The organism is Streptomyces sp. NRRL WC-3618 (assembly GCF_001280005.1).
Taxonomy (GTDB): domain Bacteria; phylum Actinomycetota; class Actinomycetes; order Streptomycetales; family Streptomycetaceae; genus Streptomyces.
The window spans coordinates 1-57,671 of sequence record NZ_LGDW01000336.1 but is presented as its reverse complement, the minus strand read 5'-3'; the positions used below and the strand labels follow the sequence as shown (position 1 = coordinate 57,671).

At 70.4% G+C, this 57,671-nt stretch carries 47 protein-coding genes, 1 other RNA gene and 3 pseudogenes (1 of these 51 running past the window's edge); 29 read left to right on the top strand and 22 right to left on the bottom strand.

Annotated elements, in window-relative coordinates; translation table 11 throughout:
- From ADL01_RS24890 to ADL01_RS24855, 9 genes and pseudogenes are all read left to right on the top strand, one after another.
- Nucleotides 1–10, top strand: the 3' end of a protein-coding gene (locus ADL01_RS24890; RefSeq protein ID WP_053744242.1) for a steroid 3-ketoacyl-CoA thiolase. It extends 1,160 nt beyond the left edge of the window; only the last 10 of its 1,170 coding nucleotides appear in the window; its start codon lies off the left edge, out of view; the stop codon is at nucleotides 8–10.
- A gap of 27 nt (nucleotides 11–37) precedes the next feature.
- Nucleotides 38–179, top strand: a pseudogene (locus tag ADL01_RS46545) (chorismate synthase); the annotation flags it as partial.
- 315 nt (nucleotides 180–494) lie between these two features.
- Nucleotides 495–2,261 (top strand): serine/threonine-protein kinase, encoded by a 1,767-nt coding sequence (locus ADL01_RS24885; protein WP_078960739.1) that lies wholly within the window; start codon nucleotides 495–497, stop codon nucleotides 2,259–2,261.
- A 255-nt stretch (nucleotides 2,262–2,516) separates the two neighbouring features.
- Nucleotides 2,517–3,863, top strand: coding sequence for a glycoside hydrolase family 125 protein (locus tag ADL01_RS24880; RefSeq protein ID WP_234354779.1), 1,347 nt, complete (start codon nucleotides 2,517–2,519; stop codon nucleotides 3,861–3,863).
- Nucleotides 3,864–3,910: 47 nt separating this feature from the next.
- The gene (locus tag ADL01_RS24875; RefSeq protein ID WP_078960738.1) at nucleotides 3,911–4,693 is read left to right on the top strand and encodes a response regulator transcription factor; all 783 of its coding nucleotides are present in this window, start codon (nucleotides 3,911–3,913) and stop codon (nucleotides 4,691–4,693) included.
- The gene (locus ADL01_RS24870; protein WP_053744240.1) at nucleotides 4,680–6,806 is read left to right on the top strand and encodes a sensor histidine kinase; all 2,127 of its coding nucleotides are present in this window, start codon (nucleotides 4,680–4,682) and stop codon (nucleotides 6,804–6,806) included. The genes ADL01_RS24875 and ADL01_RS24870 overlap by 14 nt, the downstream gene beginning before the upstream one ends.
- A 101-nt stretch (nucleotides 6,807–6,907) precedes the next feature.
- Nucleotides 6,908–7,327: a hypothetical protein gene (locus tag ADL01_RS24865; protein WP_053744239.1), complete on the top strand. Its 420-nt coding sequence runs from the start codon at nucleotides 6,908–6,910 to the stop codon at nucleotides 7,325–7,327.
- 105 nt (nucleotides 7,328–7,432) lie between these two features.
- Nucleotides 7,433–8,086: a class F sortase gene (locus ADL01_RS24860; protein ID WP_107090983.1), complete on the top strand. Its 654-nt coding sequence runs from the start codon at nucleotides 7,433–7,435 to the stop codon at nucleotides 8,084–8,086.
- A 217-nt stretch (nucleotides 8,087–8,303) separates the two neighbouring features.
- The gene (locus ADL01_RS24855) at nucleotides 8,304–10,694 is read left to right on the top strand and encodes a protein kinase domain-containing protein (RefSeq protein WP_107090982.1); all 2,391 of its coding nucleotides are present in this window, start codon (nucleotides 8,304–8,306) and stop codon (nucleotides 10,692–10,694) included.
- A 279-nt stretch (nucleotides 10,695–10,973) separates the two neighbouring features.
- On the opposite strand, the gene ADL01_RS24850 is transcribed toward ADL01_RS24855, so the two are convergent.
- The 4 genes from ADL01_RS24850 to ADL01_RS24835 all read right to left on the bottom strand — a co-directional run bounded on the left by ADL01_RS24850 (nucleotide 10,974) and on the right by ADL01_RS24835 (nucleotide 14,204).
- Nucleotides 10,974–11,195: a hypothetical protein gene (locus ADL01_RS24850; RefSeq protein ID WP_053744237.1), complete on the bottom strand. Its 222-nt coding sequence runs from the start codon at nucleotides 11,193–11,195 to the stop codon at nucleotides 10,974–10,976.
- Between the two features lie 270 nt (nucleotides 11,196–11,465).
- Nucleotides 11,466–12,221: a YoaK family protein gene (locus ADL01_RS24845; protein WP_234354778.1), complete on the bottom strand. Its 756-nt coding sequence runs from the start codon at nucleotides 12,219–12,221 to the stop codon at nucleotides 11,466–11,468.
- A gap of 121 nt (nucleotides 12,222–12,342) precedes the next feature.
- Nucleotides 12,343–12,762 carry a transglycosylase SLT domain-containing protein gene (locus ADL01_RS24840; protein WP_053744250.1) on the bottom strand — a complete coding sequence of 140 codons (420 nt, stop codon included), beginning with the start codon at nucleotides 12,760–12,762 and terminating at the stop codon, nucleotides 12,343–12,345.
- 404 nt (nucleotides 12,763–13,166) lie between these two features.
- Nucleotides 13,167–14,204 (bottom strand): MBL fold metallo-hydrolase, encoded by a 1,038-nt coding sequence (locus ADL01_RS24835; protein ID WP_053744236.1) that lies wholly within the window; start codon nucleotides 14,202–14,204, stop codon nucleotides 13,167–13,169.
- Nucleotides 14,205–14,393: 189 nt separating this feature from the next.
- On the opposite strand from ADL01_RS24835, the gene ADL01_RS24830 reads away from it, so the two are divergent.
- Together ADL01_RS24830 and ADL01_RS24825 are read left to right on the top strand one after the other, a co-directional pair.
- Complete coding sequence (locus ADL01_RS24830; protein ID WP_053744235.1) at nucleotides 14,394–15,851, top strand: aldehyde dehydrogenase; 1,458 nt, start codon at nucleotides 14,394–14,396, stop codon at nucleotides 15,849–15,851.
- Nucleotides 15,852–15,856: 5 nt separating this feature from the next.
- A complete protein-coding gene (locus tag ADL01_RS24825; protein WP_053744234.1) occupies nucleotides 15,857–16,090 on the top strand; it encodes a ferredoxin in 234 nt (77 codons plus the stop codon).
- 294 nt (nucleotides 16,091–16,384) lie between these two features.
- Here the strand turns inward: ADL01_RS24825 and ADL01_RS24820 are convergent, their stop codons facing one another.
- Complete coding sequence (locus ADL01_RS24820; protein ID WP_053744233.1) at nucleotides 16,385–17,074, bottom strand: TetR family transcriptional regulator; 690 nt, start codon at nucleotides 17,072–17,074, stop codon at nucleotides 16,385–16,387.
- Between the two features lie 264 nt (nucleotides 17,075–17,338).
- Between ADL01_RS24820 and ADL01_RS24815 the strand changes: the two genes are divergently transcribed.
- The 3 genes from ADL01_RS24815 to ADL01_RS24805 are packed head-to-tail and all read left to right on the top strand — an operon-like array spanning nucleotide 17,339 to nucleotide 20,579.
- A complete protein-coding gene (locus ADL01_RS24815; protein WP_053744232.1) occupies nucleotides 17,339–18,763 on the top strand; it encodes a glycosyltransferase family 4 protein in 1,425 nt (474 codons plus the stop codon).
- Nucleotides 18,757–19,512, top strand: a complete 756-nt coding sequence (locus ADL01_RS24810; RefSeq protein WP_053744231.1) for a class I SAM-dependent methyltransferase — start codon at nucleotides 18,757–18,759, stop codon at nucleotides 19,510–19,512. Before ADL01_RS24815 ends, ADL01_RS24810 begins: the two co-directional genes overlap by 7 nt.
- The gene (locus ADL01_RS24805; RefSeq protein WP_053744230.1) at nucleotides 19,509–20,579 is read left to right on the top strand and encodes a prenyltransferase; all 1,071 of its coding nucleotides are present in this window, start codon (nucleotides 19,509–19,511) and stop codon (nucleotides 20,577–20,579) included. Before ADL01_RS24810 ends, ADL01_RS24805 begins: the two co-directional genes overlap by 4 nt.
- Before the next feature lie 40 nt (nucleotides 20,580–20,619).
- Here ADL01_RS24805 and ADL01_RS24800 read toward each other — a convergent pair whose 3' ends face one another.
- From ADL01_RS24800 to ADL01_RS24775, 6 genes are all read right to left on the bottom strand, one after another.
- Nucleotides 20,620–20,913 (bottom strand): hypothetical protein, encoded by a 294-nt coding sequence (locus tag ADL01_RS24800; RefSeq protein WP_053744229.1) that lies wholly within the window; start codon nucleotides 20,911–20,913, stop codon nucleotides 20,620–20,622.
- A gap of 73 nt (nucleotides 20,914–20,986) precedes the next feature.
- On the bottom strand, nucleotides 20,987–21,997 hold the full coding sequence (locus ADL01_RS24795) for an LLM class F420-dependent oxidoreductase (protein ID WP_053744228.1): 1,011 nt from the start codon (nucleotides 21,995–21,997) through the stop codon (nucleotides 20,987–20,989).
- 121 nt (nucleotides 21,998–22,118) lie between these two features.
- Nucleotides 22,119–22,964, bottom strand: coding sequence for a DUF5336 domain-containing protein (locus tag ADL01_RS24790; protein ID WP_053744227.1), 846 nt, complete (start codon nucleotides 22,962–22,964; stop codon nucleotides 22,119–22,121).
- 104 nt (nucleotides 22,965–23,068) lie between these two features.
- On the bottom strand, nucleotides 23,069–23,992 hold the full coding sequence (locus tag ADL01_RS24785) for an N-acetylmuramoyl-L-alanine amidase (protein ID WP_053744226.1): 924 nt from the start codon (nucleotides 23,990–23,992) through the stop codon (nucleotides 23,069–23,071).
- A gap of 22 nt (nucleotides 23,993–24,014) precedes the next feature.
- Nucleotides 24,015–24,668 carry a class I SAM-dependent methyltransferase gene (locus ADL01_RS24780; protein ID WP_053744225.1) on the bottom strand — a complete coding sequence of 218 codons (654 nt, stop codon included), beginning with the start codon at nucleotides 24,666–24,668 and terminating at the stop codon, nucleotides 24,015–24,017.
- 537 nt (nucleotides 24,669–25,205) lie between these two features.
- Nucleotides 25,206–26,948 carry an MFS transporter gene (locus tag ADL01_RS24775; protein ID WP_053744224.1) on the bottom strand — a complete coding sequence of 581 codons (1,743 nt, stop codon included), beginning with the start codon at nucleotides 26,946–26,948 and terminating at the stop codon, nucleotides 25,206–25,208.
- 208 nt (nucleotides 26,949–27,156) lie between these two features.
- Between ADL01_RS24775 and ADL01_RS24770 the strand changes: the two genes are divergently transcribed.
- Complete coding sequence (locus ADL01_RS24770) at nucleotides 27,157–27,756, top strand: SigE family RNA polymerase sigma factor (protein WP_078960737.1); 600 nt, start codon at nucleotides 27,157–27,159, stop codon at nucleotides 27,754–27,756.
- Nucleotides 27,756–28,592: a hypothetical protein gene (locus ADL01_RS24765; RefSeq protein ID WP_053744223.1), complete on the top strand. Its 837-nt coding sequence runs from the start codon at nucleotides 27,756–27,758 to the stop codon at nucleotides 28,590–28,592. The genes ADL01_RS24770 and ADL01_RS24765 overlap by 1 nt, the downstream gene beginning before the upstream one ends.
- A gap of 122 nt (nucleotides 28,593–28,714) precedes the next feature.
- On the opposite strand, the gene ADL01_RS24760 is transcribed toward ADL01_RS24765, so the two are convergent.
- Both ADL01_RS24760 and ADL01_RS24755 read right to left on the bottom strand, forming a co-directional pair.
- Nucleotides 28,715–29,347, bottom strand: a complete 633-nt coding sequence (locus ADL01_RS24760; protein ID WP_053744222.1) for a response regulator transcription factor — start codon at nucleotides 29,345–29,347, stop codon at nucleotides 28,715–28,717.
- Between the two features lie 5 nt (nucleotides 29,348–29,352).
- Nucleotides 29,353–30,639: a sensor histidine kinase gene (locus tag ADL01_RS24755; protein ID WP_053744248.1), complete on the bottom strand. Its 1,287-nt coding sequence runs from the start codon at nucleotides 30,637–30,639 to the stop codon at nucleotides 29,353–29,355.
- Between the two features lie 373 nt (nucleotides 30,640–31,012).
- Between ADL01_RS24755 and ADL01_RS24750 the strand changes: the two genes are divergently transcribed.
- From ADL01_RS24750 to ADL01_RS24740, 3 genes are read left to right on the top strand one after another with little or no spacing between them, the layout of a single operon-like run.
- On the top strand, nucleotides 31,013–31,873 hold the full coding sequence (locus ADL01_RS24750) for a MaoC/PaaZ C-terminal domain-containing protein (protein ID WP_053744221.1): 861 nt from the start codon (nucleotides 31,013–31,015) through the stop codon (nucleotides 31,871–31,873).
- A 50-nt stretch (nucleotides 31,874–31,923) separates the two neighbouring features.
- Nucleotides 31,924–33,000 (top strand): Zn-dependent alcohol dehydrogenase, encoded by a 1,077-nt coding sequence (locus tag ADL01_RS24745; RefSeq protein WP_053744220.1) that lies wholly within the window; start codon nucleotides 31,924–31,926, stop codon nucleotides 32,998–33,000.
- A 9-nt stretch (nucleotides 33,001–33,009) separates the two neighbouring features.
- On the top strand, nucleotides 33,010–33,972 hold the full coding sequence (locus ADL01_RS24740; protein WP_053744219.1) for a 3-oxoacyl-ACP reductase: 963 nt from the start codon (nucleotides 33,010–33,012) through the stop codon (nucleotides 33,970–33,972).
- 77 nt (nucleotides 33,973–34,049) lie between these two features.
- On the opposite strand, the gene ADL01_RS24735 is transcribed toward ADL01_RS24740, so the two are convergent.
- Together ADL01_RS24735 and ADL01_RS24730 are read right to left on the bottom strand one after the other, a co-directional pair.
- Nucleotides 34,050–34,235, bottom strand: a complete 186-nt coding sequence (locus ADL01_RS24735; protein ID WP_053744218.1) for a hypothetical protein — start codon at nucleotides 34,233–34,235, stop codon at nucleotides 34,050–34,052.
- A gap of 97 nt (nucleotides 34,236–34,332) precedes the next feature.
- Nucleotides 34,333–35,571 (bottom strand): hypothetical protein, encoded by a 1,239-nt coding sequence (locus tag ADL01_RS24730; RefSeq protein WP_053744217.1) that lies wholly within the window; start codon nucleotides 35,569–35,571, stop codon nucleotides 34,333–34,335.
- 196 nt (nucleotides 35,572–35,767) lie between these two features.
- Here ADL01_RS24730 and ADL01_RS24725 point away from each other — a divergent pair, with 196 nt between their 5' ends.
- From ADL01_RS24725 to ADL01_RS24715, 3 genes are read left to right on the top strand one after another with little or no spacing between them, the layout of a single operon-like run.
- Complete coding sequence (locus ADL01_RS24725; RefSeq protein WP_053744216.1) at nucleotides 35,768–36,625, top strand: Nif3-like dinuclear metal center hexameric protein; 858 nt, start codon at nucleotides 35,768–35,770, stop codon at nucleotides 36,623–36,625.
- Entirely contained in the window at nucleotides 36,622–37,365 is a 744-nt protein-coding gene (locus ADL01_RS24720) for a zinc ribbon domain-containing protein (RefSeq protein ID WP_078960736.1), read from the top strand. Before ADL01_RS24725 ends, ADL01_RS24720 begins: the two co-directional genes overlap by 4 nt.
- Nucleotides 37,366–37,420: 55 nt before the next feature.
- Nucleotides 37,421–38,581 (top strand): bifunctional RNase H/acid phosphatase, encoded by a 1,161-nt coding sequence (locus tag ADL01_RS24715; protein ID WP_053744215.1) that lies wholly within the window; start codon nucleotides 37,421–37,423, stop codon nucleotides 38,579–38,581.
- 10 nt (nucleotides 38,582–38,591) lie between these two features.
- Here the strand turns inward: ADL01_RS24715 and eda are convergent, their stop codons facing one another.
- The gene (gene eda / locus ADL01_RS24710) at nucleotides 38,592–39,242 is read right to left on the bottom strand and encodes a bifunctional 4-hydroxy-2-oxoglutarate aldolase/2-dehydro-3-deoxy-phosphogluconate aldolase (RefSeq protein WP_053744214.1); all 651 of its coding nucleotides are present in this window, start codon (nucleotides 39,240–39,242) and stop codon (nucleotides 38,592–38,594) included.
- Nucleotides 39,243–39,402: 160 nt separating this feature from the next.
- Nucleotides 39,403–40,185, bottom strand: a complete 783-nt coding sequence (gene yaaA, locus ADL01_RS24705; protein ID WP_053744213.1) for a peroxide stress protein YaaA — start codon at nucleotides 40,183–40,185, stop codon at nucleotides 39,403–39,405.
- Between the two features lie 97 nt (nucleotides 40,186–40,282).
- On the opposite strand from yaaA, the gene ADL01_RS24700 reads away from it, so the two are divergent.
- From ADL01_RS24700 to rnpB, 5 genes and pseudogenes are all read left to right on the top strand, one after another.
- Entirely contained in the window at nucleotides 40,283–41,725 is a 1,443-nt protein-coding gene (locus tag ADL01_RS24700; protein WP_053744212.1) for an RNB domain-containing ribonuclease, read from the top strand.
- Between the two features lie 97 nt (nucleotides 41,726–41,822).
- Complete coding sequence (locus ADL01_RS24695) at nucleotides 41,823–42,407, top strand: Uma2 family endonuclease (protein ID WP_053744211.1); 585 nt, start codon at nucleotides 41,823–41,825, stop codon at nucleotides 42,405–42,407.
- Nucleotides 42,408–42,430: 23 nt separating this feature from the next.
- A complete protein-coding gene (locus ADL01_RS24690) occupies nucleotides 42,431–43,270 on the top strand; it encodes an AraC family transcriptional regulator (RefSeq protein WP_053744210.1) in 840 nt (279 codons plus the stop codon).
- A gap of 19 nt (nucleotides 43,271–43,289) precedes the next feature.
- Nucleotides 43,290–44,072, top strand: a pseudogene (locus ADL01_RS47880) (DMT family transporter); the annotation flags it as partial.
- Nucleotides 44,073–44,187: 115 nt separating this feature from the next.
- An RNA gene (gene rnpB / locus ADL01_RS24905) (RNase P RNA component class A) lies at nucleotides 44,188–44,605 on the top strand.
- Nucleotides 44,606–45,215: 610 nt separating this feature from the next.
- On the opposite strand, the pseudogene ADL01_RS43960 reads toward rnpB, so the two are convergent.
- The 3 genes and pseudogenes from ADL01_RS43960 to ADL01_RS24665 form a co-directional block, all read right to left on the bottom strand.
- Nucleotides 45,216–45,963 (bottom strand): annotated as a pseudogene (locus tag ADL01_RS43960) (IS5 family transposase).
- 116 nt (nucleotides 45,964–46,079) lie between these two features.
- Nucleotides 46,080–47,984 (bottom strand): DUF2075 domain-containing protein, encoded by a 1,905-nt coding sequence (locus ADL01_RS24670; RefSeq protein ID WP_053744207.1) that lies wholly within the window; start codon nucleotides 47,982–47,984, stop codon nucleotides 46,080–46,082.
- Between the two features lie 134 nt (nucleotides 47,985–48,118).
- Entirely contained in the window at nucleotides 48,119–50,083 is a 1,965-nt protein-coding gene (locus ADL01_RS24665; protein WP_159049620.1) for a DUF2075 domain-containing protein, read from the bottom strand.
- 234 nt (nucleotides 50,084–50,317) lie between these two features.
- Between ADL01_RS24665 and pglW the strand changes: the two genes are divergently transcribed.
- Nucleotides 50,318–54,805, top strand: a complete 4,488-nt coding sequence (gene pglW / locus ADL01_RS24660; RefSeq protein ID WP_053744205.1) for a BREX system serine/threonine kinase PglW — start codon at nucleotides 50,318–50,320, stop codon at nucleotides 54,803–54,805.
- Nucleotides 54,806–54,812: 7 nt separating this feature from the next.
- Here the strand turns inward: pglW and ADL01_RS24655 are convergent, their stop codons facing one another.
- Nucleotides 54,813–55,382, bottom strand: coding sequence for a hypothetical protein (locus ADL01_RS24655; RefSeq protein ID WP_053744204.1), 570 nt, complete (start codon nucleotides 55,380–55,382; stop codon nucleotides 54,813–54,815).
- Nucleotides 55,379–56,482, bottom strand: a complete 1,104-nt coding sequence (locus ADL01_RS24650) for a helix-turn-helix domain-containing protein (RefSeq protein ID WP_078960733.1) — start codon at nucleotides 56,480–56,482, stop codon at nucleotides 55,379–55,381. The genes ADL01_RS24655 and ADL01_RS24650 overlap by 4 nt, the downstream gene beginning before the upstream one ends.
- Nucleotides 56,483–56,640: 158 nt before the next feature.
- On the opposite strand from ADL01_RS24650, the gene pglX reads away from it, so the two are divergent.
- Nucleotides 56,641–57,671: BREX-2 system adenine-specific DNA-methyltransferase PglX (pglX, locus tag ADL01_RS24645; RefSeq protein ID WP_107090984.1), on the top strand; the 1,031-nt coding region annotated here is incomplete at its 3' end.

The following is a 57,671-nucleotide window of genomic DNA, read 5'->3' as shown; positions in this document are numbered from 1 at the left end:
GCGGTTGTGAGGATGTTCGCCCGATCGCCGGACGCGCCTGAGTGCGGGGGTGTCGGTGGGCCTGGGGTCGCATGTGCACGGTGACTGCGGGCCGGGACACCCTGCCGGCCGCCGCGCTGATGGGCATCCAGGCGATCGAGGGCGTCGAGGTCGGTGACGGCTTAGACCTCGTGGTGGTTCGGCGGCGACACTGTGCCCGAAACGCGCCGCAATCTGGAGGCGTATCCCGACAACCCGACCACCCAGTGAGCGGACGCGCCCAGTTGTGGGCCGGTGTCTGTCGGATCCCGACCGAGTGCGCAGCGTGACGGAACTGATCGAAAGCATGAACGTACCCGCCCCGACTGAGTTAGCCTCGTCCTCGCAGCCGATGAGGCGAACTGGTGTACGTAGACGATCATTTCGGGGGATCCGTGACGGACGAAGCAGCCGCGCTGCGGCAGACGGCTGCCGCGCCGCTGCGCCCCGCCGACCCCGAGGTCGTCGGCCCCTACATGCCGTTGGCGCTGCTCGGCAGCGGTGGCATGGGGCGGGTCTATCTCGCGCGCCCCTCGGACGACAGCCCCGGCCTGTTCGCCGTCAAGGTGATCCGGCCGGAGTACGCCGAGGACCCGACGTTCCGGCGCCGGTTCGAACAGGAGGCGTTGGTGCACAGCCGGGTCCGTACCCCGCGCGCACCGAGGCTGTGCGGTACGGGGTTCCAGGACGAGCTGCTGTGGATGGCCACGGAGTATCTCGCCGCGCTCGATCTCGCCGACGCCGTCCGGGAGGGCGGCGCCCTGGAGCCGGGCGCCGTCTGGCGGTTGGTGGCGGAGTTGGGGCAGGCGCTCGCCGACCTCGCCGCCACGGGGATCGTGCACCGGGACCTGAAGCCGTCCAACGTGCTGCTGTCGGTCCAGGGCGCCCACGTCATCGACTTCGGCATCTCCAAGGCCGCCGACGCGAGTGCGATCACCGGCACCGGCAACCGGGTCGGCACGCCCGCCTACATGTCCCCGGAGTACCTGAGGACCGGCCAGTGCGACGCGTCCTCCGACGTGTTCTCCCTCGCCGGAACGCTGATCTACGCGGCGGCCGGCCGGGCCCCCTTCGGCGACGGCACCGGCGTCGACGTGATGCACCGGGTCGCCTTCGAGGAACCCGACGCCGAGGTGATCGGCGAGATCACGGCGACCGACCCGGCGCTGGGCGCGCTGCTCGCCGCCTGCCTCGCCAAGGAACCCGAGCGACGGCCGACGCCGAGCGCGCTGATCGAAGCGGCGCGGGAGCGTGCCGGTGCGTTCACGCAGGCGCCCGACTGGCCGGAACCGCTGCTCGGCAGCGTGCTGGAGCGGCAGCGGGCGTACGACACGCTGTACCGCTTCCCCGTCGAACGGACGGCCGAGCTGCGCAACCCGGGCCACCGCCCGAACCCGGCGCCCCCGCTGCCGGTCGTACCGAAGGACGCGGCCCCCGTCCCGCCGCCGGCCCCGGACGCGGCGTCCGCCGAGACGTCCCCGGGGAAGCGGCGCCCGGCGGGAGCTCTCGCCTGGGTCCGCAGGCCGGCACCGGCCACGGCGGCGGCCGTCGCCCTCTGTTCCCTGACCGCGCTGGTCTTCGTACTCGCCCGTCCGACGGACCCCGCGACCGCCTCGCCCTCGGGGGGGCCCGCGACGGCGTCCGCCGGCACCACGGCGAAGACGGGCGACTCCCTGCCGACGCCGAGGACCTCGGACGGAAAGTCGGCCCCGTCCACGTCCGGCAGCGGCGCCGAGACCGTCGACGGCCCCGCGGTAGCGTCTCTGGTCCCCGGCTCCACCGACGGCGACGGTGACGGCAAGCCGGACCCCACGGCCCCGGGCGCCCCTACGGACGGGGCCACGGGTGCGGGCGGGGACGCGGGCACGGTCGCCGGACCGGGCGCGGGGCCAGGAACGGGCGCGGTCGCCGGAACGGACGGCGGCCCCGAGGCCACTCCCACGCCCTCCGCCACCACGCCCTCTCCGGACCCTTCCCCGACCGAGCCCGACCTGGCCCCCTGGGTCACCGACTGCACGTACTACGCGGGCAGGGCCCGCACGGCCCCCGGAGACACGGGCAAGCGCGTCAAGCAGGTCCAGTGCATCCTGCTGAAGCGCGGGTACGAGATCGGCGGGGCCGTGGACGGGGTGTTCGGCGATGGGCTGGAGGCCGCGATGAGGAGCTTCCAGACGGACAAGGGGCTCGTCGTCAACGGCATCGTGAAGCGGGCGACCTGGGACGACCTGCGGGCGGAGCAGTGACTCCGCTCCGGTAACAGGGCTGAGTCACCCGGCAGTTGAGGCCGTCGGCGGACGTGGACGTGGTCACTCCTCTGCACGACGTGCCCTTCGTCAGCTGCTCGCCCTGCGCGGGGCCGCGTCGAAGGGCCGGAACAGGGGATTTCCATGCCTTGCGCGGTACGGGGCTCGGTGCGTAGGGTCTGACAACGCCGTGTCTGACAACGTTGTCCCGGCAATGCTGTCACAGGCTGCGGGGAAGTGCGCGAGAGGATGATCATGCCGTCGATCGACGAACCGGAACGCGAGCTGCCGGAAGGGCTCCGCGCTCTGAGTGCCGACGTGCACCGCGAGCTGCGCGCCCTCGACCCGAGCGCCGCCGACCGCTTCACCGGGCTGCTGGCCGGCACCTGGGGCAGGGCCATGCGCCCGCTCCCCGACGGCGAGGTCTTCGTCCTCACCGGCGACATCCCCGCGATGTGGCTGCGCGACAGCACCGCCCAGGTCCGCCCGTACCTCCTCGCCGCCGAGGACCCCGTCGTAGCCGCCGCGCTCACGGGCGTCCTGCGCCGCCAGCTGCGTTACGTCCTCGCCGACCCGTACGCCAACTCCTTCAACGCCGAACCCGACGGCTCCGGCGCCGGTTACATCGACGAGCCGACCCCCGACCCGCTGGTCTGGGAGCAGAAGTACGAGGTCGACTCGCTCTGCGCCCCGCTCCAACTCGCCTACGGCATCTGGCGGGCCACCGGCAGCCTCGGCCACCTCACCGGCGACGACCGCTTCACGCGCGCCGCCCGCCGGATCATCGACCTGTGGCGGGTCGAGCAGGACCACGAGAACCGTTCACCGTACGAGTTCCGGCGCCTCGGCGACGACGCGTTCGACTCGCTGCCGCGCGGCGGCCGGGGCGCGCCGGTCGCGCCCACCGGTATGACCTGGTCCGGCTTCCGCCCCAGCGACGACCGCTGCCACCACGGCTACCTCGTCCCGTCCAACGCCATGGCGGCCGTCGCCCTCGCCGGCCTCGCCGAACTGGCGACGGCGCTCGACGACCCCGGCCTCGCCGCCGACGCCGCCGCCCTCTCGGGCGAGATCGCCACGGGCGTGCGTACGCACGGGGTGACCACGGGGGCAGACCCGAGGGTGTACGCGTACGAAGTCGATGGTCTCGGCGGGCAGTTGCTGATGGACGACGCCAACATCCCGAGCCTGCTCTCGCTGCCCTACCTCGGCTGGTGCGACCCGGGCGACCAGCTCTACCTGCGCACCCGCGAGTTCGTCCTCAGCGACGCCAACCCCTACTTCTACGCTGGCGGTTCGGCCGCCGGTATCGGCAGTCCGCACACCCCGCCCGGCCACGTCTGGCCGCTCTCCCTCACCATGCAGGCGCTGACCAGCGACGACGCGGCCGAGCGGACCCGCCTCGCTGAGCTGGTGCTGCGCACCGACGGAGGTACCGGCTCCGTGCACGAGAGCTTCCACGTCGACGACCCGGCGACCTTCACCCGCGCCTGGTTCGGCTGGGGCGACGCCCTCTTCGCCGAACTGCTCCTCGACCTCACGGGCCGCTCGACGGCACGTCTGCATCCCCGGCTGTCCACCACCGAACTGCCCTCGCGGTAAAGCCTCTTACGGTCCTGCCGACGCCGGCGGTCGCTACGATCTCCGGCGTGTGCGCAAACATTGTGGTCGCCGAAGACGACGCGAAGCAGGCCGAACTGGTGCGCCGCTATCTGGAGCACGAGGGTCACACCGTCACGGTCGTCGAGGACGGCCGGACCGCTCTCGAGACGGTCCGGCACCAGGAACCCGACCTGGTCGTCCTCGACGTGATGATGCCCAGAGCCGACGGCCTCGACGTCGTACGGATCCTGCGCGCCGAAGGCCGCGAGGTGCCGGTACTGATGCTGACGGCCCGCAGCACCGAGGACGATCTGCTCCTCGGCCTCGACCTCGGCGCCGACGACTACATGACCAAGCCGTTCAGCCCGCGCGAACTGACGGCGCGGGTACGGACGTTGCTGCGCCGCAACCGGCGCGGCACCGACCCGGCCCCCGTTCCCGTACCGGTCTCCGCGCCCGCCCCTTCCCCCGCCCCCGGGCCCGAAGAGGCCCCGGACGAGGGGGTGTTGGTGGTCGGCGCGCTCAGGATCGACCCGGCGCGGCACGAGGTGTCGGTCGCCGGGACGCCCGTCGAGTGCACGCCCGGTGAGTTCCGTATCCTCGCGGCGATGGCGTCCGAGCCCGGCAGGGTGTTCACCCGGGCGCGGCTCCTGGACGAACTGCACGGCTTCGACAAGTACATCAGCGGCCGGACCGTCGACGTGCACATCATGAACCTGCGCAAGAAGATCGAGCGCGCCCCCCGCCGCCCGTCCCGCATCGTCACCGTCTTCGGCGTCGGCTACAAACTGACGGACCCCGCGAGGAACGTGCGCCATGCGTCGTCCTGAGAAGGGGGCCGCGAAGAGTGCGAAGGGTGCGAAGGGCGGTCGGCTGCCGCTGCGCAAGAGCCTGGCCGGGCGGCTGCTGACCGTGACGGCGCTCGTGGCCTCCTGCTCGGTCGCCGCGACCGCCTGGCTGGCCGTGCAGACGACCTCCGTCGCGATCCGCCAGGAACAGGGGCAGAACCTCAAGTCCGGCGCGCAGATCTACAACATCCTCCTCGGCTACGCGGCCACCCACCCCGACTGGGACGGCGTCGACGCCACCGTGCGCGACCTGGCCCAGCGGTCGGGGCGTCGGATCGTGCTGACCACCCAGGGCCGGCGCCCGTTCGCCGACTCGGCGAACTCGCGCTCCCCGGGCGGCAGTTCACCTGCGGCCTCGCTGGCGCCGCAGCCCTCGGCGGTCGTCGACCCGCTGTCCGTCGACACCGTGCTGGTGCCCGACGCGGCCAAGGCGGGCGCGGACCCCGTCGACCCACGAGCCGTGGGCCCTTTCCGGCTGCCCGCGAAGGAACGCGCCGCGCTGTGGAAGGTCTCCGCCGGGAAGGTGGAGTGCCTCAGCCGGATGGGTGTCGCCGCCGACATCGTCGAGACCCCGGGCGGGCGGTCCCGCGTCCAGTTCGTGAGCGAAGAGACCGGCAACGGGACGAACAGCGAGATCGACCGCTCTTTGGAAGCCAAGTGCCTGGCGGCCTTTCCGGCCAGTCCCACCCCGACCGAGCAAAAAGCCCTCGGCGCCCTGAACCGACTGGCCGACGCCTGCCTGAAACGACAGGGCCGTACGGCCGTGAAACTGAACCTGGACCTGTCCTGGGACCGGGGCTACAGGGACCCGTACGGGCAGGACTACGGCACGGCTCCCGACCTCGTGGACAGTCGAGCCAAGCGGGAGGCCGAAGAGAAGGTTCTGGCTGCCAAGAAGGCGGAGGACGCCGCGGCGGCCGAGCGGAAGGCGGCTGCCGGCGGCGCGTTCGACTACGTCCCCTCCAAGATCCGCGACAGCGGGTACGACCGGGCTGTCGCCGCCTGTGTCGTCAGCGCCCGCCGCGAGCAGCTCACCGCCTATGTCGCCGAGCCCGCCCTCCTGTTCATCGACGGCCCCGGCGCCGCCGGCGTACCCGGCCTCGACCTCTCCCCGGCCAACACCGCGCGCATCGCCGGGGTCACCGCCCTCGTCCTCGCCCTCACTGTCGGCGCCTCCGTCCTCGCGGGAGCCAGGCTCGTACGCCCGCTGCACGCGCTCACCGGGGCCGCCCAGCGCATGCGGGACGGTCTGGACTCGGCGCCGGTGCCGGTGCCCGTCGTCTCCGACAACGAGATCGGACGGCTGACGGCGGCCTTCAACGACATGGCCGCGCACCGCGCCCGGCTGGAGGAGCAGCGCAAGGTGATGGTCAGCGACGTCGCCCACGAGCTGCGTACGCCGCTGAGCAACATCCGGGGCTGGCTGGAGGCGGCCCACGACGGACTGGCCGAACCGGACCCGGCGTTCGTCTCCTCGCTCCTGGAGGAGGCGGTGCAGCTCCAGCACCTCATCAACGACCTCCAGGACCTGGGCGCGGCCGACGCGGGCGCCCTGCGACTGCACCGCAAGCCGGTACGGATCGACGAGCTGCTCGGCCAAGTGGCCGCCGCACACCAGGGGTTGGCCGAGAAGGCGGGCGTCGCCCTCACGGCCGTACCCGCGCCGACAGACACCCCACGCTCGCCACTCCTCGACGCCGACCCCGTGCGGCTGCGCCAGGCCGTCAGCAACCTGCTCTCCAACGCGGTACGCCACACACCGGCGGGCGGCACGGTGACCCTGCGCTCGTACGTCACGGGCGCCGGCACCGGGCAGCAGCTCGCCGTCGAGGTGTCCGACACCGGCAGCGGCATCCCGGCGGGCGATCTCCCGTATGTGTTCGACCGTTTCTGGCGGGCGGAGAAGTCCCGCAGCCGCAGCACCGGCGGCAGTGGTCTGGGCCTCGCGATCGTCCTCAAGCTCGCCGAGGCCCACGGCGGCACGGTGGACGTGGTGAGCACGGAGAGCGAGGGGGCGACCTTCACGCTGCGGCTGCCGACTGCGGCGGCGCGGGGGAGCGCGGCCGACCCTGATGGGATGACCACGGCGCTCTGACAGCTTCCTGACAACTGGCGGCCAGAGTGGGGTCATGCCCGGAACCTGGTGCGGATCGGCAACCAGGTACGACCAAGCCGGGCTGGAACTGGAGCCCTTACATGTCCCGCCGTCTCACTCTGCGCCCGCTGCGTATCGCCGTCCTGACCGGCGTCGCGGCCGGCGCGCTGCTCGTCCCGGCCACCGCGGCCTTCGCCACCGACCCGACTCCGACGCCGGGCGCCACCGACCTGACCCCGGAGGGCAAGGAGGCCCTGGCGAAGAAGAAGGCCGAGGACGCCCGGCAGTCCAAGGACGCCGAGGCCAGGAAGGCCAAGGAGCTCGAGGACAAGAAGGCCGAAGCCGTGAAGGCCACGTCCGGCAAGGACTACCCGCGGGGCGGTGTCGCCGCGGGCGAGGCCCCCGCCCAGGATGACAACAACACCGGCGCCCTCATCGGTTCGGCCACGGGCGCCCTGCTGCTGGCGGGCGCCGGCACCTACGTACTGCGCCGCCGCACCGCCGGCCGCCGCGACGGCTGACCCGGCAGCACGACCTCAGTGACGACACGGTGGCGCCGTCCTTCACCGGGCGGCGCCCTGTGCGTTCCCCGAACCCTCGCACCGCACCCTGTTCTGGAGCTCGCGTTGCCCCCTGCACTCCGTCCGGCCCTGTCCCGGGGCCGTCTCGCCGTGGCCCTGATCGCGACCATCACCCTGATCCTCCTCGTCGTCGTGCTCACCGGCTGCTCGTCCACCCCGGACCCGACGGTCCGCGCGGTCCCCGGCGCCGTCGGCACCGCCTCGCCCGACGCCCCGGAGTCCGGGCGGCCCGCGGCCCCGAACACTCCGGCGGCCGGGCCCGCCCCCGCCCGGGTCGCCGTCCCTTCCGTGGGGATCGCCAGTTCGCTGATGAGGCTGGGCCTCAACACGGACGGGACGGTCGAGGTCCCGCCCGCCGAGAAGGGGATGACAGCGGGCTGGTACACCGGCGGCGTGGTGCCCGGTGAGGTCGGCGCGGCCGTCATCATCGGCCACAACGACACCCACCTCGGCAGAGCCGTCTTCCACGACCTCAGGAAGATCACCAAGGGCGCGGACATCACCGTCACCGACGTGCGGGGAGGAGCCGTCCACTTCACCGTCACGGCCACGGAGAGTGTCGGCAAGACCGTCTTCCCCACGAAGAAGGTCTACGGCCCGACCCAGGACCGTGCCCTGCGGCTCATCACCTGCGACGGCGACTTCGACGCCCAGGGGCATCCGGTGAACAACCTCATCGTGTACGCGACCCGGAGCTGACGGCCGACGGCCACAGGGGCGGGGAGAAAGCGCAGGTCGTGCCTGATTCGTCCGGACGTCACGTGTAACGTCCGAACCCTCCCTGCGTGAAGTCTCAAGTATTGGCCATGAGTTGCCCGATTGCGTGCGCCATGTGTCCCTGAGCCCCTACTCTCCCTGCAGCCCCATCCAACGGGGAGCAGACGCGGAACGACGGGGAACAGGCGAGCTGAGGACCATGGAGCCACTTCGTCCCACGGATCCGGTCCGGTTGGGGCCGTACCGTCCGGTCGCGAGACTCGGTGCCGGAGGGATGGGCGAGGTCTTCCTCGCCAAGGACGACCGGCAACAGTCCGTGGCCGTCAAGGTCATCCGGCCGGAACTGGCCTCGGGCAGGGCCTTCCGCGACAGGTTCCGCCGCGAGGTGGAGGCCGCCCAGGCGGTCAGCGGCACCTACACGGCGTCCGTCCTGGACGCCGACCCGGACGGCCCCGTCCCCTGGCTCGCCACCACCCACATCCTCGGCCCCACGCTGGCCGAGGCCGTCGAGGCGTACGGGCCACTGCCACCGAGATCGGTACTGGCCCTCGGCGCCGGACTCGCCGAGGCGCTGATCGCCGTACACGCCGCGGGGCTGGTCCACCGCGACCTCAAGCCGTCCAACGTGCTGCTCTCCGCCGAGGGCCCGCGCGTCATCGACTTCGGCATCGTCCGGGCCACCGACGGCTACGAACTCACCCTGTCCGGCGTGCTGTTGGGCTCCCCGAGGTACATGTGCCCCGAGCACGCCACAGGGAACCCGATGGGCCCGGCGGGCGACGTGTTCTGTCTCGGCTCGGTGCTGGCCTACGCGGCCACCGGTCAGGCGCCCTTCGAAGGCGCGTCGGCGGCCGGCTTGCTGTACCAGGTGGTCCACGGCACGCCCGACCTGACGGGCGTCAACGCCCCGCTGGACACGATCATCGGTCGCTGCCTCGAGAAGTCCCCGGACGACCGGCCCAGCCCGGACCGGGTCTCGGCGGCCTGCGCGCCCGGCGGCGCCGACGCGGTGGACTGGACCGGCTGGCTGCCGGAACCGGTGCTCGCCTCGATCGGAGCGCAGGCAGCCGCCCTCATGGACCTGGAGCTGGATCTGGATCTGGACCGGGAACTGGACCTCGGTCTCGACGCGAAGACGAACGCGAGCGCGAACGCGGTCGGCCGGGAGCCCGCCCATGCCGCCATGGCGGCCGCCCCGGGCGCCGGCAACCTCCGCGTCGACCCGCGCCTGGCGGCCGTCCAGCGACTGGTCGCGGAGCGCCAGAGCAGCCCCCAGCGCGCTGTCCTCCCCGAGCCCGAAGAACCGAGACCCGCCCCGGCACACGGGCAGCCGCCCGCACAGCCGCCCGCGCAGTCGCCCGAGCGGGGCACCCACCGGGCCCGGCGCCCGTCCGCGCCGGGCGTATCCCGCCGAGGGGTCCTCACGGGGGTCGCGGCGCTCGCTCTGGGCGCCGGCGCCACCGCGCTGCTCCACGGATCGAAGGACGCCCCGGCCGGCGCGGCGACCCCCGCCGGTCCGGCGCCGAGACCGCTGTGGACGTACCGCAGCGAACCGCTCCTCCAGGCACCGGCGGTCTTCTACAACGAAACCGCCCTGATGAAGACGCAGTCCGGTGTCCTCTTCTGCCTCGGTCTGACCGACGGCGCCCGCCCCCGGTGGACCTACCAGGGCATCAGCCAGTCGCCCACCCCGCCCCTGGTCGTCTCGGACGTCGTCGTCGCCCTCGGCACCGGCGCGACCGTGCTGGGCGTCGACGCGGTCACGGGCGCCGAGCGGTACTCGCTGGACTTCGGGCCGGACTTCCGCTTCGACACGCTGCTCGGCGGGGCCGTGGGCACCGTCACCATCGTCGGACTGCGGTTCGACCGCCAGAACCGGCCGGACGGGTCACGGGGTCCCGCCACCTCGACGAACGTCGTCCTCGGGACGAATCTGAAGGCGCGCCTGGCCCAGGTCATCCCCATCAGCAGGGAGGACATCGGCCTCGACCTGAAGCCGTTCATCGACGCCGACCGCTTCGTCTACCTGGACGGGCTGCACCGTCTGACGGCCCGGGGCGGCGACGCCCGGGGAAGCATCCTGTGGACTCGGCCCATGGCGTCCACTTCGGAGACCCGATCGGCGCCGGTGGTGCTCGACAACACGGTCTTCGCCGCCGACAGCGAGCTCGTCGCGGTGGATCTGGTGTCGGGTGCGCCGCGCTGGCGGGTGCCGCAGGAGAAGGGCGGATTCGCCTCTGTGGCCGCGGCGGACGGCACGGTTTACTGCACGACGAGCAACCCGCACGGCGTCGAGGCGTTCGACGCCGCCGACGGCTCGCGGCGCTGGTTCTGCGAAACGCCCCGGCTGGACCTGGACAACGCCCTCGTCGCGGGCGCCGACGCGGTGTTCGTCACGGCCGAGGCCAACAAGGACGGCTTCTACGCGATCGATGCCCGGCGGGGCGAACTGCTCTGGAACTTCACCGACGGTCGGGACACGGGCATCAACGACTGGCAGTTGTCCTGTGACACCGCCGCGGGGACCGACCATCCGCTGATCGCCCAGCATTTCGACAGGGTGTACGCCCTCCCGATGCCCCGTACCTGACGGGCACCCGGAGTTCGCGACCCCGTCACTGGGCGACTCGGTCGGCGGTCACGCCGCTGCGACGGTGTGGCTCACAGCTGATCCCAGGCGCCGGGGTCGTCCGCCAGGTTCACGGAGGCGCCGGGAGTGCCCTCCCGGAAGGCCGGCGCCTGGAAGGGGTCGATCTCCGGGGTCGGCGAATCGGTCCTCGCGTGGAACGCAGTCGGTTCCGGCGCGGAGAACAGAGATGTCAGCTCGATGGAAGGTCTCCTGGTGTTCGAGAGGGGGGCACGGCAGATCTCACAGAACGGTCAGCTTGGCGTACGGACTGACGATCCGTTCCTGACGCCCGCCGAAATCGACGAGCACTGCGATGCCATCCTCGACGGTGGTCACTCGGCCGAGGCCGAAGACGTCGTGAGTGACTCGGTCGCCTGCCGCGAAGTGCTTGGCAGGGGGTGCCACAGGGGCTTTGAAAGGGCTGGTGGCCAGGTGGGCCCGCGTTACCGCTGTCTTTGTCATTAACGTCAGTATGCTCCGCTCCGGCCCGTCGTGGGCCCCGCAGGTACTCCCGACTCTCGGCGGCCACACGCGCGCACGGTCCGCGCGCGAGATCGCCGACGGCGGGAAAACCGGCTCGCCCAAGCGGATTGCGCAGGTCACGCGGGTCGCGGACGCACGACGCACGCCCCCGGACCGTCCTCGTGGACCGCGTGACTCTACCCACAGCAATCGCCAAGAGTTATGAATCGTTAGCAACGCAACTCGCCCCGCACGGCATGGCGGGCCCCCTCACTCCCGCCCGGACGCGCACACGGCCAACGCAGCCACCGCGACAGCGGCGACGAGAAGCGGGATCCCCAGCCCGTGCCGGACCACCAGCCACGCCCCGAGGGCCGCGCCCAGCGCCATCGCGACCACCGACGCCGAGCGGCGCGGGGAGTGCCTGCCGGTGCCGCCGGCCGCGCGGGAGTCGGCGGCGAGACCCGTGAGGGTCATCGTCAGGACGGTGGTCGTCAGGTCGGGGACGCCCAGTCTGCGTACGGTCGCGTTGCGCAAGCCCATCGCGAAGGCCGTGACGGCGATCAGCGCGTAGCCGGTGGCCGTCGCGTCGGGCGCCGCGAAGGCGACCGCCGAGGACGCGCCCAGGAACACCGCCTCGACGGCCAGGGTGATCCGGGCCCACCTCCGGCGCGAGCCGCCGCCCAGACGTCCCGAGAGGCGCCCGCCGGCCACCGCGCCCGCCACGAACGCGGCCAGCGACGTCAGCGTGTGCGGTACGGAGAAGCCGGGCGCCCCGGCGGCGGCGAAGCCGAGCACGACGACGTTGCCGGTCATGTTGGCGGTGAAGACGTGCCCGAGCCCGAGATAGCTGACGGCGTCGATCAGCCCGCTGACCACCGTCAGCACCAGCAGAACGGCCACGAGCCGCAGACCGCGCGATTCGGGATCGTACGAAGAGGACGACGATGACGATGACGATGACGACGGCGGCGACGGCGGCGATGACGGCGATGGCTGGGCCGGTTCGGTTGCCTCGGGGCTCATCGGGTCAGTCCACCACGGACGCCTATGACATACGTACGAAGGCGACGGCCCCCGAATGATCGGGGGCCGTCGCCTTCGTGCTTACGCCGTGTCGCGCTGATGCGGTGTCGCGCGGGCCGGCTCAGTACCAGTGGTGGGCCTGCCAGAAGTTCCAGGCGCCGACCGGGCTGCCGTAGCGCTGGTTCATGTACTTCAGGCCCCACTCGATCTGGGTGGCGGCGCTGGTCTTCCAGTCGGAGCCGGCCGAGGACATCTTCGAGCCGGGGAGGGCCTGGACCAGGCCGTACGCGCCGGAGGAGGCGTTGGTGGCGTTGATGTTCCAGCCGCTCTCGTGCTCGACGATCCGGCTGAATGCGTTGAACTGCGCGTCGTTCGGGATCAGCTTGTGCGCGATCGCCTTGGCGTGGGAGGCCGAGGAAGAGGTCGCCGCGTGGGCGGGAGCCGCGGCCAGGACCATACCGGCGGTGGCGGCGGCCACGGCGGCGGTGGAGAGGGCCTTCTTCGGGGAGGCGAGGGTGCGAGCGATACGGGAGACGAACACGGAGAACCTTTTCTTCGGGGTCAGGGCCGTCGCGTGCAGATCGATGCCGGGTGGTGCGTACTGCGTGGGTGGCGGTGACATGCGGTGGCGCCGCGACCCGTGGGGGTTCGTGGCGCCTTGCGACTCCTCTACAGAAACAGGCTCGACGGCCGTCCGCAATCACCCCTTTTGCTAGTTGTGGTCGTATGTGGGGGGTTGGCGCCCTTTGTGATCTGGCTCTCAATGTGCAGGTCAGGCCCGGTTTCTGTGTGGGCATGACACGGGCATTCGCCTACTAGGCCGCTTCGTAGGTGACGTGCGTCCTATGGGCCGCTTCACGTCTCCGGGCACGTCGAAAGTGACCTGGCTCTCGAAAACGGCCCGTCAGTGGCAGCGTGGGTCGGTGCGTGTGCACGGCACCGGGTTCACACCGCCACGTACGTCACCGGTTCACTCCCCGGCACCGCCTCCGCGTGGCCCAGTTTGACCAGTCGGCGTACGTGGGCCTCCGCCTCCGAGACCGCGATGTTCCGTGATCCCGGGGGGATGTCGGCCCAGGGGCGGTTCCACTCCATGCGTTCCGCCAGCTGCCAGGCGGTGAGGGGGGTGGTGAGGAGGGCGCGGAGGCCGGTGAGGCGTTCGTCGTGGTGGTCGAGCAGTTCCTGTACGCGGACGCCCGCCTGGGGGAAGGCGTGGCGGTGGGCCGGGAGGACCTCCGCCGGGGCCAGGCGGCCGATGCGCTCCAGGGAGTCGAGGTAGTCGCCGAGGGGGTCGGCGACCGTCGCGTCGTCGGGGTCCTCGTACAGGCCGATGTGCGGGGTGATGCCGGGCAGCAGGTGATCGCCCGAGAACAGGCGCCCGTTGCCCGGGAGTCGGTCCGGGTGAGCCTCCTCCAGGTGGAGGCAGACGTGGCCCGGGGTGTGGCCCGGTGTCCAGATCGCGCGCAGCCGGCGGCCGGGGAGGTCGAGGAGTTCGCCGGGGACGATCTCGCGGTCGGGCAACGCGGGCGAGAAACCGGGCAGGAGACCGACGGGGGTCCTGGTCAGGGTCGCCATATGGTCGTCGGGCGCGCCGGCCGCCGTGAGCTTCGCGATCATGTACGAGTACCAGCGGTCGGCGCGGTTGTCGCGTGTCCGCCGGACGAGCGCGATGTCCGCCTCGTGCATCGCGACCCACGCCCCGGACGCCTCACGGACCTGGCCGGACAGGCCGTGGTGATCCGGGTGGTGGTGGGTGATCACCACGCCGTGGATCTCGCCGACCGCCGTACCGCATGCCGACAGGCCCTCGGTGAGTGTGTCCCAGGACAGCGGATCGTCCCAGCCGGTGTCGATGAGGACCGGTCCGCGGTCGGTGTCGACGACGTACACCAGCGTGTATCCGAGGGGATTGTTCGGAATGGGGACCCGGAGGGACCGTACGCCCCCGCCGTGCTCGGTCACCTGTGTCGACACCTGTGTCATGGGCTCCCCTGTGGCTGGGCTGCCAGTCACTATAACTAGAACCAGTTCCCATGGGAGCCCAAGTCACCTACCGCCTGGCGTGTGAGAGCTGTGGACTCCTCGGAGGGGAACTGGTAACTGTCTCCGTATCTATCTGACGAACCGTCAGAGACGGTACCCGGAGAGGCAGTCGGCGAGAGGCAGTCGGCCATGACCGAGCTCGTGGAACACGGACAGCTGTTCATCGGCGGGGAGTTGACCGACCCCCTCGGCAAGGACGTCATCGAGGTCATCTCCCCGCACACCGAAGAGGTCTTCGGCCGCGTGCCGCACGCCTCGCCGGCCGACGTCGACCGGGCCGTCGCCGCCGCGCGCACCGCCTTCGACGAGGGACCCTGGCCCCGGATGACCCTCGACGAGCGGATCGCCGTCGTCACCCGCATCAAGGACGGTATCGCCGCACGGTACGAGGAGATCGGCCGCGTCATCTCCTCCGAGAACGGCTCCCCGTACTCCTGGAGCATCCTCGCCCAGGCACTCGGCGCGATGATGGTGTGGGACGCGGCGATCACCGTCGCCCGCGACTTCACGTACGAGGAGTCACGCGACGGCGCCCTCGGCCGCATCCTCGTCCGGCGCGAACCGGTGGGCGTCGTCGCCGCCGTGGCCCCCTGGAACGTCCCGCAGTTCGTCGCGGCGGCGAAACTCGCGCCCGCGCTGCTCGCCGGCTGTACGGTCATCCTCAAGCCGTCGCCCGAGTCGCCCCTCGACGCGTACATCCTCGCGGAGATAACGAAGGAGGCCGGTCTGCCGCCCGGTGTTCTCTCCATCCTCCCGGCCGACCGCGAGGTCAGCGAGTACCTCGTCGGGCACCCCGGCGTCGACAAGATCTCCTTCACCGGTTCGGTCGCCGCGGGCAAGCGCGTGATGGAGGTCGCCTCCCGCCAACTCACCCGCGTGACGCTGGAGTTGGGCGGCAAATCGGCGGCCGTCGTCCTCCCCGACGCCGACCTCGACACCGCCGTCCCCGGCATCGTCTCCGCCGCCTGGATGAACAACGGCCAGGCGTGCGTCGCCCAGACCCGCATCCTGCTGCCGCGCTCCCGCTACGACGAGTTCGCGGACGCCTTCACCCAGGCCGCGAGCGCGCTGGTGGTCGGCGACCCGCTCGACCCGGCGACCCAGGTCGGCCCGCTGGTCGCGAAACGCCAGCAGCAGCGCAACCTCGACTACATCCGCATCGGCCAGGAAGAGGGCGCGAAAATCCTCACCGGTGGCGGACGCCCCGCCGGCCTCGACCGCGGCTGGTACGTCGAACCGACCCTCTTCGGCGACGTCGACAACTCGATGCGTATCGCCCGCGAGGAGATCTTCGGCCCGGTCATCTGCCTGATCCCGTACGGCGACGAGTCCGACGCCGTGAAGATCGCGAACGACTCCGACTACGGCCTCTCCGGCAGCGTGTGGACGGCCGACGTCGCGCACGGCATCGAGGTCGCCCGGCAGGTCCGTACCGGCACGTACTCGGTGAACACCTTCAGCCTCGACATGCTCGGCCCGTTCGGCGGCTACAAGAACTCGGGGCTCGGGCGGGAGTTCGGGCCCGAGGGGTTCGGCGAGTACCTGGAACACAAGATGATCCACCTCCCGGCCGGCTGGGAGGGATAACGGCCATGGGCGACCGCTGGCACGTGGAGGTGGACCGCGGACTGTGCATCGGCTCGGCCCAGTGCGTCCACCGGGCCCCGGACGGCTTCCGCCTCGACACGGGAATGCAGTCCCACCCACTCGAACCGACCATGGACGCGAACGAGAAGGTACTGGCGGCGGCGGAGAACTGTCCGGTGGAGGCGATCACGATCACGCTGGCGGAGGACGGGGAGCCGGTGTTTCCGCCGGAGGGCTGAAAATCCCCTGAAAATCTTCGAATATTCCCCGCGAGGGCTTCCATATCATGACATAAGTCATATTATGGAAGTCGGCCTACGGGACGAGTGAGGGAGTTCAACCGTCGTAGCCGACTTGGGCGAGACGCTTCGGCATCCGCTGGGGCCGACGTTGACGGTAGGACTGAGAGGCTGGACGGCAGTGGTCGGGCCGGAAGGCACCCCTCGGGACCTGTCCGGGTAATACCGGCGGGTAACCCGTCTCGTAGGTCTCTTTCGCGCGCTCGGAGCGTGCCGGTACCCACGGTGACCTGCTCAGTTCCGCGCAGGATCCGTCAGGTCGATCAACCGGCACACCGTCTCGATGTCGATCTTCACCTGGGCGATCGACGCCCGCCCCGACAGCCACGTGATCAGCGCCGAATGCCACGTGTGCTCGATCACCCGCACCGCCGACAACTGCTCGGGCGTCGGGCGCCCCCGCCCCGACTCACCCGCACCCCCACCCTCGCCCTCACCGAACCCCATCGAGTCCAGGATGATCGCCGTCGTCTGACGGGACACCTGATCCACCTCGGGCGAAACACTCCGGTCCGCGAACGTCAGCGCCCGCACCATCGCATCCGCCAGATGCGGCTCCCGCTGGAGCGCACGGAACGCGCGCATCAGCGTCTCCGCCACCCGCTCCGCCGCCGTGTCCCCCGTCGGCGGCTTCTTCCGCAGCGTGCCGTGCATGTGCTCCAACTGGTCCTGCATGGTGGCGACCAGAAGATGCACCTTGGACGGGAAGTACCGGTAGAGCGTGCCGAGCGCGACCTGCGAGGACTCCGCGACCTCCCGCATCTGCACCGCGTCGAAACCGCCCCGGCTCGCCAACTGCGCGCTCGCGTGCAGGATCCGGCGCCGACGGGCCTCCTGACGCTCGGTGAGCGGAGCGGAGGGCGGCGGCGAACTCGGTCGCGCCGTGGCGGCTTCTGGGGCTTCCACCTTCGCGTCGGCAGACATGGGTCCCGTTCCGTGACAGTCGGTGATCGCACGGTGATCGAGTGGACGATCAGGTGGCAATCGGTCAGTCGTGTGTCAGCAAACAGTCAGCATGGCACGTCCGCGTCGCGCGGACGCCGTGGCGCGAATCACCTGATCCACCGCTCACAGTCGACGTACCTGCCGGTAGATTCGGAGCCTCCTGAACGATCAAGTCTGAAACTTGTTCTAGATTAGCGTCCCGTCGTAGTCTCGCGGGAAACCGTGGGGAGAAGGGGGCCGGGAGTGACGGCCGAGGCCAGCGAGGCAGGCCCTCAGGGGGATCCCGCCGCGGACGGCGAGCGACCACTCAACATCGCACTTCTGACCTACAAGGGGAACCCGTTCTGCGGCGGCCAGGGCGTCTATGTACGCCATCTGTCGCGCGAACTCGCCCGGCTCGGTCACCGCGTCGAGGTCATCGGCTCCCAGCCGTACCCGGTGCTGGACGTACTCGACGGCCGCGCCCGGGGTGAACGGGGTCCCGACCCCGTCCTCACCGAGCTGCCCAGCCTCGACCTGTACCGCCAGCCGGACCCCTTCCGCACCCCGGGGCGGGACGAGTACCGCGACTGGATCGACGCGCTCGAGGTCGCCACGATGTGGACCGGCGGCTTTCCCGAACCGCTCACCTTCTCCCTCCGGGCCCGCCGCCAACTGCGCGAGCGCAGCGGTGAGTTCGACGTCGTACACGACAACCAGACGCTCGGATACGGCCTGTTGGGCGACATCGGCGCCCCGCTCGTCACCACGATCCACCACCCCATCACCGTGGACCGGCAGTTGGACCTGGATGCGGCCGACAGCCGGCGCCGCCGTCTGTCCGTACGACGCTGGTACGGCTTCACCCGGATGCAGAAGCGGGTGGCGCGCCGCCTGCCGTCGGTGCTCACCGTCTCGGGTACGTCGCGTCAGGAGATCGTCGACCATCTCGGCGTCCGGGAGAGCCGCGTCCACGTCGTGCACATCGGCGCCGACACCGACCTCTTCGCACCCGACCCGGCGGTGCCCCGGATACCGGGCCGCATCGTGACCACGTCCAGCGCGGACGTTCCCCTCAAGGGGCTGGTGTTCCTCGTCGAGGCGCTGGCGAAGGTACGTACGGAACATCCCGCCGCCCACCTCGTGGTCGTCGGCAGGCGCGCCGAGGACGGGCCCGTCGCCCAGGCCATCGAGCGGTACGGCCTCGAAGGCGCCGTCGAGTTCGTCAAGGGCATCTCGGACGCGGAACTCGTCGACCTGGTGCGCTCGGCGGAGATCGCCTGCGTACCGTCCCTGTACGAGGGCTTCTCGCTCCCGGCGGCCGAGGCGATGGCCACCGGTACGCCCCTGGTCGCCACCACCGGCGGAGCGATCCCGGAGGTGGCCGGCCCCGACGGGGAGACCTGTCTGGCCGTTCCACCCGGAGACCCCGGAGCCCTGGCCACCGCCCTGGCGACCCTCCTCGCCAACCCCGAACTGCGGGCGCGCCTCGGCCGGGCGGGCCGCGAGCGCGTGCTGACCCGCTTCACCTGGGCCCGGGCGGCGGAGGGCACGGTGGCCCACTACCGCGAGGCGATCGCCCGCTCCGCGCCAAGACCCTCCCGTCCCTCGTCTTCGGGCGGCTCCACGCCCACGTCCATACCCGCCCCCCACGTGACCCCCGACCGCGAAAGCAGGACTTCGTGCTGACCGTCGATTTCACCCGGTTCCCGCTGGCCCCGGGCGACCGTGTTCTGGACCTCGGCTGCGGAGCCGGCCGGCACGCGTTCGAGTGCTACCGGCGCGGCGCGCAGGTCGTGGCGCTGGACCAGAACGGTGACGAGATCCGCGAGGTCGCCAAGTGGTTCGCGGCGATGAAGGAGGCGGGCGAGGCGCCCGCCGGGGCCACCGCCACGGCCATGGAGGGCAACGCCCTGGCGCTGCCGTTCCCCGACGAGTCCTTCGACGTCGTGATCATCTCCGAGGTCATGGAGCACATCCCGGACGACAAGGGCGTCCTCGCCGAGATGGTCCGGGTGCTGAAGCCCGGCGGCCGGATCGCGATCACCGTGCCGCGCTACGGCCCCGAGAAGATCTGCTGGTCCCTCTCCGACGCCTACCACGAGGTCGAGGGCGGCCACATCCGCATCTACAAGGCGGACGAGCTCCTCGCGAAGATCGAAGAAGCGGGACTGACGCCCTACGGCACCCACCACGCCCACGCCCTGCACTCCCCGTACTGGTGGCTGAAGTGCGCGTTCGGCGTGGACAACGACAAGGTGCTGCCGGTCCGCGCGTACCACAAGCTGCTGGTCTGGGACATCATGAAGAAGCCGCTGGCCACCCGGGTCGCCGAGCAGGCGCTGAACCCGCTGATCGGCAAGAGCTTCGTGGCGTACGCGACGAAGCCGCACCTCCCGAGCCTTTCCCAGCCGGAAGCCGAGGTGGCCGCCAAGTGACGACCCCCCGGACAGAACACCTCGTCCTGCCCGGGGTCCTCACCGCCGAGCAGGCCGCCCTCACCGTCCGCGGGATCCTCGCGGAGCAGCGGGAGGACGGAGCCATCCCGTGGTTCAGGGGGCACCATCTCGACCCGTGGGACCACACCGAGGCCGCGATGGCCCTGGACGCGGCCGGCGAACACGAGGCCGCCGAGCGGGCGTACCTGTGGCTGGCCGCCCAGCAGGCCGGGGACGGCTCCTGGTACGCCGCGTACGCCGACGGGGACGCGGACGCCGTCACCGACCGGGGCCGCGAGACCAACTTCGTCGCCTACATAGCCGTCGGCGTCTGGCACCACTACCTCTCCACCGGCGACGACACCTTCCTGGACCGGATGTGGCCGACGGTCTTCGCGGCCGTCGAGTTCGTCCTCCAGTTGCAGCAGCCCGGCGGTGAGATCGGCTGGAAGCGCGAGGACGACGGCACGGACGTCAACGACGCCCTGCTGACCGGGAGTTCGTCCGTCCACCATGCCCTGCGCTGCGCACTCGCCATCGCCGAGGAACGCGAAGAGCCCCAGCCCGACTGGGAGTTGGCGGTGGGCGCGCTACGGCACGCCATCCGCCGGCACCCGGAGCGGTTCCTCGACAAGGCCCGCTACTCGATGGACTGGTACTACCCCGTCCTGGGCGGCGCGTTGACGGGTACGGAGGCCAAGTCCCGTATAGAGGAGGGCTGGGAGCGCTTCGTCGTCCCCGGACTCGGGGTGCGCTGTGTCGTGCCCAACCCGTGGGTGACGGGCGGCGAGTCGGCCGAACTCGCCCTGGCGCTCTGGGCGGTGGGCGAGTCCGACCGGGCTCTGGAGATACTCCAGTCGATCCAGCACCTGCGCGACGAGGACAGCGGCCTCTACTGGACGGGGTACGTGTTCGACGCGAAGGCGATCTGGCCGCGCGAACTCACCACCTGGACGGCGGGTTCCCTGCTTCTCGCGGTCGCCGCACTCGGCGGCCACGAGGCAACCTGCGCGGTCTTCGGGGGCGAACTGTTGCCGACGGGACTGGACCCGGACTGCTGCGCCTGACCGGCCGAAACCAGCCGAGACTCGCCGAGAAACCGGTCTGTCAGTGCCGGTTGATGCGGTTGGCGATCGCGTGGCCCACGAACAGGTAGACGACGGCGGCCAGTCCGTACCCGGCGACGACCCGCGCCCACTGCTCGTCGAACGTGAAGAGGTCGTGCGACCAGCCCGCCAGCCAGGCGGCCGCGTCATGGACGACCTGCACGAAGTCGTTCGCGCGGTTGGCGTCCAGCAGATACATCAGGATCCAGAGGCCGAGGATGACGGCCATGATGTCGGCGACGATCGCGATGATCGTCCCGGCCTGATTGGCACCACGGCGAGATACGGGGGACATGTCCTTCGGGTGCCCCGGAATCCGGGCTGCAACCAGCGCCGTCAGTCGCTCTGAGTCTGCCGTCGGTCTTCCGTCAGGAGTTGAGCTCGGCGAGCACCCGCAGAGTGTGCGGATCGGGGGAGAGGACGAGCAGGTCGGTCACCGGCCCCTTGCGCCACAACTCCAGCCGCTCCGCGATGCGTTCACGCGGCCCGACGAGGGAGATCTCGTCGGCGAAGGCGTCCGGTACGGCGAGCACGGCCTCCTCGCGCCGCCCGGCGAGGAACAGTTCCTGGATCCGCCGGGCCTCCTCCTCGTACCCCATGCGGGCCATCAGATCGGCGTGGAAGTTGCGTGCCGCGTGCCCCATCCCGCCGATGTAGAAGCCGAGCATCGTCTTGACGGGCAGCAGCCCCTCGGAGACGTCGGCGCAGACGCGGGCCTGCGCCATCGGCGCGACGACGAACCCCTCGGGGGCCCCGCTCAGCGGCTCCTCGTACGCCTCGGTCCGCAGCGGGGACCAGTACAGGGGCAGCCAGCCGTCGGCGATACGGGCCGTCTGGGCGATGTTCTTCGGCCCCTCCGCGCCGAGCAGCACGGGGAGTTGGGCACGCAGGGGGTGGGTGATCGACTTGAGCGGCTTGCCGATACCGGTGCCGCCCGGACCGTCGTACGGCAGGGGATGGAAGCGGCCCGCGAGCTGAACGGGGGCCTCGCGGCGCATGACTTGGCGTACGACGTCCACGTACTCCCGGGTCGCGGTGAGCGGCGACTTCGGGAACGGGCGCCCGTACCAGCCCTCGACGACCTGGGGGCCGGAGAGCCCGAGCCCGAGGAGGACGCGTCCGCCGGAGAGGTGGTCGAGGGTGAGGGCGTGCATCGCGGTGGCCGTCGGCGAGCGGGCCGCCATCTGGGCAACCGCCGTACCCAGCTTGATCCTTGACGTCTGCGCCGCGATCCACGTCAAGGGGGTGAACGCGTCCGAGCCCCAGGACTCGGCGGTCCACACGGAGTCGTAGCCGAGCCGTTCGGCCTCCTGGGCGAGCGGTACGTGGTCCGGGGAGGGGCCACGACCCCAGTAGCCGAGCGCGAGACCGAGCCGCATACCTGCCTCCTGACGGATCGTCAGATCTGTTGCCGCTGGCGGCGACTGTACGACAACGGCCCCTCGCCCGGAAGGGCAAGGGGCCGTGGCTCGCGCTGTACGCGCAGGGTGGCCGGTCGCGTCAGCCGCGCTGGATGCCGGAGGTGTCCTGGAGTACGCCCCGGCGGCCGTCCTGCGTCTGGGCGACGAAGCCCTGGCCGCGCTGCTCGACAGCCAAGTACCAGGTACCGGGGGCCAGTTCGGCGATCGGCGTCGGCGAGCCATCCTCCGCGAACAGCGGACGCGGCACCGGCACCGCGAACCAGAACGGGGAGAAGTCCGCGGCCGGCGGCTGCGCCTGCGGCGGCTGACCCGCGCCGGCCTCGGCGCCGAAGGGCTGACCGGCCTGCGCCTGGCCACCGTACGGCTGCTGCGGCGCGCCGGCGCCCGGGTAGCCGTAACCACCCTGGGGCTGCTGGCCACCGGGGTAGGGCTGGCCGCCGCCGTAGGGCTGCGGGGCGTGCGGCTTGGGGGCCGGGACCAGGGGGCCCTTGAGGGCCGGGACCAGCGGGGTGGCGACGGCGGCGGCCGCCATGACGACCGTGGCGACCAGGGAGAGGATCAGACCGGTACCGGCGTCCGGGCCGCCCCCGCTGTCCCTGACGTTGTCGAGACCGCCCGTCGGGTCGAAGACGTTGCCGAGCGCGCTCCAGGCGGCGAACACGGTGAAGGCGACGCCGAACTGGCCGAGGTCGATGCCCGCGACCTTGGGCAGCTGCGGCAGACCGTGCGACATCACGACGAGCGCGGCACCGATGATGCCGGCGAGGACGACGCCCATCAGGACCGGTCCACTGGCCCAGGCGCTCGGCAGGTCGAGGCCCGGGGCGCCGTCGACGGAGTAGATGTCGAGGAACGACGCGATGAACAGCAACACCGCTGCTCCGATCACCACGCCGTCGCCTCGAGTGAGGGAGCGGATATTCACTTCAGGTCCTCAGGTCCTTCGTAGGTCGTGTCGTCGTCATCGTGTGTAGAGGCACGACATTATCGTCCGTCTGTGTGGGCTGTCCGCCGGGATGCACGCGTTGATCACGACCCGCTCAGGAAACTCACGATTCCTTCAGAGATCCCCTGTGCGGCTTCCTGTCGCCATGCCCCGCTGGTCAGCAGGGCCGCGTCCTTGCTGTCGCGCATGTTGCCGCACTCGATGAACACCTTGGGAACCGTTGACAGATTGAGACCGCCGAGGTCCGTCCGGGTGTCCAGACCGGTGCCGTCACCGATGTAGTTGGAGGGCGCGGAACCGGTTCTGTCGGCGAACCCGGTCTTCACGCGCTCGCCGAGACGCCGGGAGGAGGCGACGATCGGCCGGGTGTCCGCGGCCCCTTGGTGCACCGTGCCCGGCAGGATCACATGGAAGCCGCGGTTGCCCTGCGCGCTCCCGTCGGCGTGGACGGAGACGACGGCGTCGGCATGCGCGGCGTTCCCCATCCGGGCGCGCTCGTCCACACAGGGCCCGAAGGCGTAGGCGGTCCGGTCGCCGTCCTGGGTGAACTTCACGGTGGCGCCCCGCTGTTCGAGGATCGTCCGCAGCCGCCGCGCGACGTCGAGGGTGAACTCGGCCTCCGTATAACCGCTGTTGGTGGAGGTACCAGTGGTGTCGCACTCCTTCAGCTTCGTTCCGATGTTCACTTTGCGGGCGATCTCGGCGGTGTGCTTGAAGTTGCCGGGGTTGTGCCCGGGGTCGATGACGACGACCTTGCCCGCCAGGGAAGACGCGGCTTCGCTGGGGGCGGAGAAGCCGGGCGGCTGGATCGGCGACAGGGGTGCGTACTCGCCGCTGGACAATGACTTGTCCCCGCCGCCGCCGTCGTCGGCGACGGCCCCCCAGACGAACCAGCCGCCCGCCCCGCCCAGCACCAGCACGGCGAGGGCGACGGTCAGCGGACGGCGCAGAAGGGCGCGGGAACGAGGGGGCTGGGGCGGCTCGAAGCCGGGGCCTGCGTAGGACACGTCAGCGACTCTAACCGGGGCCTCAGACCCCTGCCCCCGTTCGCCGCAGAACGCGCAGCGACTCCGTCGCGGAGATCTCCGTGAAGGCGCCGGAGGCGAGGGCGCGGAGGTAGACGCGGTAGGGGGCCTGGCCGGTGAACTCGTCCTCGGGGTCGGGGAAGACGTCGTGGATGAGGAGGAGGCCGCCCGGCGCGATGTGCGGGGCCCAGCCCTCGTAGTCGGCGGTAGCGTGCTCGTCGGTGTGCCCGCCGTCGATGAAGACGAGGCCGAGCGGCGAGTTCCAGATCCGCGCAACCTGAGGCGAACGCCCGACGACCGCGACGACGTGGTCCTCCAGGTTCGCCTTGTTCAGGGTGCGCCGGAACAGCGGAAGCGTGTCCATGACGCCGAGCTCCGGGTCGACGGTCTCCGGGTCGTGGTAGTCCCAGCCGGGCTGCTGCTCCTCGCTGCCCCGGTGATGATCGACGGTGACGGCGGTGACCCCGGCGGCCCGGGCCGCGTCGGCGAGCAGGATCGTGGACCGCCCGCAGTACGTACCGACCTCAAGCAACGGCAGCCCGAGCGCCCCCGCAACAACGGCGGCCTCGTACAGGGCGAGCCCCTCCCGGGCGGGCATGAACCCCTTGGCAGCCTCAAAAGCAGCCAGAGTCTCAGCCTTGGGCGCTGGCGCGATCATAGGGTTCCTCCCAGTCGTACGAGCGTGCGAACCCCCATGCTGCCGCACATCCGGTTGCCCAAAAGACAGGGGGCAGGCGCAGAGGGGCGCGAAGACCTGCACGACCGTGACAGGGGGCACGTGTACAGGGGCGCGGGGAACTGCGCGACAAGCCACAGCGACCCCGCACCCCAAAACGCACCCGTCCAGCGGTACGAGTGCGCGGGAAGCCCGATGCTGCCAGGGGGCACGTGTACAGGGGCGCGGGGAACTGCGCGACAAGCCACAGCGGCCCCGCACCCCAAAACGCACCCGTCCAGCGGTACGAGTGTGCGGGAAGCCCGATGCTGCCAGGGGGCACGTGTACAGGGGCGCGGGGAACTGCGCGACCAGCCACAGCGGCCCCGCACCCCAAAAGGCACCTGCCCAGCGGTACGAGTGTGCGGGAAGCCCGATGCTGACAGGGGGCACGTGTACAGGGGCGCGGGGAACTGCGCGACCAGCCACAGCGAACCGGCACCCCAAAACGCACCGCGCACCCCCCGGCAAGCGCAGCGCCTACGCGCTGACGCTCTCCCCCGGCAGGGACAGGTCCATATCAACCGCCCCACCCCCATGGGTCACCGACGAGGCAAGCGGCCCATGCCCGACGGCCCGCGCGGCAAGCACGTACGCCCCCTGTGCCGGAACGGCAACCGCATAGCTCCCGTCCTCCGCCGAAAGCGTCGCCCCCGCCTGCCGACCCCGCTGGTCGATCAACGTGACCTTGGCCCGGGCGACCGGACCACCGTCCGTGTCCAGCACCCGCCCACGGAACCCGGCACCGAGCACCTCGTTGGCCCGCGCCAGGTTCGCGTCCTCCTCGCTGCTCGCCCGCAACTGCGGCTGAGCAGGGCGCCGCCCCGGCAGGAACAGGGCCAGCAGCAGCCCGACCGCCACCGCGCCGGTCGCGATCAGGAACGAGATCCGGAACCCGTGCATCGTGGGGATGGCGACGCCACCCACATGGTTCGCGGTGTTGGCGAGCACCATCCCGATGACGGCGCTCGACACCGACGTACCGATGGAACGCATGAGGGTGTTGAGTCCGTTGGCCGCGCCGGTCTCGGAGGCCGGGACCGCGCCGACGATCAGGGCGGGGAGGGAGGAGTAGGCGAGGCCGATGCCGGCGCCCAGGACCACCGCGATGACCAGGGACTGCCACGCGGCGCTCATCAGGCCGAGGCCGGCGCCGTAGCCGATCGCGATGATCAGCAGGCCGAGGATCAGGGTGACCTTGGGCCCGTACTTGGCGGAGAGGCGGGCGTAGACGGGCGCCGTGAACATCATCGTCAGGCCGAGCGGCGCCACGATCAGGCCCGCCATGACCATCGACTGGCCGAGACCGTAGCCGGTGGAGGTGGGCAGCTGGAGGAGCTGGGGCAGGACGAGGGAGACGACGTAGAAGGAGACGCCGACCATGATCGAGGCGAGGTTGGTGAACAGGACGGCGGGCCGGGCGGTGGTTCGCAGGTCCACCAGCGGGGCCTTGATGCGCAGCTCCAGTACGCCCCACAGGAGCAGGACGACGGCGGACGCGGCGAACAGGCCGAGCGTGGTGCCGGAGGCCCAGCCCCAGTCGCTGCCCTTGGTGATCGGGAGGAGGAAGAGGACCAGGCCGACGGAGAGTCCGACCGCCCCGAGCACGTCGAAGGTGCCCTCGGCGCGCATCCGGGACTCGGGGACGACGAGCAGGGTGAGGGCGATGGCGAAGGCGCCGAGGCCGGCGGCGCCGTAGAAGAGGGAGTGCCAGTCGGAGTGCTGGGCGATCAGCGCGGCGAGGGGGAGGGCGAGGCCGCCGCCGACGCCGATGGAGGAGCTCATCAGGGCCATCGCGGAGGGAAGCTTCTCGCGGGGCAGCATGTCCCGCATCAGACCGATGCCGAGGGGGATGGCGCCCATGGCGAAGCCCTGGAGGGTACGTCCCGCGATCATGGTCAGCAGGTCGCTGGTGAGCGCGCTGATCAGGGCGCCGACCACCATCACGGAGAGGCTGGTGATCAGCAGGCGCCGCTTGCCGTACAGGTCACCGAGCCGGCCCATGATGGGCGTGGCCACGGCTCCGGAGAGGAGCGTCGAGGTCAGCACCCAGGTGGCGTTGCTGGGCGAGGTGCTCAGCAGCTGGGGGAGGTCCTTGATGACGGGGACGAGCAGGGTCTGCATGACCGCGACAACGATGCCCGCGAAGGCGAGCACCGGGACTATGGCCCCGCCCGTTCTGCCGGTGTCGCCGGCGGGCCGGTCGGTCGTCGTGTGTGTCATGGGGTGGAGCCTCCAGGCGGATCCGGGCAGGGGTACGTGGGCGATGAACCCGTGTGCCTGGGCAACTATTCCGATGTTTTGGCGTACTAACTAATCTTTGACCTGCTCATGGGTATCTGATCCGCCGTCACGTGCGAAGAAATTGTTCTGGGATCGGGGCAACGATTCGGGCGGCTCATGGACTCCTTTGAACATCTAGGAGGTGCTCATGGGGGAACAGGGACAGGACCGGGACCGGGACCGGGATCGGAATCGGGACCGGGGTCGGGACGGGGGTCGAGGGGCGACTCGGGACGAGGAGTTCCAGAGCTTCGTCATCGGCCGCTGGCCACGGCTGCTGCGGACGGCGTTTCTGCTCACGGGGGAGCAGCACGCGGCGGAGGATCTGGTCCAGTCGACGCTGGAACAGGTCTATGTGGCCTGGCGGAGAGTCGGCTCGGCCGACGACCCGGAGGCGTATGTGCGGCGCGTGATGATCAACGCGCACGCCCGTAAGCACCGCAGGCGCCTCAAGGAGTTCCTGGCGCCGAAGGACGACGAGGGACTGGGGCACGAGCTGCCCGACACCGGAGACCACATCGCCCGGGCCGACGACCGCGGGGCGCTGCTCAAGGCGCTGGCCCAGTTGCCGCCCCGGCAGCGGCAGGCGGTGGTGCTGCGGTACTGGGAGGACCTGACCGAAACACAGGCCGCGCAGGCGATGGGCTGCTCGGTGGGCGCGGTGAAGAGCAACGCGGCCAAGGGGATCGCGAAACTCCGCGCCATACCGGGCCTGGCCGAGACAGCGACACAGGGAGGGCGGAAGTGATGAGCGCGGACCGGGAGACGAACCAGAACATGGCACAGGGCGACACCGCACACTCGGACATCACCTTCCTGCTGGCCGACGCCGCGGACGGGGTCGAGATCGGCATAGCCCCCTACCAGGCGGTGGTCCGCGGCGGCCGACGCCGCAGGGCGCGCCGCTGGGCGGTGGCGTCGGCGGCGGCCCTGGCGATCGCCGTGTCGACCGGAACCCTGGCCCTGGCGGGCATCGACAACGGCCACGAGGTCAACCAGGTGGCGGTCCGGCCCCCTTCGGCGGAGGAACGGCATGTGTACGACCCCCAGCGGACCACTGTCGCGATGGGCAGGGACCGCGGGAGGGAGTGGCGGGTCACCATCGACATCTGGGGAGCGCCGCGGAACGAGGAGGAGGCGGTCCGGCAGTTCGGTGCCATTATCGACCACGGAGAGTTGCCGCCGCGCGCGCGTATCCCCAAGAGCCTGGTGGGCAGGGGCTTCTTCTCCGTCTCTCTGGCCGTCGACGACGTGTGGAGGCCGGTGATGCAGGGCGAAATCGACAAGGCCTACGGCATGTCCGGTACGGATCTGGAGTCGGCCGCGATCCCCCTGGAAGCGAAAACCTCCGACCAGGCCGGCGCCTTGAACCGCCTGGTCATCGGCAGGGTGGCCGCCAGGGCCCGAACGGTCACCTGCACCTGGGACGACGGCACGACATCGGTGGCCCACAAGGTCCCGGCGAACTACGCGGCGAACAACAAGGTCCCGGTGATCAGGCCGGTCGCGGGTTCAGAGGCGGCCTGGTTCGTCTGCCTCGGGGGGGAGGGGAAGGAGTTCAAGTCGGTGAGGGTCACGGGGTGAGGCGGCAGCACGACCGCGCGCCTTTTTCAGCCCGTCCGGCGTTTGAGGACGAGGCCCCTTCAGGGCCGACAGCGGGGTCTGGGGGCGCAGCCCCCAGCAGCGGGACCCACGACAGGCCCCCGCTAGAGCCACCCCTGCTGCCGAGCCTCCCGCACCGCCTCCGCCCGGTTGCGGGTCCCGGTCTTCCCGATCGCGGCCGAGAGATAGTTGCGGACCGTCGACTCGGAAAGATGGAGCCTGGCCGCGACGTCGGCGACCGTCGCGCCGTCCGCCGAGGCGTTCAGAACCTCGCACTCCCTCCCCGTGAGCGGATTGGGCCCGGCGCTGAGCGCGGCGGCGGCGAGGGCGGGGTCGATGACCGTCTCGCCGGTCAGTACGCGCCGGATCGCCGCCGCCAGCTCCTCCACGGGACCGTCCTTGACGAGGAACCCGGCGGCCCCCGCCTCCATGGCCCGGCGCAGATAGCCGGGGCGGCCGAAGGTGGTCAGGATCAGCACCCGGCAGTCCGGGGCCTCGTCGCGGAGGAGGGCGGCGGCGTCCAGGCCGCTGATGCCCGGCAGCTCGATGTCGAGGAGCGCCACGTCGGGGCGGTGCAGAAGAGCCGCGTCGACGATCGCGTCACCGGTCGCGACCTGGGCGACGACCGTGATGTCCGGCTCCATCCCGAGCAGCAGGGCCAGAGCGCCGCGCATCATTTGCTGGTCCTCGGCGAGGAGGACGCGGATGGACTTCGCGGGGCGATGGTCCCGGGGCATCTCGTTCACGGCGTAAGGGTAGGGCTGATGGCGGCGTTGAGCTGGGAAGAAGGCGACTCCTGCGAGCTCGGCGGCAGCTCGGCCACCAGCAGGAACCCGCCCCCGGGTGCCGGCCCCGCCTCCAGGGAGCCGTCCGCCGCCGCGAGGCGTTCCGTCAGGCCCTTGAGCCCGGTGCCCCCGACACCCGGCCGGGTGGGGACCGGGAGAGCCTTCACGCCCTTGCCGTTGTCCGCGACGCTCAGACGCACCCGTTCGCCCACGCTCGCCACCGTGATCTCGCAGCGTGTGGCGCCGCTGTGCCGTACGACGTTGGTGACCGCCTCCCGTACCACCCACCCCAGGAGCGCCTCCGCCGGCGACGACAGGGGCGGGCCGGAGCGGTGGATCACCGGGGTGATGTCCGCCGCCGTCAGGACGGAGTCCGCCCGGTCCAGTTCCGTGGCCAGGCCGCCCTGCCGGTAGCCCGTCACCGCCTCGCGGATCTCCGTCAGGGCCTGGCGGCCCACCGACTCGATGTCCGTGATCTGGTGCAGGGCCGCGTCCATGTCGCGGGGCGCCAGCCGACGGGCCGCCTCCGACTTCACCACGATCACCGACAGGGTGTGGCCCAGCAGATCGTGCAGGTCACGGGAGAAACGCAGCCGTTCCTCCTCGACCGCGCGATGCGCCAACGCCTCACGCGCCGCCCGCAGTTCGCGTACCGCCTCGGCCAGGGAAAGGATCGCCGCTGTCACCATCGTCGACAGGAACGTCCCGTACGCCACGTTCAGCGCGTCCCAGCCCTCCTGCACCGCGGAGACCGCCGCCGCGAGGGCGGTGAGCGAGAGTCCGGTGCGGCCCAGCCACGGGCCCCGCATCACCGCGCCCGTGGCCAGCCCGAGCAGCGGGAAGAAGTACAGCCAGCTGCCGCCGTACACGATCGCCAGCACGCAGGTCACCGCGCCCATGACGACGAGCGCCACCCGCGTCGACCTGGCGTCCCGTGCCTCCTTCACGAAGGCGCGGAACGTGACGTAGATGTAGAGGGAGTTGAAGGTGAGCAGGCCCAGCGCGCCGATCCAGGGCAGTGGGGTGCGGCCCTGGAGGAGGTTGGAGAAGGAGCCCATGCCCATCAGCAGCCAGGGCAGCAGGGCGAAACCGGTGGGCGGCGGGCCCGGGTCCGGCGGCGTCTGCTCGCCCGACTTCCGCGCGGCGCGCCGGGCGGCCTTGTACCGGTCCATGTCCGCCCGCCAGCGGGCCCGCTCCGCCCGCCACTCGCCCATCTGGCAGGCGGCCTTTCTCATCCACAGCATGGACGACAGCGTACGAAGCGAGCGCCGGGCCGGGCAGATGCCGATGTACCGACTCGGGCAGGACAAATGTCCTGGCGCGGAGTGGCATGCGGTCCGAGGCCTCATACCTGACGCATCGTCAGGAGTATTCACAACTCGGGACCGCTCGGCTATACAACAGGGGGCGCCGGACTGGAACGCGTTCTAGATCGGCCCGTATCGACCTCGGTGCGGCCGACGGTGCGGACGGTCGTACCGAGGTCTCGGTCCCGCGACTGCCCGCCCTGCGAGATGCCCGCCCTGCGTGATGTCTGCCCTGTGAGATGCCCGTTCTTGTGAGATGTCCGGCCCACGAGATGCCCGTCCCGCCAGTTGATCAGGAGTCGCGATCCTCATGCCCATTGACGCCGCCAAGGCCGTCGCCGCCGAACCCCGGGTCGCTGAGATCGCCTGGGGCCACAAGGACGTCCAGCTCTACCACCTCGGCATCGGCGCCGGCGTCCCCGCGACCGATCCCGGCGAGCTGCGCTACACCCTCGAATCCCGGCTGCACGTCCTGCCCAGCTTCGCCACCGTCGCCGGCAACGACTCCCCGGACGTGATCAGCGGGCTCTCCATGCCCGGCGTCGACGTCGACCTCGCCCATGTCCTGCACGGCGGCCAGAGTATCGAGGTGCACCGCCCGATCCCGGTCGAGGGCAGGGCGCGCGCCACCGGGAGCATCGCCGCCGTGTACGACAAGGGCAGCGCGGCGATCCTCGTCATGCGCACCGAAGTCGCCGACGCAGAGGGCCCGTTGTGGACGAGCGACGCGCAGATCTTCGTGCGGGGGGAAGGCGGCTGGGGCGGCGACCGGGGGCCCTCCGCCCGCCTCCCGGCGCCCGACGGTGAGCCCGTGAAGGTCGTCGAGCGGAGCGTCCGCGACGACCAGGCGCTGCTCTACCGGCTCTCCGGCGACTGGAACCCGCTGCACGCCGACCCCGAGTTCGCCGCCCGCGCCGGGTTCGAGCGGCCCATCCTGCACGGGCTGTGCACCTACGGCATGACGCTCAAGGCGGTCGTCGACACGGTGCTCGGCGGGGACGTCGGCCGGGTCCGCGCGTACCGCACGCGCTTCGCCGGGGTCGTGTTCCCGGGGGAGACCCTGCGCATCCGGATGTGGACGCCCGGTCCGGACCTCGTCCAGGTGTCGGTCACCGCCGTCGAGCGGGCGGACGCGACCGTACTGGCGGACACCGTCGTCGAACACTCATGAACCGCACACCCGTGGGTTGAGCCGAGCACGTTCCTGAGGGGAGCCGCACCATGCGCGCAGCCGTACTGCACGAGATCGGGCAGGACAAGCTCGACGTCCTGGACGACGTCGAGGCCGTGGGCTTCGGCCCCGGCAAGGTGAGGATCCGGGTACGGGCCACCGGGCTGTGCCACTCGGACCTCTCCGCGATGAACGGTGTCCTGCCGCAGCCCGCGCCCTTCGTGCCCGGCCACGAAGGCGCCGGCGAGATCCTCGAAGTCGGCGAGGGCGTAAGCCACGTGAAGCCCGGAGACCGGGTCGTCGTCTGCTGGCTGCCCGCCTGCGGCGCGTGTCCCGCGTGCGGGCGCGGCCAGACCGAGCTGTGCCTCGCCGGGTTCATGAACGCGGGCACCCCCAACTTCAGGCGCCCGGGCGGCGATGTCTTCGGCATGGCCGGCACCGGCACCTTCGCCGAGGAGGTCGTCCTCGACGCGGGCTGCGCCGTGCCCATCCCCGACGACGTGCCCTTCGACATCGCCGCCCTCATCGGCTGCGGGGTCACCACCGGACTCGGCGCCGCCCTCAACACCGCTGACGTACAGGCCGGTTCGTCGGTCGCCGTCATCGGCTGCGGAGGCGTCGGCATCTCCGCGATACAGGGCGCGCGGCTCCAGGGCGCCGCCGAGATCGTCGCCGTCGACCCGGTGCTCTCGCGCCGCGAGTCCGCGCTCAAGTTCGGTGCGACGAGGGCCGTTTCGCCGGACGAGCTGGCCGACGCCAAGCAACAGCTCACCGGCGGCGAGGGGTTCGACTACGTCTTCGAGGTCGTCGGCCGCTCCGCCACCGCCCGCACCGCCTACGACACCACCCGGCGCGGCGGCACCATGGTCGTCGTCGGCGCGGGCGCCATGGACGACAACCTCCAACTCAACATGTTCGAGCTGTTCTTCGACGAGAAGCGCATCCTGCCGTCCATGTACGGCGGCGGCGACGTCCTGCGGTCCTACGAGCGCACGATCGCCCTCTGGCGCGCCGGCCGCGTCGACCTCGCGGGCCTCATCACCCACCGCGTGCCGCTCGCCGGCATCAACGAGGCCCTCGACCAGATGCGCACCGGCACCGCACTGCGTACGTGCATCGAGATCTGAGGGGCGCCGATGTCACCACTGTCACCGCCACTTCCCCTTGAGGGACTCGCCGCGATCGTCACCGGCGCCGGACGCGGTCTGGGCCGGGCCGAGGCACTGGAACTGGCCCGGCTCGGCGCGGCCGTCGTCGTCAACGACTACGGGCAGAGCGGCCGGGACGGCTCCGGCGAGGCGTCCGCCACCCCCGCCGAGGAGGTCGCCGCCGAGATCCGCGCGGCGGGCGGTACGGCCCTCGCCCACACCGGAGACGTGGCGGATCACCAACAGGCTGGTCAGCTGGTGGAGTTGGCGATCTCCGAGTTCGGGAAGCTGGACGTCCTCGTCAACAACGCGGGCATCCTGCGCGACCGCATGGTCTTCTCCATGACGGAGGGGGAGTGGGACGCCGTCATACGGGTTCACCTCAAGGGACACTTCAACACGACCCACTTCGCCGCCTCGCACTGGCGGGGCCGCGCCAAGGCGACCGGCGAACCGGTGTACGGGCGGATCGTGAACACGTCCTCGGAGGCGTTTCTCGCCGGATCAGCGGGCCAGCCCAACTACGCCGCCGCGAAAGGCGGAATCGTCGGGCTGACCACCTCCACGGCCCTCGCCCTCGCCAAGTACGGCGTGACGGCGAACGCGATCTGCCCGCGCGCCCGGACCCGGATGACCGAGGACGTCTTCGGGGACTTCGAGCAGCCGGAGAACGGCCTGGGCGGCCTCGACCCCCTCGCCCCCGAGCATGTCGCCCCGCTCGTCGGCTACTTGGCCTCACCGGCCGCCGAACACGTCAACGGACAGCTGCTCGTCGTCCACGGCGGGATGGTCGCCGTCGTCGAACGCCCACGGGTGGCCGCCAAGTTCGACAGCAAGCAGGACACCTTCACCTACGACGAACTGGACGCGCTGCTCACCCCGCACTACGCGGAGCGGCCCGCCGGGGAGACCTTCGCGGCGGCGGAGGTGCTCGGTCTCAGGCGCGGCTGACAGGAGGCTGACAGGAGACGGAAAAGCGGCCCCGCCCGTAACCGACCGGGCGGGGCCGCACGTCACGTGACGTACCGTCAGACCCTGTTCTCGGCCTGCTCGGACGGCTTGCGGTGACGGCCGTGCGGGGTGGTCTCGTCGTTGTGGATCGCGATCTGACCCCGGTGTCTGCCACGGCCGCTGCCGTAGCCCTCGCTGTGGCCCTTCGCCTCGTGGGCGTCGGCGGACAGCGGCTGCATGGTGCTGGTGCTGGTGTCGTTCATCAGAAAGTGTTCACCCCGTCAACATGATCCTTCTAACAGCCGGGTGATCTTAACCGGCGCACCTCGGGGTGACACGAGTCCCACACGCCGACCGGGATTAGTTCGTTACAAGCTTCGCCAGTTCGTTACCGGGCTTCCCGGTCTTCGTCACGACCCGCCCCAGCGGAGCCTGCTGCAGGGGCACGGGCCGGGCCGCGGCGACAGGCGCCGCGGGACCCACCACCGGACCGGTCTCGATCCGAGTCCCGGCCCCCGCCCCTGTCACCGCTCCCGCTCCCGCCCCCGTCAATGCTCCCGAAGCCGCGTCCTCCGCCCTCACCTCGACCTCCGCTGCCCGCACCCGAACCACCCCGCACGGCACCTCGCCCGTCGCGTAGGGCAGTTGAAGCTCCCCGTCCCTGCTCCACAGCCCGACCCCCGGCAGCCACCCCTGCGGCGCCGGGAAGTGCCGCAGCTGTCGCGCGGAGGGCCGCCACACCCCCACCCAGCTCCCCGCCGGACCCTGGACCCGCAGGGCCACCCCGCAGCTCTCCGGCGTCAGCACCTGACCGGGCTGGATCGCGAACGGCGTGAGCGCGCACCCGTCGATCCGCAGGGACTCCGGGAAACGCACCGGCAGCGTGCTGCCCAGCACCCCCCAGCCCAACCGTTCCTGCCCCCCGGCCGAGGGCGCGTCCGAGCCGATCAGCAGCAGCCCGCTGTCCGCGTCCGCGAGCAGCAGCCGGTCGTTGCTGTCCGCCGAGATCTGGAGCAGCGGCGACACCTCGCCGTCGCGCTCCAGGTCGACCACGACCGCCTTCGTGCGCCCCCCGACCTCCCGGTCCAGGGCGAGCAGTCGGCCCGTGCGGTCCAGCCAGACCCCGCCCGAACAGCGACCGGGGACCTCCGCGACGTACTCGGGCCCGAAGGCGCCGCCCGCCACTAGCCACACCGTCGTCGAACGCCGGCCCAGGGTGAGGGCGTACGCGCGGTCGCCGCCCGGAGCCGGGGGCAGCAGCCGCAGCGGGGTGCCGGGGTCGGCGCACTCGACGGCGCCGAGGGGGAGTTCGCCGGTGCCGGGGCCGGTCGGGTAGAGCAGCGCGAAGGTGTGCCGGCCGTCGATCGGGCGGTGGATGAGGACGCGCCCGTCGCCCATCGGCAGCACCTGTGTACCGGGCTCCTCCGGCTGGTTGCCGGGCAGCGGCACGGCGTACGGCTCGGGCCCGTCGAGCGTCCAGCGCTCCGGGAACCAGGAGTCGCCGATGCGTGCGAGCCGGGCCGCGTAGGCCCCGTCCGCCGTGATCGCGCACTCAGTCCGCGGGGACCCCACCGCGGGTTCGATCGCACAGGCCGTCATCGATCGGTCACCTCCGGCGACGAAAGTAGTTTTCGCCCGCGCAGACGGGGGGTCGGCAACAGGCATTTCACACATAAGGATGGCCAAGTAACGATTCGCCTGAGGAAAAGGTGGCGTGTGTGCTGGCCGGGGTGTGAAGGGGCGGCCGAGAGCGGCGCCGGTTCAGGCGCACAGGGCAGCCAGGTAGCCTGGCGTTGTGCCTCGTCTGTCTGAAGTCATCGCCGCGCTGGACGCCCTGTGGCCCCCCGAGCGGGCCGAGTCCTGGGACGCGGTCGGCACGGTCGTGGGCGACCCCGACCAGGAGGTCTCCCGGGTCCTGTTCGCCGTGGACCCCGTCCAGGACATCGTCGACGAAGCCGTGAAGCTGGGCGCCGACCTGCTGGTCACCCACCACCCGCTCTATCTGCGCGGGACGACCACGGTCGCGGCGGACACCTTCAAGGGCCGGGTCGTGCACACCCTCATCAAGCACGACGTCGCCCTCCACGTCGCCCACACCAACGCCGACCGCGCCGATCCCGGAGTCAGCGACGCCCTCGCGGGCGCCCTCGACCTGCGCGTCGTACGACCGCTCGTACCGGACCCCTCCGACCCCGCCGGCCGGCGTGGCCTCGGCCGGGTCTGCGAGCTGGACCATCCGCTGACCGTCCGCGAGTTCGCGGCCCGCGCCGCCGAACGGCTGCCCGCGACCGCGCAGGGCATCCGGGTCGCCGGCGACCCCGAGGCCCTCGTCCGGACGGTCGCCGTCAGCGGCGGCTCGGGCGACAGTCTCTTCGACGACGTACGCGCGGCCGGTGTCGACGCCTTCCTCACCGCGGACCTGCGCCACCACCCGGTGTCCGAAGCGCGTGCGCACAGCCCCCTCGCGCTGCTCGACGCGGCGCACTGGGCCACCGAGTGGCCCTGGTGCGAGCTGGCCGCCGCCGAGCTCGACCAGATCTCCGACCGGAACGGATGGGGCCTTCGGGTCCATGTCTCCGCCACGGTCACCGACCCCTGGACCGCCCACGCGGCGTCCACCACCACCTCTGAAGCACTGGGAGCCCCCAACTGAACGCCGAGCCCGCCGACCAGATCCGACTTCTCGACGTCCAGGCTCTCGACGTACGCCTCCAGCAGCTCGCGCACAAGCGCAAGTCGCTGCCCGAGCACGCCGAGATCGAGTCGCTGACCAAGGACCTCACGCAGTTGCGCGACCTGCTGGTGGCCGCCACGACCGAGGAGAGCGACTGCGGCCGCGAGCAGACCAAGGCCGAGCAGGACGTGGACCAGGTGCGCCAGCGCGCCACCCGCGACCAGCAGCGCCTGGACTCCGGTGCCGTCAGCTCGCCCAGGGACCTGGAGAACCTCCAGCGCGAGATCGTCTCCCTCGCCAAGCGGCAGGGCGACCTCGAGGACATCGTCCTGGAGGTCATGGAGCGCCGGGAGTCCGCGCAGGAGCGGGTCGCCGAGCTGACCGAGCGGGTCGGCGCCGTCCAGGGCAAGATCGACGACGCGACCGCGCGGCGCGAGGCGGCGTACGAATCCCTCGCCGGTGAGGTGGCCACGGCGACCAAGGAGCGCGAGGTCATCGCGGGTTCGGTGCCCGACGACCTCCTCAAGCTGTACGACAAGCTGCGCCTTCAGCAGGGCGGAGTCGGCGCCGCCCGCCTCTACCAGCGCCGTTGCGAGGGCTGCCGCCTGGAGCTGAACATCACCGAGGTCAACGAGGTGAAGGCCGCTCCCCGCGACGCTGTACTGCGCTGCGAGAACTGCCGCCGCATCCTGGTGCGCACGTCGGAGTCGGGTCTGTAGGCCGGCGGTCTTTCCGGTCTGCCAGTTCAGCGCGGTTCAGCAAGGAGCAAGTGGCGTGCGGGAGTTCATCGTCGAGGCCGACGGCGGTTCCCGGGGCAACCCGGGTCCCGCGGGCTACGGCTCGGTCGTCATCGACGCGGCCACGGGCGAGACGCTGGTGGAGGCGGCCGAGTACATCGGCATCGCCACGAACAACGTCGCCGAGTACCGGGGCCTGGTCGCCGGCCTGCGCGCCGCCCACCAGCTGGACCCGAACGCCACCGTCCACGTCCGGATGGACTCCAAGCTGGTCGTCGAGCAGATGTCCGGCCGCTGGAAGATCAAGCACCCGGACATGAAGCCCCTGGCGGCGGAGGCGGCACGGGTGTTCTCGGTCGTCGGACAGGTGACGTACGAGTGGATCCCGCGCGGGGAGAACAAGCACGCGGACCGCTTGGCGAACGAGGCGATGGACGCGGGCAAGCGCGGCGAACAGTGGTCGGCGTCGACGTCGACGGCGGAGCTGGACGCGGGCCCCACCTCCACTGCCGCCGACGCGGACACCGGCGCCGCCACGAAGGTGGCCACCGGCTGGTCGGCGCCCGCCGACCTCGGCCCGCCCGCGACGTTCGTCCTCCTGCGCCACGGTGAGACCCCCCTGACCCCCCAGAAGCGCTTCTCGGGCAGCGGCGGCACCGACCCGTCCCTCTCCGACGTGGGCCGGGACCAGGCCGAACGCGTGGCGGAGTCCCTGGCCCGGCGCGGCACGATCGAGGCGATCATCGCCTCCCCGCTGGCCCGCACCCGCCAGACCGCCGAGGCCGTGGCGACCCGCCTCGGCCTCGACGTGACCGTCGACGACGGCCTGCGCGAGACGGACTTCGGCGCGTGGGAGGGCCTGACCTTCGGCGAGGTGCGCGAGCGCTACCCGGACGACATGAACGCCTGGCTGACCTCCCCGAAGGCCGAACCGACGGGCGGCGGCGAGAGCTTCGCGGCGACCGCACGCCGGATGGCCGTCACCCGCGACAAGCTGATCGCGGCCCACGCGGGCCGTACGGTCCTGCTGGTCACCCACGTGACCCCGATCAAGACCCTCATCCGCCTGGCCCTGGGCGCCCCGCCCGAGTCCCTGTTCCGTATGGAACTCTCGGCGGCCTCACTGTCGGCGGTGGCGTACTACCGGGACGGCAACGCGAGCGTGCGGCTCTTCAACGACACGTCCCACCTGCGCTGAGCGCTGTTGATCATTTGAGAGTGGACGCCTGACGGGCCAGCGCCTCGACCCGGTCCCAGTCGCGCGCGGCGATCGCATCCGCCGGAAGCATCCAACTCCCGCCCACACAGCCGACGTTGGGCAGCGCGAGATACTCGGGCGCGTTCGCGGGGCCGATCCCCCCGGTCGGGCAGAACCGGGCCTGGGGAAGCGGCCCGGACAGGGCCTTCAGATACGCGGTGCCGCCCGCCGCCTCGGCCGGGAAGAACTTCATCTCCCGCACCCCACGCTCCAACAGCGCGACGACCTCCGACGCGGTCGACACCCCGGGCAGAAACGGCACACCGGACGCCCGCATGGACTCCAGCAGTACGTCGGTCCACCCCGGGCTGACGAGAAAACGGGCCCCGGCGGCGACGACGTCGGACACCTGCGCCGGCGAAATGAGGGTGCCCGCGCCGACCACCGCGTCCGGAACGGCATCGGCGACAGCCCGGATGGCGTCGAGCGCGACGGGCGTACGCAGGGTGACCTCGATGGCGGGCAGCCCCCCGGCGACGAGCGCACGAGCGAGCGGCACGGCGTCGGCCAGCTCCTCGACGACGACCACGGGGACGACGGGCGCGAGATCGAGAACGGAGGGGAAGTGCACGGAGGGGAAGGGCACGGAGGGGCTCGGCATGAGCCTCATCCTGCCCGGCGTTTGCAGGCTGCGCAAAGGGCGTTGCATATGCTGCAATAGGGCGCCCTGTCAGGGGGGCGGTGAACCGCGCGACAAGCCACAGCGGCGCAGCAGACGCCGAACAACGAACAACACAGCGCCCCCCCTCGCGGAGCGCCTTTCAGTGAATCTCGTCCACCAGCACATCAAGCTCCCACGCCGCCCCCGACCTCCTCGGTGCCTCGAACTCCACCACATACCCGAGATCCCGCAACGCCTCCACCAGCTCCCCCGGCCCGGAGGGCACCGCACCCGCGCTCACCAGACTCCGCACGATCCGCCCCTTGGTCGCCTTGTTGAAGTGGCTGACGACTTTCCGGGTCGGCGCGTGCAGCACCCGCACGGTCGCCGTCCGCCCGGCAACCTCCCCCTTCGGCTTCCAGGCCCCCGTATAGGCGGAGGACCGCAGATCGAGAACCAGCCCGTCACCGGCCGCCTCGGGCAGGACGGCGGCCATCGGATCCCGCCAGTGCGCGGCCAGCGCGCCGATCCCGGGCAGCCGCACACCCATCGAGCAGCGGTACGAGGGGATACGGTCCGTGACCCGGACGGCGCCCCACAGCCCCGAGAAGACGAGCAACGACCGCGCGGCCCGCCTCTTCGCGGCGGCGTCGAGAGACGCGAGGTCGAGGGCGTCGTACAGCACCCCCGTGTAGACCTGCCCGGCGGGCCGCGCGCCGGCCGTGAGCAGGCCGACGTTCTTGGCGACCTCACCCCGCAGCCCCTCACTGAGCCCCAGCACCTCGCGCGCCTTGTCCTCGTCCCCGACGCACAGCTCGACAAGCTCCCCGAGCACCGCCTCACGGGCAGCGGTCAGCCCCGGCAAGGACAGCGACTCCAGCTTCAGCGGGGCGCCGCGCCCCGAAGCGGCCTTGCCTTCGGAGGGGGGCAGCAGGACGAGCACGGTGATTTCTCCCAACGGGTACGCGGCGCGGACTCGCGTCAGATTACGTGGTGAGCGTGGTGAGGCGGGCCCGCCGGATTGTGCCTACGCTCGTTCCATGCCCCGCCGCCACATCCGCGTGACCGGCGCCCCCGAAGCCCCCCTCCGGGCCGCCCTCACCGCGCTGCGCACCGAACTGGGTGTCCCCGACAGCTTCCCGCCGGCCGTACTGGCCGAGGCGGAGCGGGCGGCCAGGCTCCCCGCCCTCCCGGCGAGGGACGCCACGGACATCCCGTTCCTCACGATCGACCCGCCCACCTCCACGGACCTCGACCAGGCGATGCACCTGTCCCGCCGCCCGGGCGGCGGCTTCCGCGTCCGGTACGCCATCGCGGACGTCGCCGCCTTCGTCGTACCCGGCGGACCGCTGGACAAGGAGACGCATCGCCGGGTCACCACCCTGTACTTCCCGGACGGGAAGACCCCACTGCACCCACCGGTACTGGGCGAGGACGCGGCGAGCCTCCTCCCCGGCCGAACCCGCCCGGCCGCCCTCTGGACGATCGACCTGGACGCGGACGGCCGCACCGTCACCGCCGACGTCCACCGGGCCCTCGTACGCAGCCGCGCCAAACTCGACTACGAGGACGTACAGCGCAGGCTCGACGCCGGCACCGCGGAGGAGCCGCTGGCCCTCCTCAAGGACATCGGCGAGGCCCGGGAACGCCTCGAAATCGAACGCGGCGGAATCTCCCTGAACGTTCCCGAACAGGAGATCGTCGAGAACGCGCACACCTACACCCTCACGTACCGCGCCCCGCTCCCCGCCGAGGGCTGGAACGCGCAACTCTCCCTCCTCACCGGCATGGCGGCGGCCGACCTGATGCTGACGCACGGCACGGGAGTGCTCCGCACGCTCCCCGCCGCCCCGGACGGCGCCGTCGGCCGCCTGCGCCGCACCGCCCAGGCCCTGCACATCGACTGGCCGCACCACGTGTCGTACGCGGCCCTGATCCGCTCCCTGGACCCCCACCGCCCCCACCACGCGGCCTTCCTCCAGGAGTGCACGACGCTGCTGAGAGGCGCGGGCTACACGGTGTTCCATGACGGCGCCCTGCCGGACATCACGACCCACTCGGCCGTAGCGGCCCCCTACGCCCACTGCACGGCCCCACTACGCCGCCTCGCCGACCGGTACGCCTCGGAGATCTGCCTGGCCGCCGTAGCCGAACAGCCCCTGCCCGACTGGGTGTCGGCGGCCCTGGACGCACTCCCCAAGGAGATGGCGGCCGGCGGCCAACGGGCGGGCGCGGCGGAACGCGGCAGCGTGGACATCGTCGAGGCGGCGCTGCTCAAGGACAGGGTGGGCGAGGTCTTCGAGGGCTGCGTGGTGGACGTGGAGGAACACAGACCCACGATCGGGACGGTGCAGTTGGACACTCCGGCGGTGGTGGCAAGGATCGAGGGCAACGGGGTTCCGCTGCCCCTGGGCGAGCGGCTACGGGTACGGCTGACACGGGCCGAGCTGGGGGTGGCGGGGGTGCGGTTCGCTCCGGCGTGACGACGGGGACGTACCGCGAACGAGGGAACACGCCTCGACTCCGGGGCAGTGCGTCCGTGCGTGCCGCACGCTGGTCTCCTTCCGACAAGGAGGCGGTATGCCGGGATCGACAGACGACCAGCTGCGGCGGGCGGCAGAGGAAGTGCTGGCTGGGTTCCTGGAGCTGGAGCTCCCCCTGGGCTTTCGGGCGCAACTGGTCGAGGGCCAGATCCACCTGGCATCTGTGCCCGACGGCCGGCACGAGCACTGTCTCAGCGAGATCGGCCGCCAGATCCACCTGAGGTCCCGGACAGGCATGCAGTTCTCCGGGCACAAGGGGCTGAAGCTGCCCAGCTTCAGCCCCTTGTGCCCGGACGATCACGTGATCCCGGACAGCACGGTGGCACCCGCTGAGCCACGGCTCTTCCGCGGAGCTCCGCCCTGGATGCCATGCGCCGGAGTGGCCATGGTCGTCGAGGTCACCTACCTCCACCCGTGGATCGACCTCGAGACCAAGCCCCGCTGCTACGCTCGGGCCAAGATCCCCCTCTACCTGCTCGTCGACCGAGACGCGGCCTCGGTCACGCTGTTCAGCGACCCGGGAAAGGACGGCTACGGCCGGTCCCGCACCGCCCCCTTCGGTAAGCCGCTGGCCCTCCCGGCTCCCTTCGCCTTCGACCTGGACACGGCAGAGTTTCTCTGACGCCCGCGAAGTACCGTGGAGCCGTGAACGCAGGCGGGGGCACACGGGAACAGGCGCTGTGGACCAGAGCGAGGCTCGGCCATCGCGGCCCCACGCTGGATCTGCTCACCGCCCGTTTCGACCGGCACGTCTACGCCCCGCACGCCCACGACGAGTTCACGGTCGGGCTGTGCGTCGGCGGCTCCGAGGTCATCGACTACCGGGGTGGCCGCCTGCGTCCCAGGCCCGGTTCCATCGTCGTACTGGACCCCGGAGAGATGCACACCGGCGGCCCGGACACCGCCGACGGCTACGCCTACCGAGCCCTGTACGCCGACACCTCCCTCCTCACCGACGGCACCACCGGCGGCTTCCCCCACTTCCGCGAGCCCCTCCTCGACGACCCCGAACTGGCCGCAGCCTTCCGCGCCGCACACACCGACCTGACCACCTGCCCGGACCCGCTGGAAGCCGAGTCCCGCATCCCCTGGCTGCTCACCGCACTGGCCCGCCGCCACTCCACGGCCCGCCCGACACCGGACAACCTCCCCGGCGCGGACCGCATAGCCCACGCCGTACGAACCCGCCTGGCCGACGAACTGACCACCCCGCCCTCCCTCGCCGACCTCGCCACCGACCTGGGCCTGTCCCGCTACCAGCTTCTGCGCGCGTTCCGTACGACGGTCGGCATCCCCCCGTACGCCTGGCTCGCCCAGCACCGCGTGAGCCGGGCCAGAAGCCTGCTGGAGACCGGGCTGCGGCCCGCCGAGGTCGCCTCGCTCGTCGGCTTCGCCGACCAGGCCCACCTGACCCGCTGGTTCCGGCGGGTCCTGGGAGTGACGCCGGCGGCGTACCGCAACAGCGTTCAAGACGGCGGGCGCTGAGACGACCGACACTGCCCGCATGACTGCACGCGGCTGGTTGTTGTTCTCCCTGATGGGAGTGGTCTGGGGCATCCCGTACCTGCTGATCAAGGTGGCGGTGGAGGCGGAGCTGTCCCCGTCGACGGTGGTGTTCACGCGCTGCGTGCTGGGCGCGGCACTCCTCCTCCCCTTCGCGATCCGCCAGGGCAGCCTCCCGCGAACAATCCGAACACACTGGCGCCCGATGCTGGCCTTCGCTGTCATCGAGATCATCGGTCCCTGGTGGACCCTCACGGACGCGGAACGCCACCTCTCCAGCTCCACGGCGGGCCTCCTGATCGCCGGGGTACCGATAGTCGGGCTCGCGCTCGCACGCTTCTTCGGCAACACGGAGAAGCTGGGCGTCCGGCGGCTCACGGGCCTGACCCTGGGCCTGGCGGGCGTCGCGGTCCTGACCGTCCCGCACCTGACAGGCGGCGACGCCCGGTCGCTCGCCGAGGTCCTGCTGACGGTGATCGGCTACGCCACGGCCCCGCTGATAGCGGCCCGCCATCTCAAGGACGTCCCGTCGCTCCACCTCACGGCGCCCTGCCTGGCGCTGGCCGCTCTGGTCTACGCCCCGGCGGCGCTGGCCACCCGCCCGGCCGCGCTTCCGTCCGCGCACGTATTGCTGTCCCTGGCCGTCCTGGGCGTGGTCTGCACCGCCCTCGCCTTCGTGGCGTTCCTGGAGCTGATCAAGGAGGTCGGCCCGACCCGGGCCACCGTGTTCACGTACGTCAACCCGGCGGTCGCGGTGGCGGCGGGCGCCGTGTTCCTGGACGAACCGCTGACGGCCGGCATCATCGCCGCCTTCGCCCTGATCCTGGCGGGCTCTGTCCTGGCGACGGCCACTGGACCGCGTCGGGGCGGACGCCCGGTAGCATGGTCGACACGGCAGACGAGCCGGGCGGACGGCCGCGTGGACTCCCCTTCGGGGGCGCTCCCCGAGGAACGTCCGGGCTCCACAGGGCAGGGTGATGGCTAACGGCCACCCGGGGTGACCCGCGGGACAGTGCCACAGAAAACAAACCGCCCGACGCTTCGGCGCCGGGTAAGGGTGAAACGGTGGTGTAAGAGACCACCAGTGCCCAGGGCGACCTGGGCAGCTAGGTAAACCCCACCCGGAGCAAGGTCAAAAGGGAACGTCTCCAAGGATATGGACGACGCTCCTGCGAGGACGTTCGAGGGCTGCCCGCCCAAGTCCTCGGGTAGACCGCACGAGGCCGGCGGCAACGCCGGCCCTAGATGGATGGCCGTCTCCCCGGCCGCCGCGAGGCGACCGGGCGACAGAACCCGGCGTACAGCCCGACTCGTCTGCCGCGGAGGCCCCCTGGTCAGCGAATATGCTGGCCAGGGGCCCTTTTTTGTTGGGTCAGAGAGTCTGATCTGAACCCTGTGAGCGTTCATGCAATTCCCCATCGGAGACACCTTCGGCTCCACGTAATTCCCCAGTTGGCTGCGGCCGGTGACGGGCCGCCCGACTGCTGAGTGTGGGGCTGGACAGTGCCCTCAAGGGCGCCTTCGGCGGCGCTTCGCGCTGGGCATTCGCCCACCCTTGACCGCCCTGACCAGCCCTAATGATCGGCGGCTATCAGGCGGCCCGGAAATCCTGGCGACCGTGGGGAACGAGGAGCGGCTCCGGCGTCCGTATGGGGACGAAGGCGTCGGCGCCGCGATGTCCCTGGCCCATTCCGTGAAGTTCCGGCTGGGGAATTACGCGACGTTCCACAAACCCGTTCCGCACCGGTTCAAACGGGGCTGCGCGGCTACGTACGTAGCCATCAAAGTAGCCGTGGGGTGGTGGAGACAGCTCTGCTTAGTCCAAGGCACTACCGAGCGAGTTGCATATCGCGCGATCGATCCGGTGGACCGCACTCGTGACGAGGCAGGGAGATTTCATCCCGTAATTGCGGCCTTAGAGGTCATCTCATTTGGTGAGTCTGCGGTAGCAGATGAGGGTGCAGGCGATGCTGGTGAATGCCAGGAAGCGCTCGGCTTGGCGCTCGTAGCGTCGGTGCAGTCTGCGGCATCCGGCGAGCCAGGACATCGTGCGTTCTATGGTCCAGCGGTGGCGGCCCAGGCGGGTCGAGGACTCGATGCCTCTGCGGGCGATGCGGTGCCGGATGCCGCGCCCGCGTAACCATCGCCGCAGGTGGTCGTAGTCGTATCCCTTGTCGGCGTGGAGCTTTCCCGGTCTGCGCCGTCGGCGTCCGCGCCGGGAGCGGATCGGCGGTATCCCTTTCACCAGCGGGATCAGTGCCTGGCTGTCGTGCAGGTTCGCTCCGGAGATCCCGGCGGACAGGGGCAGACCGGTCCGTTCGATGATCAAGTGGATCTTCGAGCCGTACTTGCCCGGTCTACAGGATTCGGGCCTGTCAGCTCCCCCTTTTCAGGGCCCGCATGTTGACGGAGTCGATCGCACAGCGGGACCAGTCCAACTCGCCGCGGGAGCCGAGTTCATCGAGGACCAGGCGGTGGACCTTGGCCCACACACGGGCCTTGGACCACTCGACAAAGCGCCGGTGAGCCGTCGCTCCCGACGGACCGAACGACGCGGACGGCAGCTGCTGCCACGTGCAGCCCGACGTGGCCACGAACACGATTGCCGCCAGTACCTCCCGGTCACCGTGCCGGCGCCGACCGCCGCCCTGAGGCCGCGACGGCGCCTCCGGCATCACTCGCTGGAACAGCTCCCACAACTCATCCGGCACCAGCCGCTCAACGATCGAAACCACGCCCAACAGGCTACCGAACCAAATGAGATGACGTCTTAGCAGTTGACTCAACGGCACTATCCCGCGCTGAGAACCGTAGTAGTCGATCTAGCAGACTTCACCAGCTCATGTAGCTTCACCTGAGTCTCCGGATCTGTCGAGTAGATGGCCGTGCCGACCATTCCACGCGTCAAGAGCACCTTGTACGTATTGCGGATCAACCGATCCGCGTCGATGTCCGATGCCGCAGTCTTACCGTTCCCCTTCCGCAGGGCGGGATCCCTCGAAGCGGCCCGGTCGACGACCCAGCCGTTCCCCCGCCAGACGAGGTCGGGTCCGATGATCACGCCGCTCCAGTCGTACTCGAAGCCCTGCGCCGTGTAGACGCAGCCGACTTGGCCGAAGCCCGCAGGGTCAGTGGCCCAGAGCGCTGATGGTGGTGCACCCATGATCGACCGCTCACCCTTGAGGTTCCACGGCCGGCGCCACTCGCCGATCTGAACATCGGCGGGAAGTGGCTCATTAGGCTTGGCATCCGACCAGCGCCAACAGAACCCGGCGGACAACCTGGCCTCGTACCCCTTCGACCGCCTTTCATTCAGAAGGGCTTCCAACTCCTCCGGAGAATCGACCACATCGAGCTGCATCCGACCATCGGGCTCCCATGGGACGGCCTCGTCGCCCTCCAGCCCCAGCAGCCGTACGACCCACCGCAGGTACGCGTCGCTCCCACCACAGCGGAACTGGCTGTCCAGTTCCACCACCCGGCACTGCAGGTCCTTCTGCGCGGCCGCTGCCTTGATCTCCTCGACGGTCCCCGTCTCCCCGGGCCGTACAACCTGATGCTGGTCCAGGAGGAAGACGGGCACACGGGCCACGTCGATCAGTTCCTCAAGCTGCCGCTTCCCGGTGCGCTGGGACGCCGGAGTGAAACGGCTGGCGGACGTCTCCCGCACGCGATGGGCTTCGTCGCACACCAGCACGTCCAGACTGTTGCGCTTGGCGGCCACAAAACTGTTGAAGTACTTGAAGAGGTCCCGCACTTCGGGCTTCCGCGCGCCGGCCACCTTGCGCATCGTCTTGGTGAACGACTGCGAGCCGGTCGCGTGCAGGGCAGGAACGCCACGCCGGTACAGCTCCCCGAGCAGCGACAGAGCGATCACACTCTTGCCGGTCCCGGGTCCACCCGTGATGATCACAACTTCCTTGTGATCGGCTTCGTGTGCCCGCTCAACAGCCTTCAGCACGGTCTCGTACGCCACACGCTGCTCATCGAGAAGGACGAACTGCTCCCGCTCGCGTACCTCCTGCGCCGCGACGGCCATCAACTGCTTCGAAGGCTGGACCTTGGCGAGCAACAACTCGTCGGCTGCCTTGGCTCCGGATGCGGCGCTCAGCTTCGACTGCAGGTACGCCAGGAAGTCCCCGCGCCTGTCCGCCGTGAACATGCGGCCGCGCTCGCTGAGTTCGACTTCGTCGAGGCCGGACACGCCGAACGCGGTCGCATTGTGCAGATAGGCGACCCCCGAAATCCACTCAGGACGCCGAGCCAGTACCCCGTTGAAGGCGACCAGGTAGTCGCAGTAACCACGGACCTGCTCAATGGGGTTGAGAACCGCACGGGAGTAGTCGGGGACGAAACACAGCAGCGGATCATCGTCGTCGGGATGCGCCTCACTCCACTGCTTGAGCTCGACGACGACGTACGACGGCTCACCGGTCCGGGGATGGACTCCGGCGAGAACCGCATCGGCTCGCTTGCTGGTCAGCGGCAGCCCGAACTCCAGCAGTACCTCCACCTGACCGAGCCCGGCATCGAGCAGTGCGTCGGTGAGTGCCGGGATGCTCCGCTCCCAGGAGCGCGCTTCCGCCATGCTCGACCTGTACCCATGCACCCGAGCGAACTGCTCGGTGAGATACAGGCCCAACGATCCTTCGAGGTGGCGGGCGGCGACCGCGGTGGCGGAGTCGCGGAACAGCAAGAGAGGCCCCCAGGCAGCACGAAACAACTCGTGCGGGTGGGGGCATGTCCTGAGGCGGAAGCCCGGCGGGCCGCGTTGACGATTGATCGAATGCTACCGAACGGCCTGCGGGGCCGACTGGTGGAACAGCGCTGTCACGGACCGACAATCTTGCGCATCGGTTTGGGGAGCGGATGCTGCACGGAGGTGATCACATGCCCGCGCAGAGCGTCCCGCGTGGCCTCGTCCGTCGAATAGATCACCACGCCCATGATTCCGCGGGTCAACAGGACGTGATAGGCGTTACGGACGCAGCGGTTGATATCGACCTCGTCGATCGTCCTGGGCCGCAGCTCCGGATCGTGGGTGGCGGTCCGGTCGATGACGAAACGGCCCTCACGCCACACGAGATCGGGGCCAATGATCACACCCACCCAGTCGAACTCAAAGGTCTGGGCGGTGTAGACGCAACCGACCTGCCCGGTTCCCCTCGGGTCGGTAGCCCAGAAGTCGGCATCGGGTGCGCCCTCCACGGCATGGCCGCTCTTCACGTTCCAGGGCTGCTGCCAACCGTCGATGGTGACGTCCGGGACCAGCTTGCCGTTCTCGTCCGGATTACTCCACGGCCAGCAGAAACCGGCGACGATCCGCGTACTCGCCCCTGCGAGTCGGTGCTCTTCGAGGAAGTCCGTCATTTCCTGCGGAGAGTCGGCGAGGTGAACCTGCATCCGCCCGTCGGGCACCCAGACCTGAGGGGTGTGCACACCCACGCTGAGCAGCTTCAGCACCCAGTCCCGGTAGTAGGCGCTTCCCTGGGCCCGGAACATGCCGCCGAGGTCGATGAGGGTGTGCCGAAGCCCCAACGCTTTCGCGCGTTCGATCAGGTACTCGGCCGTGCCGACCTCGCCGGGGCGAAGTGACTGCCAGTCGTCGAGCAGGAAGACGGGGACACGCGCCGCCTCTATGATCTCGTCGGCCTGCGGGCGAGCGTTTTCCCGTTCCTCTCGCGGCGTGTACCGGTCGATGGAGTGGCGGCGAAGGCGGTGTGCCTCGTCGCAGATGACCACGTCACAGCTGTCCGGCGGCAGCTTCTTGAGCTGGTTGAAGTAGGTGAACAGCCGTGTGGCTTCCTTCTGCAGCTTTCCCTTCATGCCGCGCGGCGCGTTGCGCGCGTAGGTCTCGCGAAGGGTCAGCGTGAGTGCCTTGGCCCCCGACGCGTGAACGACATTCAAGCCGGCCTGGTCGAGAGTGCGCCGGAGTTCGAGCGCGATCGCGCTCTTGCCGCTGCCCGGCCCGCCCCGGACGATGATGACTTCCTTGGTGCCGCCCTCACGGACCCGTCGTACCGCCTCGTGCACGTCCTGGTGCGCCAACTCCTGCTCATCCAGCAGCTGGAAGCGCTCCGGCGGCCCCATACGCGTGGGGAGATTGACGTCGGCGATCTTCGGAGGATCGTACTCAGGGGAGTCGATCAGCACCTGGGCGGCCTCTCCACCCGGCAGCGCGGCCAGCCGCGCACCCAGCAACTTCCGGAACCGTTCGAACCGGTCCATGGTGTAGAGCCGCCCATGGTCGCTCTCCGGAAGCTTGAACAGTTCTCGCACGTCATCGTCGTGAGCGTTGTGCATCAGCACGGCTCCAACGACGCTCTCCGGCTTACCGCGCAGGGCAGCCTTGTACTGCACCAGGTAATCGCAGTACTTCTGTACTTGCCGCACCGGATGCAGTTTCCAGTTGGAGAAGCCGAGATCGACAGCAACCGACCGCTCCGGGTGCACGGTGGCGGAACGTTGCTGCTTCAGTTCGACCAGCACGTACGACGGTGCCCCGCTGCCCGGATGCACTCCGGCCAGGAGTACGTCCACATCGGCATCGGTGTGCGGAAGCCCGAACTCTATGAACACCTCCACCTGACCAAGACCTCGCTCGACGAGGGCATTGATCACCGGAGGAAGACTGTTCTCCCAGGCCTCGACAAGACCGTTCGCCGGAGGCGTCCCGTCCTGATCAGTCTGATCCTTGCCCTTCTTCCGCTTGTGTTGGTCCTTGTAGGCCAGGATCAGCCGTTCGGTGAGCGGACGATGAACCATTCCAGGTTGCCGCTTGACCTCCTCGGCCAACGAAGCAGCAGATTCCCGGAGCAGATACGACGACAAGGACTTCCCCCACGGCACGCCAAATCCCTTGCGGGTGGAGGCGTGTCCTGGGGAGCGGAAGCCTGGCGGGCCGCGATGACAGCCTGCAACGTTAGCTCGATTCGGAGCCTCGGGTGCAAGATCCAGCCAGGAGCCCTGAGCAGGCATGGGGGGAGGTAATCGCCGCAAGGTAGGGTCAACCAGAAGCTTCTTGGCCGCATGTTCCCTGTGCCTCCCTGTACAGGAACGGAAGGACACCGCGGAGGTCGGACTGTGACGGCGACAGGCACGCCCCCTGCGCCCAAGCCGGGCCCCCCGCCGCGGCCCGCGAACCAGTGGAACCAGGAGAGGCCGTCCCCCTATCCGTGGGAACAGGACGCCCTCGATCACGTGCGGCGTCTCATGCCGCCGGCCGAGCCGTACCGCGCCTGGGCGACGTTCTCCTTCACCGCTCAGTCCGGCCGCATCAACGAGTGCGACCTGCTCATCGCGGTCCCTGCCGGGCTCTACCTGGTCGAGATCAAGAGCCATCCGGGCCGTCTGGAGAACTCCGGCTCGACCTGGAACTTCCACGGCACCGACCGCACCAGGACGATCAACAACCCGCTGCACTTCAACGACGCCAAGTCCAAGGATCTCAAAAGCCAGCTTCAGTGGGCCGCGCGGCAACTGCGCTTCACGGGTCCGTTGCCGCGCATCGAACCGGCTGTCTTCCTCTCCTCTCCGGACCTGGAGAGCCATCTCGACGACATCCAGCGCATCCGGGTCTTCGGCAGGGACGACTGCGAGAGCGGGCTGCCACGCATCTGGCAGAACTTCCTGGGACTGCCGCCGGACCGGACGGAGCGCCGCATCACCCAGGAGTTCTCGCACCAGCACCTGCCTCGGCTGCTCAAGGCCATCGGTATACGACAGTCGACCGCCCATCTCAAGTTCGGTGATGCCTGGCGGATGCGGCCGCACCCGCTGGACGCCGGTCCCTCCTGGGAGGACCGGTTGGCCGAGCGGGTCGACGGACTGGTGCAAGAGGAGGGCCGGGTCCGGATCTACCTGGTCGGCCAGCAGGCCGACGAGTCGGCGAAGCGGGCGACCGAGCGCGCCGCACGCCGCGAGTACCAGGTGCTCCAGGGCATCACACACCGTGGCATCTCGGCGGCGGTCGAGATCCGCGACCACGAGGCGGGTCCGGCGATCCTCTTCCGCCACCGCAAGACCGACCTCCGTCTCGACCAGTACCTGGCCACTCACGGCGGAAGACTCACCCCCGAGCTGCGCCTGGACCTTGTACGGCAACTCGCCGAGGCCGTACGTCACGCCCACAGCCGCTCGCTCTACCATCGCGCGCTCGCCGCACGCTCCGTCTATGTCAGTGCCCGCCCGGACGGCTCCCGTCCCGAGCTGCGGATCACCGACTGGCAGACCGCGGCGCGGGACTTCGACACGAACGCGACCCTGCTGCGTTCCCTGGGTAATGCCGCTTTCGACGTCGGCCTCATCGAGGACGCCGCGCAGGTCTACCTCGCCCCGGAGAGCGAGCAGCCCTACGCGGATCCGGCCGATCTCGACATGTTCGGCCTGGGCGCGGTCTCGTACTTCATCCTCACGGGGGAGCCGCCGGCCGACCGGCGCAGTGCTCTGCGCGAACGGCTGCGCACCGACTCCGGGCTGCGTCTCATCGCGGTCGCCGACGGTCTCTCCGAGGAACTCGACCACCTCATCCAGCTGGCCACTCACCCCGACCCCGATCACCGGCTCGCACCCGTCGACCGGTTCATCGACCTCCTCGACGAAGCCGAGGAGGAGAACGCGGTCCCCGAGCAGCCGCCGGTGGCCGAACTCGACCCACTGTCCGCTCTCCCCGGCCAGTCCCTGGACGGCGAATGGTCCGTACGCCGTGCCCTGGGCACCGGTGCGACGGCCCGCGCACTGCTCGTCGAGCGGGTCGTCGAGGACGAGGACGGAGAGTCGTACACCGAGGAGCGGGTCTTCAAGGTTGCTCTCGACCAGGAGAAGGCGCAGCGGCTGCGGGCCGAGGCCCGTGCCCTGGAACTGGTCGGCGGCGGCACCGTGGTCCAGCTCAAGGGCGGACCACGCGAGCTGGCCGGGAGGACCATTCTCGAGCTGGAATACGCGGGGGAGCGCACCCTTGGCGCCCGACTGCGCGCCGACGGCAAGCTGTCGTACCACGAACTGGAGCGGTACGGCAGCGACCTGTTCACCGCCCTCGACCAGCTCGCCGCGAAGGGCGTACGCCACCGGGACATCAAGCCGGACAACCTCGGTCTGTACAGGCGCAGCGACCGCACCTGGCAGCTGATGCTCTTCGACTTCTCGCTCGCAGACGCTTCCGACCGGGACATCAAGGCGGGCACCCGCGGCTACCTCGACCCCTTCCTGGACTCAGTGCGCCGTGGACACTACGACGATCACGCGGAGAGGTACGCGGCGGCCGTCACCCTGCACGAGATGGCCAGTGGCGAACGCCCGCTGTGGGGTGAGGGCCAAGCCGACCCGGTGGCCAATGACGAGGCCGAACTCTCCGTCGCCACTGAGCTGTTCGAGGACGCGCTCAGTGACGGTCTGACCCGGTTCTTCAAGCGCGCACTGCATCGGGACACCGAGCACCGCTTCGACACCCTGCGGCAGATGCGCGATGCCTGGTACGAGATCTTCCGCGAGGCGGATGCGGCCAAGCCCGTCACGACACCCGCCACGGTCGACACGGTCTCGGACGCAGGTGAGAACAGCCTCGACGCCGCGGCGAGGGCAGCCGGGCTGAAGACTCCGCTGGTGGCGGCCGGGCTCTCCGAGCGGGCGATCTCGGTGGCGGGCGGCCTCGGCGCAACCGACGTCGAAGGGCTCCTGGACGTCCCGCCGTACATCATTTCCAAGGCAAGGGGTGCCGGAGCACTCGTACGCAAGGAACTCAACCGGCGCCGCAAGCAGTGGGCCGCGAGCCTGCGGCAGCCTGTTGCCCCCGCCGTACCCCCGGCAGGCCGCGATCCTGAATCCGGGCCGGTCCCCGCCGACGCGGGCGGGGTCCTCTCGGTGGACGAGATGGCCGCGCGGCTCACTCCCGCGCCCGGACGCAAGGGCTCCCACCGTGGTGAGGTCATCCGCCTCACCCTGGGCATCCCGCCCGAGGACGGCGGGATGCCCCCGCTGGGCCCCTGGCCGGTGCAGAAGCGGGTCGCGGACAGGATCGGCATTCAGCAGCCGCCGGTCTCGCGCCACCACCGCAATGCGATCAAGGAGTGGTACGAGACCGAGTGGCTGGAGCCGGTCCGTGCGACTCTCGTCGAGGTCGTCGAGGCGGCCGGCCGTGTGATGACCGCCCAGGAACTGGCCGTCGAGCTGCGCATAAGGCACGGCGCGGGCGGGGACACCGAGGAGCGCACCCTCGCCAAGGCGCTCGCTGTCGTACGGGCCGCGGTGGAGGCGGAGGCAGGCGAAGGCGATTCCGAAGCAGCCGAACCCCATGAGCCTCGCCTCGCCTGGCACCGCCGGGAGGACGCTGTTCTCGTCGCTGCCGAGTCCCTCCCGGGCACTGCAGACCCCGCCCCCAGCGAACTGGCCAACTACGCGGCCGCGTTGGGCAAGGAAGCGGAGCGACTGGCCCACGAGGACCCCCTGCCGGGACGGGCCGCGGTCATTCGCGCCCTGCGGAGCGTGCCGGCACCGGACGGACTCGCCCCGCTCGCAGACACCCGCCTCGTGGCACTGGCCGCAGCGGTCGCGCCCACGGCCCAGGCGAGCCCGCGTCTGGAGCTGTACCCCCGAGACCTGACCCTGGAGCGGGCACTGCGCATCTCGCAGGCCGGTGCCGGGGTCCGCCGTGAGAACGGCATCACTCCCGGAGAGCTGAACAACCGTCTGCGCGCACGATTCCCGGACCTGTCCCTTTTGACGGACGGTACGGAGCCCACGCATCCCGAGCTGGAAGACGCACTGAGCGACGCGCGCTTCTCCCTCGAATACGACACGGAGCAGGGCAAGTTCTTCCCGCCCAGGGTGGCGGCCGAGGCATCCTGGACCTCGACTGGCGACGCCACGAGCCTGATGCCTCCGGTCACCGGCAGCCGCCTGGTGGCCCAGGACCCGCACTCCACGATCAGGGCACGCCTGGACGCTGCCGTGCGCCGTGGCGGTTTCCTCGCGCTGACGGTCAGGGGAACGCGGCTGCCGGGTACGGCAGAGGCGGTAGCCGCCCGATACCCGGTCGAACCGGTCGATGTGAACAGCGAATTCTTGTCCGAATTCCGCCGGTTGGCAGACGAGAAGGACCAGGCCTGGGACAAGGTGCTCGGTGTCGACGCCCGCTTCTCCACCAGTGGCCAGATCTCCAAGGGCCTGGCGGCGTACGTGCGCACGGTGTGGGCACGCATCGAGGACTCACTCCTGGAGCGCGCCGCCGCCCCGCGCACGGTTCTCTTCCTCTACGACGCCGGCCTGCTCGCCCGCTACTGGGACGAGGGCGGACGCGACCTGCTGCTCAAGCTTCAGCACGCGGCGCGCCTCCCGGCCGAGGCACCGCACGGGCTGTGGCTGCTGTGCCCGGTGGAGACACACGGCCAGGACCCGCATGTGGACGGCAGGACGGTCGAGTACATCGGCAGCGATGGGGAGCGTACGCATCTGGACAGCAGGTTTGTCGAGACGCTGGCGTCGGGGGCGGTGGACCCCCGGGCCGGAGTTCAGGGCACGTAGAGGGATCTCACAGGAGGCCGTTCTGCTTGGCCCAGTTGATGAACTGGCCTCGCTGGAAGGGGCAGAACATTCCGCTGTCGATGAGTGCGTCCACGAGGACGTTGCCCACGTATTCGGTGGCGCGACTCTCCTTGACTGCTTCGGCGACAACGCGGAGAGAGCCCCAGACCTCGAGCCCGGCTCGTCGCGCGATACGCCGCGCGTCACCGTCGTCGACAACCGCCACAGCACCGTGCACTTCGGCCCAGGCGAGGACGGTGGCTTCACCGTGGTTCGAGTTCTGGCCGGATACCAGATCCATCCACTTGACCAGCGCTGCGAGTTCCTCGAGATGGTCGACGTGTACGGCCTCGAGCCAGTCGAGTCCGGCCAGAGGCAGGCCGTAGTGGCTGATCTCGTCGAGAACGGCTTGCGTGGTGACGTTGCGTCGTGGGGATCCGTTCCAGGTCCGCGCGATGTCCGCCAGTAGGTCGATCTTGTCTGCCTTGATCGCATGGTGGAGCGGTGAGGTGTCCCAGACGCATAACTGACCAACGGGGCTCGATGCTGAGGATGCCGGAGGCGAGGCCTGGGTCACGGCAGGCATTCCTCCAGGTTTCGGCTGGGGAGTTCGTCTTCAGCCACCGCGCCGTAGAGCAGTTCGACCGTGCGAGCGGCCGTGATGGCTCCTTGGGCCCAGGCGGACAGAGCTGCCTTTCGCCACTCAGTACCCGTGGCTCCGATCTCGAGATCGGGAACCGGCTGGCTGCCGTGTGCCGCCAGGAAGTCGCCCCGGACCGGGGTATCTGCTTGTTGCCGCTGCGCTTCTGCTCTGTCGAGCAGCTCCAAGTGTCGTGCTCTGCGGACTAGTGCGCTCCAGGACATCCGATAGGAGGCGGCCAGATCAAGCATGACTGCCCTCGGGGTATGGCCTTCATCGACACGTCCCCAGGCGTTGACGACGTCTGTGGCAGGGAGCAGGAATTCTTCGGTGAATCGGTCGATGACCTGCTCGCGCTCGTCCCGCCCTGCTGCCACGCCCGCATCAGAGTGGTACTCGTCCTGCAGCAGGTGGTGGCCGAGTTCGTGGGCTGCGGTCCAGCGGCGCCTGCCGGGAGGGGCTTGGCCACTGATCACGGCCACTCCGTAGCCGTCCTGCAGTAGCGAAGCCCCTTCGGAGGCTTCATCGACCACAGTCAGGTAGAGCCCCAGCCGTTCAACGACATCCGCAAGCGGCCCCAGCGGCCCGGAAGGGGTTCCCAGCGCTCTGCGCGCGGCGCCCGCGAGAGCGACCGGGTCGGCAGTCGAGGCGCTTCGCTGGAGCGAGGGATCCAGCTCCGGCGGAGACAGGAACTGGTGCGCGATGAGCCACTGGGCATGGCGGGCATGCTCTTCGAGCCGGGCGTCCAGGCGGTACCGGGCACGTGAGGCGTCGTCCGCGTTCTCGTCCAGGGCGCTGCGTCGCGATACCAGCGGTGCTGGAGGCCGTGAGACGAGATGCGCGAGTGGCACGCCCAGCGCTTCGGACAGGCGAAACAGCTCAAGCGCGGTGATGCGTCGGTCGCCGGACTCTATGCGGACGACAGCTGTGCGCTCCAAATCGACTCTCGAGGCCAGCTCGCCCTGGCTGAGTCCCGCGGCAAGCCGCGCCTCAGCGATGCGCTCACCCACTTCGGCCCAGCTCTGCACGCCATCCATGTGTGTGATTTTTGCACACCATGTATCGAGCTCGATAGTTGCCAATCGATTTCGCGGCTGCTCGGAGATGTTGTTCGCGGACTGAGGCGCTGATGGGGCTGGCAGGATGGAGCGTCAAGCTGCCGGTCTGCGGTGGGTGGCGTTGCGGTGCGAGAGGGATGCGAAAAGTGACGACAGTCGCGGGTTCGGGTGCGGGAGCTGGTGTGAGCGGGGCTGCCCTGCTTAAGGACCTGAAGAAGCAGGTCACGGCTCTGGAGGACGATCTGCGGGAGCGCAGTGGTTCCGTTGAGGAGTTCCGCACCAGGCTTGAGGCGGAGTACGCGCGAGCCCGCGAGGGGAAGCGGACCGCGGCGACGTACGGGGCCTGGCGTGACGAGCGGGTCACGCAGGCCGCGGCGGCGTGGGTGCTGGGCTGTGTTTTCGTACGGTTCTGTGAGGACAACCGGCTGATCGAGTGGCCGTTCCTGGCGGGACCGGGGGAGCGGCTTCGAGACGCGGAGGAGCGTCACGAGGCGTTCTTCCGCGAGAAGCCGCACCTCAATAACCGGGATTGGCTGGAGGAGGCTTTCCAGCACCTGGCCGACTCGAATGAGACGGCGGCAGGGCTCTTCGACCGCGGGCACAACCCGCTGTGGGGTCTCACGCCGAGCTATGAGGCGGCGACAGAGCTGCTGTCCTTCTGGCGGCGAAGGGGTGCGGACGGCGAGATCCTGTACGACTTCACGAATCCTGAGTGGGACACGCGTTTCCTGGGCGACCTGTACCAAGACCTGAGCGAGCACGCCCGTAAGACGTACGCGCTACTGCAAACCCCGGAGTTCGTGGAGGAGTTCATCCTCGACCTCACGCTTGAGCCGGCGATCGAGGAGTTCGGGCTGGCTCCGGAGGGCGGGCTGCGGACGATTGATCCTGCTTGTGGGTCGGGGCACTTCCTGCTGGGGATTTTCGGTCGCTTGGTGGAGAAGTGGCGGGCCGCCGAGCCGGGGACGGACGAGTGGGCGCTGGTGCGGCGGGCATTGGAGTCGGTGCACGGGTGCGACAAGAACCCGTTCGCGGCCTCGATCGCCAGGTTCCGGCTGCTGGTTGCGGCGATGAAGGAGGCGGGGGCGGGGCGGCTGGCTGAGGCACCGGTGTTCCCGATCAACGTGGCGGTGGGGGATTCGCTGCTGCATGGGCGGGGGGCGGCGGG

What these genes read in the sequence shown, in the direction of transcription:
- ADL01_RS24880 (WP_234354779.1), top strand. Translation starts at nt 2,517, where the DNA reads ATGCCGTCGATCGACGAACCGGAACGCGAGCTGCCGGAAGGGCTCCGC.
- ADL01_RS24745 (WP_053744220.1), top strand. Translation starts at nt 31,924, where the DNA reads ATGCGCGCAGCCGTACTGCACGAGATCGGGCAGGACAAGCTCGACGTC.
- ADL01_RS24850 (WP_053744237.1), bottom strand. Translation starts at nt 11,195, where the DNA reads ATGACAAAGACAGCGGTAACGCGGGCCCACCTGGCCACCAGCCCTTTC.
- ADL01_RS24770 (WP_078960737.1), top strand. Translation starts at nt 27,157, where the DNA reads ATGGGGGAACAGGGACAGGACCGGGACCGGGACCGGGATCGGAATCGG.
- ADL01_RS24780 (WP_053744225.1), bottom strand. Translation starts at nt 24,668, where the DNA reads ATGATCGCGCCAGCGCCCAAGGCTGAGACTCTGGCTGCTTTTGAGGCT.
- ADL01_RS24835 (WP_053744236.1), bottom strand. Translation starts at nt 14,204, where the DNA reads ATGACACAGGTGTCGACACAGGTGACCGAGCACGGCGGGGGCGTACGG.
- ADL01_RS24650 (WP_078960733.1), bottom strand. Translation starts at nt 56,482, where the DNA reads ATGGATGGCGTGCAGAGCTGGGCCGAAGTGGGTGAGCGCATCGCTGAG.
- ADL01_RS24870 (WP_053744240.1), top strand. Translation starts at nt 4,680, where the DNA reads ATGCGTCGTCCTGAGAAGGGGGCCGCGAAGAGTGCGAAGGGTGCGAAG.
- ADL01_RS24795 (WP_053744228.1), bottom strand. Translation starts at nt 21,997, where the DNA reads ATGCGGCTCGGTCTCGCGCTCGGCTACTGGGGTCGTGGCCCCTCCCCG.
- ADL01_RS24885 (WP_078960739.1), top strand. Translation starts at nt 495, where the DNA reads ATGCCGTTGGCGCTGCTCGGCAGCGGTGGCATGGGGCGGGTCTATCTC.
- ADL01_RS24760 (WP_053744222.1), bottom strand. Translation starts at nt 29,347, where the DNA reads ATGCCCCGGGACCATCGCCCCGCGAAGTCCATCCGCGTCCTCCTCGCC.
- ADL01_RS24820 (WP_053744233.1), bottom strand. Translation starts at nt 17,074, where the DNA reads ATGTCTGCCGACGCGAAGGTGGAAGCCCCAGAAGCCGCCACGGCGCGA.
- ADL01_RS24750 (WP_053744221.1), top strand. Translation starts at nt 31,013, where the DNA reads ATGCCCATTGACGCCGCCAAGGCCGTCGCCGCCGAACCCCGGGTCGCT.
- ADL01_RS24755 (WP_053744248.1), bottom strand. Translation starts at nt 30,639, where the DNA reads ATGCTGTGGATGAGAAAGGCCGCCTGCCAGATGGGCGAGTGGCGGGCG.
- ADL01_RS24695 (WP_053744211.1), top strand. Translation starts at nt 41,823, where the DNA reads ATGCCGGGATCGACAGACGACCAGCTGCGGCGGGCGGCAGAGGAAGTG.
- ADL01_RS24740 (WP_053744219.1), top strand. Translation starts at nt 33,010, where the DNA reads ATGTCACCACTGTCACCGCCACTTCCCCTTGAGGGACTCGCCGCGATC.
- eda (WP_053744214.1), bottom strand. Translation starts at nt 39,242, where the DNA reads ATGCCGAGCCCCTCCGTGCCCTTCCCCTCCGTGCACTTCCCCTCCGTT.
- ADL01_RS24735 (WP_053744218.1), bottom strand. Translation starts at nt 34,235, where the DNA reads ATGAACGACACCAGCACCAGCACCATGCAGCCGCTGTCCGCCGACGCC.
- ADL01_RS24845 (WP_234354778.1), bottom strand. Translation starts at nt 12,221, where the DNA reads ATGAGCCCCGAGGCAACCGAACCGGCCCAGCCATCGCCGTCATCGCCG.
- ADL01_RS24775 (WP_053744224.1), bottom strand. Translation starts at nt 26,948, where the DNA reads ATGACACACACGACGACCGACCGGCCCGCCGGCGACACCGGCAGAACG.
- ADL01_RS24700 (WP_053744212.1), top strand. Translation starts at nt 40,283, where the DNA reads ATGCCCCGCCGCCACATCCGCGTGACCGGCGCCCCCGAAGCCCCCCTC.
- ADL01_RS24825 (WP_053744234.1), top strand. Translation starts at nt 15,857, where the DNA reads ATGGGCGACCGCTGGCACGTGGAGGTGGACCGCGGACTGTGCATCGGC.
- ADL01_RS24765 (WP_053744223.1), top strand. Translation starts at nt 27,756, where the DNA reads ATGAGCGCGGACCGGGAGACGAACCAGAACATGGCACAGGGCGACACC.
- pglW (WP_053744205.1), top strand. Translation starts at nt 50,318, where the DNA reads ATGTTCCCTGTGCCTCCCTGTACAGGAACGGAAGGACACCGCGGAGGT.
- ADL01_RS24730 (WP_053744217.1), bottom strand. Translation starts at nt 35,571, where the DNA reads ATGACGGCCTGTGCGATCGAACCCGCGGTGGGGTCCCCGCGGACTGAG.
- ADL01_RS24800 (WP_053744229.1), bottom strand. Translation starts at nt 20,913, where the DNA reads ATGTCCCCCGTATCTCGCCGTGGTGCCAATCAGGCCGGGACGATCATC.
- ADL01_RS24865 (WP_053744239.1), top strand. Translation starts at nt 6,908, where the DNA reads ATGTCCCGCCGTCTCACTCTGCGCCCGCTGCGTATCGCCGTCCTGACC.
- ADL01_RS24855 (WP_107090982.1), top strand. Translation starts at nt 8,304, where the DNA reads ATGGAGCCACTTCGTCCCACGGATCCGGTCCGGTTGGGGCCGTACCGT.
- ADL01_RS24830 (WP_053744235.1), top strand. Translation starts at nt 14,394, where the DNA reads ATGACCGAGCTCGTGGAACACGGACAGCTGTTCATCGGCGGGGAGTTG.